At 68.3% G+C, this 44,232-nt stretch carries 39 protein-coding genes and 1 pseudogene (1 of these 40 cut by a window edge); 23 read left to right on the top strand and 17 right to left on the bottom strand.

Annotated features, from left to right (window positions below):
• The 7 genes in view from rfbA to GD429_RS29345 are tightly spaced (at most 41 nt apart) and all read right to left on the bottom strand, a layout consistent with a single transcriptional unit that may run on beyond the window.
• On the bottom strand, positions 1-139 hold the beginning of the coding sequence (gene rfbA / locus GD429_RS29315; protein WP_152862263.1) for a glucose-1-phosphate thymidylyltransferase RfbA. 758 nt of this gene lie to the left of the window's left edge; the window shows 139 of its 897 coding nt (coding positions 1-139); it begins with the start codon at positions 137-139; its stop codon lies beyond the left edge, outside the window.
• A gap of 41 nt (positions 140-180) precedes the next feature.
• Positions 181-1,560 (bottom strand): MFS transporter, encoded by a 1,380-nt coding sequence (locus GD429_RS29320; protein WP_152862265.1) that lies wholly within the window; start codon positions 1,558-1,560, stop codon positions 181-183.
• On the bottom strand, positions 1,557-2,276 hold the full coding sequence (locus GD429_RS29325; RefSeq protein WP_034184558.1) for an ABC transporter ATP-binding protein: 720 nt from the start codon (positions 2,274-2,276) through the stop codon (positions 1,557-1,559). The genes GD429_RS29320 and GD429_RS29325 overlap by 4 nt, the downstream gene beginning before the upstream one ends.
• On the bottom strand, positions 2,273-3,055 hold the full coding sequence (locus tag GD429_RS29330; RefSeq protein ID WP_152862267.1) for an ABC transporter ATP-binding protein: 783 nt from the start codon (positions 3,053-3,055) through the stop codon (positions 2,273-2,275). Before GD429_RS29330 ends, GD429_RS29325 begins: the two co-directional genes overlap by 4 nt.
• Entirely contained in the window at positions 3,052-3,939 is an 888-nt protein-coding gene (locus tag GD429_RS29335) for a branched-chain amino acid ABC transporter permease (RefSeq protein ID WP_321574962.1), read from the bottom strand. Before GD429_RS29335 ends, GD429_RS29330 begins: the two co-directional genes overlap by 4 nt.
• A complete protein-coding gene (locus GD429_RS29340) occupies positions 3,932-4,825 on the bottom strand; it encodes a branched-chain amino acid ABC transporter permease (RefSeq protein ID WP_034184555.1) in 894 nt (297 codons plus the stop codon). The genes GD429_RS29335 and GD429_RS29340 overlap by 8 nt, the downstream gene beginning before the upstream one ends.
• A 17-nt stretch (positions 4,826-4,842) precedes the next feature.
• Positions 4,843-5,937 (bottom strand): ABC transporter substrate-binding protein, encoded by a 1,095-nt coding sequence (locus tag GD429_RS29345; protein ID WP_152862269.1) that lies wholly within the window; start codon positions 5,935-5,937, stop codon positions 4,843-4,845.
• Between the two features lie 306 nt (positions 5,938-6,243).
• Between GD429_RS29345 and GD429_RS29350 the strand changes: the two genes are divergently transcribed.
• The 10 genes from GD429_RS29350 to GD429_RS29395 all read left to right on the top strand — a co-directional run bounded on the left by GD429_RS29350 (position 6,244) and on the right by GD429_RS29395 (position 14,964).
• The gene (locus GD429_RS29350) at positions 6,244-6,591 is read left to right on the top strand and encodes a RidA family protein (protein ID WP_152862271.1); all 348 of its coding nucleotides are present in this window, start codon (positions 6,244-6,246) and stop codon (positions 6,589-6,591) included.
• Between the two features lie 294 nt (positions 6,592-6,885).
• Positions 6,886-8,130 carry a D-amino acid dehydrogenase gene (locus GD429_RS29355; RefSeq protein ID WP_152862273.1) on the top strand — a complete coding sequence of 415 codons (1,245 nt, stop codon included), beginning with the start codon at positions 6,886-6,888 and terminating at the stop codon, positions 8,128-8,130.
• On the top strand, positions 8,127-8,918 hold the full coding sequence (locus GD429_RS29360) for an Asp/Glu racemase (protein ID WP_321574963.1): 792 nt from the start codon (positions 8,127-8,129) through the stop codon (positions 8,916-8,918). Before GD429_RS29355 ends, GD429_RS29360 begins: the two co-directional genes overlap by 4 nt.
• A 77-nt stretch (positions 8,919-8,995) precedes the next feature.
• Positions 8,996-9,700: a GntR family transcriptional regulator gene (locus GD429_RS29365; protein ID WP_152862275.1), complete on the top strand. Its 705-nt coding sequence runs from the start codon at positions 8,996-8,998 to the stop codon at positions 9,698-9,700.
• Between the two features lie 123 nt (positions 9,701-9,823).
• Positions 9,824-10,708 carry a glycosyltransferase family 2 protein gene (locus GD429_RS29370; RefSeq protein WP_105392800.1) on the top strand — a complete coding sequence of 295 codons (885 nt, stop codon included), beginning with the start codon at positions 9,824-9,826 and terminating at the stop codon, positions 10,706-10,708.
• A gap of 70 nt (positions 10,709-10,778) precedes the next feature.
• Entirely contained in the window at positions 10,779-11,714 is a 936-nt protein-coding gene (locus GD429_RS29375; protein WP_152862277.1) for a dihydrodipicolinate synthase family protein, read from the top strand.
• Positions 11,715-11,755: 41 nt separating this feature from the next.
• On the top strand, positions 11,756-12,934 hold the full coding sequence (rhmD, locus tag GD429_RS29380) for an L-rhamnonate dehydratase (RefSeq protein WP_152862279.1): 1,179 nt from the start codon (positions 11,756-11,758) through the stop codon (positions 12,932-12,934).
• Between the two features lie 9 nt (positions 12,935-12,943).
• A complete protein-coding gene (locus GD429_RS29385; RefSeq protein ID WP_152862281.1) occupies positions 12,944-13,729 on the top strand; it encodes an SDR family NAD(P)-dependent oxidoreductase in 786 nt (261 codons plus the stop codon).
• Positions 13,730-13,740: 11 nt separating this feature from the next.
• A complete protein-coding gene (locus tag GD429_RS29390; RefSeq protein ID WP_152862283.1) occupies positions 13,741-14,055 on the top strand; it encodes an L-rhamnose mutarotase in 315 nt (104 codons plus the stop codon).
• A 15-nt stretch (positions 14,056-14,070) separates the two neighbouring features.
• A complete protein-coding gene (locus tag GD429_RS29395) occupies positions 14,071-14,964 on the top strand; it encodes an amidohydrolase family protein (RefSeq protein WP_152862285.1) in 894 nt (297 codons plus the stop codon).
• 35 nt (positions 14,965-14,999) lie between these two features.
• Here the strand turns inward: GD429_RS29395 and GD429_RS29400 are convergent, their stop codons facing one another.
• The 4 genes from GD429_RS29400 to GD429_RS29415 form a co-directional block, all read right to left on the bottom strand.
• Positions 15,000-15,707, bottom strand: coding sequence for a DUF3142 domain-containing protein (locus tag GD429_RS29400; RefSeq protein WP_321574964.1), 708 nt, complete (start codon positions 15,705-15,707; stop codon positions 15,000-15,002).
• Positions 15,708-15,714: 7 nt separating this feature from the next.
• Positions 15,715-17,886 carry a hypothetical protein gene (locus GD429_RS29405; protein WP_152862287.1) on the bottom strand — a complete coding sequence of 724 codons (2,172 nt, stop codon included), beginning with the start codon at positions 17,884-17,886 and terminating at the stop codon, positions 15,715-15,717.
• Between the two features lie 246 nt (positions 17,887-18,132).
• Positions 18,133-19,545, bottom strand: coding sequence for a 3-deoxy-D-arabino-heptulosonate 7-phosphate synthase (locus tag GD429_RS29410; protein WP_152862289.1), 1,413 nt, complete (start codon positions 19,543-19,545; stop codon positions 18,133-18,135).
• A gap of 99 nt (positions 19,546-19,644) precedes the next feature.
• Complete coding sequence (locus GD429_RS29415; RefSeq protein WP_152862291.1) at positions 19,645-20,406, bottom strand: 2-keto-4-pentenoate hydratase; 762 nt, start codon at positions 20,404-20,406, stop codon at positions 19,645-19,647.
• Between the two features lie 426 nt (positions 20,407-20,832).
• On the opposite strand from GD429_RS29415, the gene GD429_RS29420 reads away from it, so the two are divergent.
• Both GD429_RS29420 and GD429_RS29425 read left to right on the top strand, forming a co-directional pair.
• Positions 20,833-21,312 (top strand): universal stress protein, encoded by a 480-nt coding sequence (locus GD429_RS29420; protein ID WP_152862293.1) that lies wholly within the window; start codon positions 20,833-20,835, stop codon positions 21,310-21,312.
• Between the two features lie 15 nt (positions 21,313-21,327).
• Positions 21,328-21,519, top strand: coding sequence for a DUF2964 family protein (locus tag GD429_RS29425; RefSeq protein ID WP_152862295.1), 192 nt, complete (start codon positions 21,328-21,330; stop codon positions 21,517-21,519).
• Positions 21,520-21,645: 126 nt separating this feature from the next.
• Here GD429_RS29425 and GD429_RS29430 read toward each other — a convergent pair whose 3' ends face one another.
• Positions 21,646-22,836, bottom strand: coding sequence for a tetratricopeptide repeat protein (locus GD429_RS29430; RefSeq protein ID WP_152862297.1), 1,191 nt, complete (start codon positions 22,834-22,836; stop codon positions 21,646-21,648).
• A 421-nt stretch (positions 22,837-23,257) separates the two neighbouring features.
• On the opposite strand from GD429_RS29430, the gene GD429_RS29435 reads away from it, so the two are divergent.
• From GD429_RS29435 to GD429_RS29475, 9 genes are all read left to right on the top strand, one after another.
• The gene (locus tag GD429_RS29435; protein ID WP_227791784.1) at positions 23,258-27,076 is read left to right on the top strand and encodes a nitrate reductase subunit alpha; all 3,819 of its coding nucleotides are present in this window, start codon (positions 23,258-23,260) and stop codon (positions 27,074-27,076) included.
• A complete protein-coding gene (gene narH / locus GD429_RS29440; RefSeq protein ID WP_152862299.1) occupies positions 27,073-28,602 on the top strand; it encodes a nitrate reductase subunit beta in 1,530 nt (509 codons plus the stop codon). The genes GD429_RS29435 and narH overlap by 4 nt, the downstream gene beginning before the upstream one ends.
• Positions 28,599-29,294, top strand: a complete 696-nt coding sequence (gene narJ / locus GD429_RS29445) for a nitrate reductase molybdenum cofactor assembly chaperone (RefSeq protein WP_152862301.1) — start codon at positions 28,599-28,601, stop codon at positions 29,292-29,294. Before narH ends, narJ begins: the two co-directional genes overlap by 4 nt.
• A 24-nt stretch (positions 29,295-29,318) precedes the next feature.
• Positions 29,319-30,002 (top strand): respiratory nitrate reductase subunit gamma, encoded by a 684-nt coding sequence (narI, locus tag GD429_RS29450; protein WP_152862303.1) that lies wholly within the window; start codon positions 29,319-29,321, stop codon positions 30,000-30,002.
• A gap of 9 nt (positions 30,003-30,011) precedes the next feature.
• Entirely contained in the window at positions 30,012-30,797 is a 786-nt protein-coding gene (locus GD429_RS29455) for a peptidylprolyl isomerase (protein ID WP_152862305.1), read from the top strand.
• A gap of 13 nt (positions 30,798-30,810) precedes the next feature.
• A complete protein-coding gene (locus tag GD429_RS29460) occupies positions 30,811-32,076 on the top strand; it encodes an MFS transporter (protein WP_152862307.1) in 1,266 nt (421 codons plus the stop codon).
• A gap of 122 nt (positions 32,077-32,198) precedes the next feature.
• On the top strand, positions 32,199-33,920 hold the full coding sequence (locus GD429_RS29465; RefSeq protein ID WP_152862309.1) for a site-specific integrase: 1,722 nt from the start codon (positions 32,199-32,201) through the stop codon (positions 33,918-33,920).
• 240 nt (positions 33,921-34,160) lie between these two features.
• Positions 34,161-34,484, top strand: coding sequence for a TfoX/Sxy family protein (locus GD429_RS29470; RefSeq protein ID WP_152862311.1), 324 nt, complete (start codon positions 34,161-34,163; stop codon positions 34,482-34,484).
• A 101-nt stretch (positions 34,485-34,585) separates the two neighbouring features.
• Entirely contained in the window at positions 34,586-35,506 is a 921-nt protein-coding gene (locus GD429_RS29475) for a hypothetical protein (protein WP_152862313.1), read from the top strand.
• A gap of 25 nt (positions 35,507-35,531) precedes the next feature.
• Here the strand turns inward: GD429_RS29475 and GD429_RS29480 are convergent, their stop codons facing one another.
• Positions 35,532-36,683: a branched-chain amino acid ABC transporter substrate-binding protein gene (locus GD429_RS29480; RefSeq protein WP_152862315.1), complete on the bottom strand. Its 1,152-nt coding sequence runs from the start codon at positions 36,681-36,683 to the stop codon at positions 35,532-35,534.
• A gap of 40 nt (positions 36,684-36,723) precedes the next feature.
• Positions 36,724-37,953 (bottom strand): NAD(P)/FAD-dependent oxidoreductase, encoded by a 1,230-nt coding sequence (locus tag GD429_RS29485; RefSeq protein ID WP_152862317.1) that lies wholly within the window; start codon positions 37,951-37,953, stop codon positions 36,724-36,726.
• A gap of 231 nt (positions 37,954-38,184) precedes the next feature.
• On the opposite strand from GD429_RS29485, the gene GD429_RS29490 reads away from it, so the two are divergent.
• Positions 38,185-39,597: a PLP-dependent aminotransferase family protein gene (locus tag GD429_RS29490; RefSeq protein WP_152862320.1), complete on the top strand. Its 1,413-nt coding sequence runs from the start codon at positions 38,185-38,187 to the stop codon at positions 39,595-39,597.
• A gap of 10 nt (positions 39,598-39,607) precedes the next feature.
• Here the strand turns inward: GD429_RS29490 and GD429_RS29495 are convergent, their stop codons facing one another.
• Both GD429_RS29495 and GD429_RS29500 read right to left on the bottom strand, forming a co-directional pair.
• Complete coding sequence (locus GD429_RS29495) at positions 39,608-41,782, bottom strand: DUF4132 domain-containing protein (protein WP_152862322.1); 2,175 nt, start codon at positions 41,780-41,782, stop codon at positions 39,608-39,610.
• Positions 41,775-42,089 (bottom strand): transcriptional regulator, encoded by a 315-nt coding sequence (locus tag GD429_RS29500; protein WP_152862324.1) that lies wholly within the window; start codon positions 42,087-42,089, stop codon positions 41,775-41,777. Before GD429_RS29500 ends, GD429_RS29495 begins: the two co-directional genes overlap by 8 nt.
• Before the next feature lie 447 nt (positions 42,090-42,536).
• Between GD429_RS29500 and GD429_RS29505 the strand changes: the two genes are divergently transcribed.
• Complete coding sequence (locus tag GD429_RS29505) at positions 42,537-43,961, top strand: PLP-dependent aminotransferase family protein (RefSeq protein ID WP_152862326.1); 1,425 nt, start codon at positions 42,537-42,539, stop codon at positions 43,959-43,961.
• Between the two features lie 151 nt (positions 43,962-44,112).
• Here GD429_RS29505 and GD429_RS29510 read toward each other — a convergent pair.
• A pseudogene (locus tag GD429_RS29510) lies at positions 44,113-44,232 on the bottom strand (IS30 family transposase); the annotation flags it as partial.

The raw sequence follows: 44,232 nt of genomic DNA on the forward strand, positions 1-44,232 counted from the left end.
TCGTGCTGAGCGGGTAGTAGATCATCGGCTTGTCGTACACCGGCATCAGCTGCTTCGATACCGAATGCGTGAGCGGATGGAGCCGGGTGCCGGATCCGCCCGCCAGAATCAGTCCCTTACGGCCAGTCGCTGTGTGCATGATGTCCTCGCTGTGATGAAGAAGGGCGGCCCGCGTGCGCGTCAGCCCGGGTCGATGCGCCGGAACACGATCGCGAAGCCGGCCAGGTAGACGGCCGCGATCACCGCGAAACCGGCGGCGGTCGCGCGGTCCGGGTCGGCGATCGCGTGCAGTACGACCGACGCGATCGCGACGCCGACCAGCGAGCCAATCTGCCGGCTCGCGTTCAGCGATGCGGCGGCGAGATTCGCATCCGCGGGGCCGGCCGACTGCATGACGACGAGATTCATCGCGGGGATTGCCTGGCCCGCGCCGAAGTTCGCGAGGCCGACCGCGATCGCGAGCGCCGCGTAGGGCAGCGCCTCGATGCCGATCAGCGCGGCGCTGCCGAGCGTGGCGAGCGCGAGGCCCGCGAGCAGCGTGCCGCGCGGGCCGAGCCGCGCGCTCACGCGGGCGGACGCGAGATTGCCGATGCCGAACATCGCCATCAGCGGAAACAGCTCGAAGCCGGCGCGCAGCGCGCTCGCGCCGCGCGTCTGCTGCAGGTAAAGGCTCAGCAGGAAGATTTCCGCAAGGATGCCGAAATTGATCGCGAGCCCGAGCAGGCCGCCCGCGACGAAGCGCGGGTTGCGCAGCAGCGCGGGCGACAGGATCCGGTGGCGGGCGCGACGTTCGCGCCACGCGAATGCGGTGCCGGCAGCGAGCGTCGCGGCCGCGCCGGCGACGATGGTGGGCGAGCGCCAGCCGGCGCCCGGCCCCTCGATCAGCGTATAGCTGAGCGCCGCGAGCGCGAGCACGCCGAGCAGATGGCCGAACGTGTTCAGCGGGCCGGGATGGCGCGGCGAGTGCCCGACATGGCGGCGCGTGAGCCACAGTCCGGCCAGGCCGACGGGCAGGTTGACCCAGAAGATTCCGCGCCAGCCGATCGCGTCGACGAGCACGCCGCCGACGCACGGCCCGATCGCCATCGCCGCCGATACCAGTGCGCCCCAGATGCCGATCATCCGCGTGCGCAGCGGCCCGGCCGGAAACGCCAGCGTCAGCAGGCTGAGCGAGCTCGGCATGAAGAGCGCGGCACCGACGCCCTGCAGCAGCCGCGCGGCGACCAGCATGCCGCTCATCTGCGCGGCCGCGCACAGCACCGACGCCGCGACGAACAGCGCGAGCCCGGCGACATAGATCGTACGCGGCCCGTAACGGTTCGCGAGCGCGCCGCCGAACAGCAGCAGCGCGGCGAAGCTGAGCGTATAGGCATCGACGACCCAGACGAGTGCCGTCAGCGACATGTCGAGACTCGCCTGCATCGCCTTCAGCGCGACGTTCACGATGGTCACGTCGAGCATCGCCATCACGAAGCCGCAGGCGAGCGCGACCATCACGCGCGCGGGCTGGGCGGCGTTCGCGCCGGTCGCGCCGGCTGCGGGGGCGGCGTTCGTGCTCATGCCGCGCGCCCGCCGAGATAGAGACGCCGCATCTCGTCGCTGTCGAGCAGTTCGGCCGACGTGCCCGTCAGCGCAACGCGGCCCATCGTCAGCACCACGCCGCGATCGGCGATGCGCAGTGCCTCGAGCGCGTTCTGTTCGACCATCAGCACGGCGATGTGCTCGGTGTCGCGCATCCTGACGATCGCGTCGAACACCTCGTCGACCATCTTCGGCGACAGGCCGGCCGACGGCTCGTCGAGCAGCAGCAGCACGGGGCGCGGCATCAGCGCGCGTGCGAGCGACACGATCTGCCGCTCGCCGCCCGACAGTGCGCCCGCGGGCGACCGGTAGCGGCGCCGCAGCACCGGGTATTGCTCGCACAGCTCCTCGATCCGCGCTTCGCGCGGGAACGCGGACATCGCGTGGCCGCCGAGCATCAGGTTCTCGCGAACCGTCAGCGCGCCGAACACGTTGTCGGTCTGCGGAACGAAGCCGATGTCGTACTCGCGGATCTTGCGGTGTACCGGCACGCGCGCGATGTCGCGGCCGTGCATCGTGACCGTGCCGGCGCGCGGCAGCACGAAGCCGGCGATGGCCTTGAGGAGCGTCGACTTGCCGCAGCCGTTCGGGCCGAGGATCGTGACGATGTCGACCGGCCCGACGGATAGCGATACCCCGTGCAGGATGTCGATGTCGGGTGTGTAGCCGGCGATCAGATCGCGGACGTCGATCATGACACCCCCAGCGGACGGCGCGCATGCGCGCGGCCCAGGTAGGCATCGAGTACGCGCCGGTTGCTCTCGAGTTCGGCGGGACGGCAGTCGGCGATCGCGGCGCCGCGATCGAGCACGATGCAGCGGTCGCACAGCTCGCGGATGAAGTGCATGTCGTGCTCGATCACGACGAGCGTGACGCCCTGTCCGCAGATGCGGCGCAGTTCGGCGACCAGCTCGCCGCGCAGGTTGGGGTGGACGCCCGCGGTCGGCTCGTCGAGCAGCAGCAGCTTCGGCTCGGTCATCATTGCGCACGCGATGCCGAGCAGTTTCTTCTGGCCGCCCGAAATTGCCGCGGCGCCGAGCTGCGCGACGTGCGCGAGCTTCAGCTCCTCGAGCAGCGCGGTAGCGCGTGCGCGGGTTTCCGCTTCGAGCGCGCGCGTCGCGCGACTGCGCAGCAACGCGGCGACCGGGCCGTGACGGGCCGACGACGCGGCCATCGCCAGTTCCAGCACCGACATGCGCGCGGGCATCGACGGCAACTGGAACGTCCGGCGGATGCCGAGCCGCGCGATCCGGTGCGGCGCAAGCGCGTCGATGCGGCGCCCGGCGAAGCGGATCGCGCCTGCCGCGACGGGGGCGAAGCCCGTGATCGCGTTGAGCGCCGTGCTCTTGCCCGAGCCGTTCGGACCGAGCAGCCCGACGATCTCGCCGTCGCCGACGGACAGCGTGAGGCCCGACAGCACGGTGTTGTCGCCGTAGCGTATCGTGACGCCTTCAAGGTCGAGCAGCGCGCTCATGGGTGAACCTCCAGTCGTTCCGGCACAAGGCCGCGCGGGCGCCACAGCACGCATGCGAGCAGCATCAGGCCGACGAGGCCGAGGCGCACCGCGCCCGCGAGATCGCTGCCGACGCCGAGCCAGTCCTTCAGAAACGGCGCGACCGCGTAGACCGCCTGCACGATGATCGCGCCGGCCAGCACGCCCGCATGGCTGCCGAGCCCGCCGACCATGACGATGGTCCACAGCGCGAAGGTTTCGGATGCCACCATCGTGTCCGGGCCGACGTAGCTGATGTACCAGGTGAGGAGCGCGCCCGCGAACGCCGCGGGCAGCGCCCCCGCGACGCTCGCCCGGGTCTTCAGCGCGACCGGGTCGTAGCCGAAGCAGACGGCGAGCGCGGGCTCTTCGCGCATCACCTTCAGCGCGCGGCCGAAGCGGCCGGTGGTCAGCAGCCGGCATGCAGCGTATGCGACGGCGAGGCCGCCGGCCGCGACGGCGAGGAACGCGAGGTCGGCCCACGGCGCGCGCAGCCCGGGAAACAGCGGGGCGATGCCGCCGATGCCTTGCGCGCCGCCCGTCAGCCAGCCTTCGTTCAACGCGAACGTGCGCAGGATCTCGGCGATCGCGAGCGTCGCGATGCCCCAGTAGTCGGCCGACAGATGGCGGCCGAGCCGCGCGATCGCGACGGCCAGCACGCTCGCCGCGCCGGCCGCGAGCGCGAGTGCGGCCGGCAGCGGCCAGCCGAGCTGCGAAGCGATGCCGGCGGCGTAGGCGCCGAGCCCCGCGAACGCGACGAAGCCGAAATTGACGAGCCCCGCATAGCCGGCCTGCAGGTTCAGGCCGAGCGCCATCGTCGCGTACAGGCACGCGACGGTCAGCAGATGGACGATGAAACTAGACACGACGCACCTCCCTGTCGAAGATGCCGTATGGCCGGAACACGAGTACGACGAGCAGGATCGCGAACGACACGGCGCCGACGTATTCGACCGGAAAGAACGCGAGCGGCCGGCCGACCAGCCCGCCGAAGTCGACGTCGAGCGCGGTCGTTTCGGCGAACGCGATCAGGAGTGCGCCGGCCGCCGCGCCGAGCGGATTGCCGAGGCCGCCGAGGATGGCGGCGGAAAACACCGGGATCAGCAGCCCGTAGCCGAGGTTGACGTGCACGCTTTCGGTCGCACCGAGCATCGTGCCGCCGAGCGCCGCGAGCACGCCGCTTGCGAACGTGATCACGTTGGTCACGCGCTGCGCGTCGATGCCCGTTGCGAGCGCGAGCGCGCGATTCGACGCGAGCGCGCGCATCGCCCGGCCGAGGCGGGTGCGGTACAGCAGCAGCGCGAACACGGCGAGCGCGACGGCGCCGCACGCGATCGAGCCCGCCTGCGCGGACGACATCGCGACGCCGCCGACCATCAGCGGCGGACGCACTGCCTGCGCATACTGCAAAGGCCGCGAGCCGGCGGTGCCGAGCATCAGCGCGACGGCGAGCAACGACACGGCGAGCGAACCGATCATCGCGACCGCGCTGCCCGAGCGCAGCAGCCGCGTGAACACGAACAGGTTCAGCAGTGTCGCGGCAAGGCCGACCAGCACGCACGACACGGCGGTCGCGAGCGCGAACGGCAGGCCCGCGCGCTCGAACCCGAGGGTCGCGAACGCACCGATCATCGCGTACTGGACGTGCGCGATGTTCGGGAAGCGAATCAGCGAATACAGCGTCGACAGGCCGACCGACACGAGCAGCAGGTCGGACGTGCGCATCAGGACATCGATCAGGAATTGCAGCATCGCGTTGCTCCCGGTGGCTAGCGCGCGACGACGGATTGCCGGTACGCGACCTTCTCGTACGGCTGCACCGTGCGCTGGCCGTCGGCGTCGAAGGCGATCGTGCCGGTCACGCCCGTGTACGGCTGGCTGGCCGCGAGCGCCGCGCGCACCTTCGCCGGATCGGCCGATTGCGCGCGATTGATCGCGGCGGCGGACAGCATCGTCGCGTCGTACGCGTAGCTGCCGAACGCCGAGCGCGGTGCCTCGTGGTAGGCGGCGCGATAGTCGGCCGCGTACGCGTCGGCACTTGTGCCGAGCGCCGCGACCTCCAGGCCGATCTGCCCCTGCGCGATCTGCGCGGGCGTGTCGCTCGTGCACATCGTCAGGTAGATCCCGTACCACGGCCGCTGGTTGAGGCGCATCTCGAACGCCTGCCGGTTCAGCGTCGCGGCTTCCTGTCCGTACGCGCTGTACACGTAGCCATCGGGCTGTGCGCGCGATGCCTGCTCCAGCTCGCGCCGGTAGGTCGACTGGCCCTCGGTGTAGAGCACCGTCGACACGATCGTGCCGCCGAGCGCCTCGAAGCGCTTCCTGAACTCGGCCGCGATGCCCTGGCCGTAGCCGTTGTTCGGCGCGATCAGCGCGACGCGCCGCAGTTTGCGGTCGTACACATCCTGCGCGGCGAAGCGCGCGGACAGGTCGTCGAGCCCGATTGCGCTGAACGAGCCCGCGCCGATCTTGCGGACCTGCTGGCTCGACGAACCGATGTTGATGTGCACGTCGCCCTGGCGCACGAGGAACTGCCCGACCGGAATCGTCACCGACGAAGAGAATTCGCCGAGCACGAGCGGCACGCGCTCGACCGTCGCCAGCTTGCGCGCGGCGTCGAGCGCCGTGTTCGCCGTGCCGCCCGAATCCTCGATCCGCACCTGCAGTTTCTGCCCGAGCACGCCGCCTTGCGCGTTGATCTTCGCGACCGCCAGCTCGATCCCGCGCCGCTGGTCCTCGCCGATCGACGCGCTTGCGCCTGTCAGCGGCAACACGGCGCCGACGCTGACGTCGGCGCGCGCAGGAAATGTCGCCCACGCGCCGAGCGCGACGCAGATCCCGAGACTCCAGCAACCCAGCTTCATTTTTGTTCTCCTGAATGCGTGTTGAATTGCGTTTGAAATACAAAAGTGTCGACAGAATCACAGAACAAAAATCATTGGCAAACACTTTTTGAGCGGATGTGGCGAAGTTCGTAAAACGCATCGAGGTTCACAAGAAAATGCCTTGTTTTAAAGCGTTAAATGCACAAACTCAGCGACGGTAAACACCAGTGTCGGGCATATGCGCCAGATTGGCGCGGCATCGAATATTTTTGAAAAAAGTGTATACAGTGCTGAATATGGATGATTAGAATTCACCTCACTCGACACGGAAACGGAGGCGGTGCGATGGAGATCAAGCGATATGGCTCAGGCGAACGGATGAGCCAGCTCGTGGTTGCGGGCGGCTTCGCGTTCGTTGCCGGACAGGTTGCCGACGACACCGCACTCGACGTCGCCGGTCAGACCCGCCAGATCCTCGACAAGATCGACCGGCTGCTCGACGGCGCGGGGCTCGACAAGCGCCGGATCGTGTCCGCGAACATCTGGCTTGCCGATCACCGGAGCTTTGCCGACATGAACCGGGTCTGGGACGCATGGGTGCCGCAGGGCGACGCGCCGGCGCGCGCCTGCGTGGAGTCGGCGCTCGCGTTTCCCCAGTACACGGTCGAAATCGCGGCGATCGCCGCGTTCTAGGGTCTGTTTCCAGATGGAACGCACATGCGAATGCCCGAAATCGCTCGTAGGGCAAGAAGTGAGGAGCGCCGTTTGGCCGAGCCAAACAAGCGACGAGCGACGCCGCCATCCGGGCGATTTCGGGCATTCCCGTGACATGAATTTTTTAATTTGGGGTTGCCACGAGAACGGCCGCTCGCCGCGTTGCGTTCCTTGCGAATACGTCAGTATTCGCGGCGTCGCGCGCCTCGCGAGCGGCCGTTCTTGTGGCAACGCATGCGCGTTCCATCTGGAAACAGACCCTGGAGGCGAGCGATGAGGACGGTCGTGCTCGGAGGCGGCATCGTCGGTGTGACGACCGCCTACTTTCTCGCGAAGGCGGGCGACGAGGTGGTGGTGGTCGACCGGCGCGACGGCGTCGCGCTCGAGACGAGCTTCGCGAACGCGGGGCTGATCGCGCCCGGGCATTCCTATACGTGGGCGTCGCCGCGCGCGCCGAAGATCCTGCTCAAGTCGCTGTTCTCGGACGGGCAGGCGCTGCGCCTCAAGTGGTCGCCGGACTGGCGGATGTGGGCGTGGTGCCGCCAGTTCCTGCAGAACTGCACGGCGGAGCGGTCGCGCCGGAACACGTCGATCAAGGTGCGGCTGTGCCGCTACGCGCAGCAGCAGCTCCAGTCCGCGACCCGCGACGAGGGGCTCGCGTACGACCGGATCAGCGGCGGGCTGCTGTACCTGTACCGGGATCCCGCGTCGTTCGAGCGCGGCATCGCGAACATGCGGATCCTGTCCGACAACGGCCTGCCGCTCGAGACGCTCGACCCGCGCGCGGTGATCGGGCGCGAGCCCGCGCTCGCCGGCGCGGCGGGCGAGATCGCGGGCGCGATCTACTGCCCGTCCGACGAGAGCGGCGACGCGCATTTGTTTACCCGCGCGCTCGCCGAACGCTGCCGCGCGCTCGGCGTCGAGTTCCGCTTCGGCGCGACGATCGACGGCATGCGCGCGAACGCGGACGCGGTGGACTACGTGCAGACGTCGCAGGGCCGCGTGAGCGGCGACCGGTACGTGCTCGCGCTCGGCGCGTACTCGCCGTTCGTCGCGCGCCGGCTCGGCTACCGGTTGCCGATTTACCCGGTGAAAGGCTACTCGGTCACGCTGCCGATCGACGCGCGCCACGAGCCGCCGACGCTCGGCGGCGTCGAGGAAAACCAGCTCGTCGCGTGGGCACGGTTCGGCGAGCGGCTGCGCCTGACCGCGACGGCCGAATTCGGCGGCTACGACACGACCCACACGCCGGCTGACTTCGCGCACATGCTGGCGACCGCGAAGGCGCTGTTTCCGAACGGCGCCGATTATACGAAACCGTCGTACTGGGCCGGATTGCGGCCGATGACGCCAGAAGGCACGCCGATCATCGGCGCGACCCGGCATCGCAACCTGTTTCTCAACACCGGGCACGGCCACATGGGCTGGACGATGTCGTGCGGTACCGCGAAGATCGTCGCCGACCTGATCCACGGCCGACAGCCCGACATCGACATTACCGGGATGACACTCCAGTGAGCCAACTTCTTTCGACCCCTGTGCAGCACGGCGCCGGTTCGTACGCGCGCTTCGGCTTCTCGCTCGATGCGGGCATCGCGCGCCGCGCGGCGATCGGGCTCGTCGTGCTCGCGACCGACCATACGATCGAATACGAATGGCGGCGCGTGCTCGCGCTCGACGGCGTCGCGTTCTACGAGAGCCGGATCGCGAACTCCGCCGACATCACCGCGGAGACGCTCGCGCGGATGGACGGCGGGATCGCGGCGGCCGTCGAGCTGATCCGCCCCGGCGAGCGCCTCGACGTGGTGGCGTTCGGCTGCACGTCCGCGTCGATGGTGCTCGGCGAGGAGCGCGTGTTCGAGCGAATCCGCGAGGCGCGGCCGGGCGTCGCGTGCACGACGCCGATCACCGCGGCGCGGGTCGCGCTCGGCGCGCTGGGCGCGCGCGGCGTCGCGCTCCTCACGCCGTACGAGCGCTCGATCAACGAAGCGATGGCGGCCTACCTGCGCGCGCGCGGCGTCGACGTCGTGCGGGCGGGCTCGTTCGAGCACCGCGACGACAACGAGGTGGCGCGGATCGACCGCGCATCGATCGAGCGCGCGGTGCTCGCGCTGGCCGCCGATCCGGCGGTGGACGCGGTGTTCGTGTCGTGCACGAGCCTTCGGCTCGTCGACGCGCTCGCGGAGATCGAGGTGCGCGCCGGCAAGCCGGTGTTGTCGAGCAATCACGCGCTCGCGTGGCATGCGCTGCGGCTCGCCGGCGTCGACGATCCGGTGCCGGGCTTCGGACGCCTGCTGATGCAATGACGGTAGCAGCAAGAAAGGCGTCCGCAGGCCGCCATGGCCGATAATGACGGTCGCCGACAGATGAAGGAGGAGGCGAGATGGCAGCGAATTCCGTGCTTGGCGGCCGCGAGGCGCTGGCGCCCAGGCGCGCGGGCCTCACGGTCAACGAGATTTACGAGCAACTGAAGCAGATGGCCGTGGTGTATACGATCCGGCCGGGCGAGCGGGTCAACGAGCTCGAACTGGCGGAACGGTTCGACGTCAGCCGCACGCCGATCCGGGAGGCGCTGAACCGGCTCGTCGCAGAGAACCTGCTGGTCTTCGTGCCGAATCGCGGATTCTTCATCCGCCAACTGGAAGGGAAAGACGTGTTCGATCTCTTTGAGCTGAGGCGTTCGATCGAGTCGACCGCGGTGATGCTCGCGTGCGAGCGGGCGTCCGACAACGACATCAAGACACTGCGTCGCTTCTGGCGGCAGGTGATGAAGAGCGCGCCGCGGATGCCGTCGTCGGAGCTCGTCCTGAAGGACGAACTGTTTCACCTGGAGCTTGCCGCGCTGTCGGGCAATGCGGAGATCGGGCGCGTGCTGCAGGGAATCAACGCGCGGATTCACTACGTGCGATGGGTCGACGTCGACCAGCGGCGCGACGCGGCCTTCAGCGAGCATCTGGAGATTCTCGACGCGCTCGCCGCGCGGGACACCGAACGATGCGTCGCGTTGACCGACACGCACATCCGCTGGCGGATGGAGGAAATCACGCGCGTGGTGGAAGCGAGCGTCGTGAAGCTGTACGCGAAATAACGGGCGGTTCGCGGCGCACGCGCGCCCGGCGAGACCGCGCCGATGAGACGCAAGGCCAAGGAGGACGGGCCGCCCGCTTGGCCGGTGCGGCGCATCGCCACGCTTTCGTTACGAGGTGCCGTCATGAAACATGGCACGCTGGTCACGCTGTACAAGCCGTCCGCGGCGCAGATCGACCATCTGCTGGGCCTGCCCGCGCACAGTCCGGCCGTCGTCGCGGTCGACAACTCGCCCGTCGTCGATCGCGAGCTGCACGCGCGGCTCGCCGCGCACGGCGTCGACGTGGTCGCGAACCACAACCGCGGCGGGATCGCCGGCGCGTTCAACGCCGGTGTGGAGTTTCTCATTCGCCGCGGCTGCGACGTATTCTTCATCTTCGACCAGGATTCGACCGTGCCCGCCGATTATTTCGAGCGGATGCTCACGGGGTGCGCGACGGTCGGCGATACGCGCTTCCTGGTCGGGCCGCGCATCTTCAACCGCAACTTCCGGCGCAACCTGCCGCTCTTCACCGTGCGCCGCTGGTCTGCGCGGATCACGCCGATCGGCGACGGCGCGCGCGGCTTGCTGCCGTGCTCGGTGATCATCTCGTCCGGCACCGCGATCTCGCTCGACGCGTATCGCGCGCTCGGCCGGTTTCGCGAGGATTTCTTCATCGACCATGTCGACGCCGAGTACTGCATGCGCGCGCAGGCGAACGGCGTGCCGGTGTGCGTGAATGCGGACGTGTCGCTGCCGCACGAGCTCGGCAGTCCGTCGGCCCGGCAGCACTGGCCGCGCGTCGAGATCTTCGATCAGAGTGCGCTGCGTCATTACTACGCCGCCCGCAACTGCATCCTGGTCGCACGCGACTACTGGCGCCGCTATCCGGCCATGCTGCTGATCAACCTGATCACGCTGAAGCACGTCGCGTTCATCCTGCTGCATGCGCGCGACAAGCGAACCAAGCTGCACGCGATTCTGTGCGGCGTGACGGACGGGCTGCGCGGCCGGTACGGCCGGGTCTGACCGACTCGTGACGACGTGCGGAATCGCGTCTTATCAATTTTGCAATCCTGAATGAATTGAGGCCGACAAGATGATTCATGAAACGCAGGCAGCTCGCCGCTATACGGGCGCGTTTTCCGTAGCACCGACCATTTTCACCGAATCGGGCGAACTGGATCTGGAAGGGCAGATGCGTTGCGTCGACTTCATCATCGACGCGGGCGCGGACGGGCTGTGCATTCTCGCGAACTACTCGGAGCAGTTCTCACTGTCCGACGACGAGCGCGAACGGCTCACCGGGATGATTCTCGAGCACGTCGCGGGCCGGGTGCCCGTGATCGTGACGACGACCCATTTCAATCCGGTGATCTGCGCAGCACGCAGCCGGGCCGCACAGGCGGCCGGCGCGGCGATGGTGATGATCATGCCGCCGTATCACGGCGCGACGATTCGCTGCGGCGAGGCGGCGATCGGCGCGTTCTTCTCGGAGGTCTCCGATGCGATCGACATCCCGATCATGTACCAGGATGCGCCGATGAGCGGCACGCAGGTATCGGCGGCGTTCCTCGCGCGGCTCGCACGCACGATTCCGAACCTGCGCTATTTCAAGATCGAGGTGCCGCAGTCGGCGGCGAAGCTGCGCGAGCTGATCGCGCTCGGCGGCGACGCGATCGAGGGGCCGTGGGACGGCGAGGAGGCGATCACGCTGCTCGCCGATCTCGACGCGGGCGCAACGGGCAGCATCCTCGGCGGCGGCTACCCGGACGGGCTGCAGCCGATTCTGGCCGCCTATCGCGCGGGCCGGCGCGACGAGGCGGTGGCCGGCTACGAGAAGTGGCTGCCGCTCATCAACTACGAAAACCGGCAGGCCGGGCTGCTCGCCTGCAAGGCATTGATGAAGGAGGGCGGCGTGATCGCGTCGGACGCGCCACGGCGCCCGCTGATGCCGCTGCACCCGGAGACGCGCGCGGGCCTCGTCGAGATCGCACGGCGGCTCGACGCGCTCGTGCTGCGCTGGGCGCGCTGACACGCGCGTATTTTTCTTCTTTCCGATCGAGGAACGTCCCGATGAGCATGCCCACGATACGACACATCCGCGCGCTGACGGTGCGCGGCGGCGGCGCCGACTACCACGACCAGGGCGCTGGCCACTGGATCGACGATCACATCGCGACGCCGATGGCGCGTTACCCCGAATACCGGCAGAGCCGGCAGTCGTTCGGCATCAACGTGCTCGGCACCCTCGTGATCGAGATCGAGGCGAGCGACGGCACGGTCGGATTCGCGGTGACGACGGGCGGCGAGATCGGCGCGTTCGTCGTCGAGCGCCATCTGGCGCGCTTCATCGAAGGGCAGCGCGTGACCGACATCGAGAAGATGTGGGATCAGATGTTCTACGCGACGCTCTATTACGGGCGCAAGGGCGTGGTGCTGAACGCGATCTCCGGCGTCGATCTCGCGTTATGGGACCTGCTCGGCAAGGTGCGCGGCGAGCCGGTGCACCAGTTGCTCGGCGGCAAGGTGCGCGACGAACTGCAGTTCTATGCGACGGGGGCGCGGCCCGATCTCGCGAAGGAGATGGGGTTCATCGGCGGCAAGCTGCCGCTGCATCATGGCCCGGCGGAGGGCGACGAGGGCCTGCGCCGCAACCTCGACGCGCTGGCGACGATGCGCGATCGCGTCGGCGCGGATTTCTGGCTGATGCTCGACTGCTGGATGAGCCTCGACGTGCGCTATGCCACCCGGCTCGCGCACGAGGCGCGCGCTTACGGGCTCAAGTGGATCGAGGAGTGCCTGCCGCCCGACGACTACTGGGGCTACGCGCAGTTGCGCCGCGCGGCGCCGCCCGATCTGCTCGTGACGACGGGCGAGCACGAGGCGACCCGCTGGGGCTTCCGGATGCTGCTCGAGATGGGCTGCTGCGACATCATCCAGCCCGACGTCGGCTGGTGCGGCGGCCTGACCGAACTCGTCCGCATTTCGGCGCTCGCCGACGCGCACGGCGTGCTGGTGGTGCCGCACGGCTCGTCGGTCTACAGCTATCACTTCGTGACGACGCGGCACAACAGCCCGTTCGCGGAATTCCTGATGATGGCGCCGCAGGCGGATCGCGTCGTGCCGATGTTCGATCCGCTGCTGCTCGACGAACCGGTGCCGACGGGCGGACGGATGAAGGTGCCGGATACGCCCGGCTTCGGCGTGCGGCTCAATCCGGCCGTGCGCACCGAACGGCCTTACACGCACTGAGCCGCCGCGATGAAACTGCTCGAGAACAAGGTCGTTATCGTCACCGGCGGCTCGCGCGGCATCGGCCGGGCGATCGCGCTCGCGTGCGCGCGGCATGGCGCCGACGTCGTCGTCAATTACTGGGCCAACCCGTTGCTGCCGGCGCAGTCGGATCACGCGCTCGACGCGCTGGTCGACGAGATCGGCGCGACCGGCCGGCGTGCGCTCGCCGTGCCGGGCGACATCGCGCGGCCGGACACCGCGGACGAACTGGTCGCGCGGGCCGTCGACGCGTTCGGCCGGATCGACGTGCTGGCGAGCAATGCGGGGATCTGTCCGTTCCACGCGTTCCTCGATCTGCCCGCCGATCTGCTGCGACGCACGATGGAGGTCAATCTGCACGGCGCGTTCCACGTGACCCAGGCGGTCGCGCGCCGAATGGCCGCGCAGGGCGACGGCGGCGCGATCGTCGCGACGAGTTCGATCAGCGCGCTCGTCGGCGGCGGCATGCAGACGCACTACACGCCGACGAAGGCCGGCGTGCACGCGCTGATGCAGTCGTGCGCGGTCGCACTCGGCCCGCACCGGATCCGCTGCAATTCCGTGCTGCCGGGAACGATCCGCACCGAGATCAACGAAGCGGATCTCGCGGCGCCCGGCAAGGCCGAGTACTTCGAGCAGCGCATTCCGCTCGGCCGCCTCGGCGAGCCCGACGACGTCGCGGACTGCGTGGTGTTCCTCGCGTCGGACCTGGCGCGCTACGTCAACGGCGCGGCACTTCTCGTCGATGGCGGCCTCTACGTGAACCTGCAATGACGGGGGCGGACATGGAAACGATCGCGTTCCGGATGCGGCTGCATCCCGGGCAGAAGGACGAGTACCGGCGGCGCCACGATGCGATCTGGCTGGATCTGGCCGACGCGCTGCGCGCGGCCGGCGTGGCCGATTACTGGATCTTTCTCGACGACGAAACGGATTGCCTGTTCGCCGTCCTGAAACGGCCGGCCGGGCACCGGATGGCCGAACTCGCGCAGGCCGACGTGATGCGCCGGTGGTGGGCGTACATGGCCGACCTGATGGCGACGGACGGGGACGGGCGGCCGCTCGAAAAACATCTGGAACCGATGTTCCATCTGGCGTGATCGCAGGGAGGCGCAATGCAGGTCGTCGATCCACATGTGCATTTCTGGGATGCCGATGCGTTGAGCTACGGCTGGCTCGACCGCGCGCAACCGGCGTTTTCCGGGCCGGTGGCGGCGCTGCCGCGCGCATACGGTCCGGCCGACCTGCGCGCGGACGCGGGCGGGATCGACATCCTGAAAGTCGTGCACGTCGAAGCGATCCATGACGCGTGGACAACGCCGAGCGAGGTCGAATGGCTGCAGGCGCTGGCCGACACGCCGGCGAGCGGCGGCATGCCCGAGGGCATTGTCGCGGGCGTCGACCTGTCGCGTGCCGACGCGCCGGCGAGGCTCGTGGCGGCCGCCGCCTGCGCGAACGTGCGCGGCATTCGCCAGGTACTGAACCGCCACGCGAACCCCTGGTACAACTATGTCGATCGCGACTATCTCGACGATCCGGGCTGGCGCGACCATTTCGGGTGGCTCGCACGGCTCGGGCTGTCGTTCGACCTGCAGCTCTATCCGTCCCAGGTCGGGGCCGCGCTGACGCTGGTCGACGCGCATCCGGACACGGTCTTCATCGTCAATCACGCGGGCATGTTCGTCGACCGCGACAGCGCGCACGGCTATCGCGCGTGGCGCACCGGGCTGCACGGGCTGGCCCGGCGCGAGAACGTCATGCTCAAGCTGAGCGGGCTTGCGATGTTCGATCACCGGTGGACGATCGAGAGCTTCCGGCCATACGTGCTCGAGGGAATCGACGCGTTCGGCACCGCGCGATGCATGTTCGCGTCGAATTTTCCGATCGACCGGCTGCATGCCGGCTATCCGGCGCTCTGGCGAGCGTATTCGGAAATCGTCGCAGGGGCGAGCGATGCGGAGAGGCACGCGCTGTTTGTCGGCAATGCAGAGCGGATCTATCGCATCTGATACTTCGGGGACCAACGTCGCCGCGTTTTCACCTGCTAGCTGTTGCGCAGGAACACGACGTAGCCGCGGAACCACGGATTCGCCGCGAGGTACGGCGGCGCTTCCCACTCGCCGCCCTGGATCACGCCGATCCGAAACGGCAGTTGCAGCCGCGCGACGCGCGGCAGGTAGGCCGCATAGTCGGGGATCGTGCTGCGCCCCTGGTAGGTTTGCACGACCACCTCGTCGACGATTCCCTTGAGCTGGTTGACCTGGTCGGCATCGATGCGGCTGCTCCAGTCGAGCAGCCCCGTGATGCTCAACCGGCAATCGGCGGGCAGGGTCTCGCGCAGCGTGCGCAGGAATTCGACGTAGTCCTGCAGATGGCGCGTACGCGCATCGAAGTCGATCTGGATGCCCGCGATCGTGCGGCCCGACGCACGCCAGCGCGTGAGCTGCGCCAGCATGATCTGCGTGACGCGCGGCGTCCAGCGCAGCGTATGCGCACGATACACGAGCCAGACGTGCGCGTTCGGCGCGGGCGGCAGTGCGACGCCCTGCGCGATGACGCGTACCTGCGATTCGTCCCTCGGCGATGCTTCGATCTGCCCTTGCAGCACGTAGACGGCGCGCGCGCCGCGTACGACCGCCTGCGGCTTCACGCCGGCCCACAGCCAGAACGCGTCGTATTGCGCGGGATCGACGGTGCCGGCCAGCGCGACGCGTCCGGCCAGCAGCAGCGCGACGCACGCGATGCGCTTCACGCCGCGCTCACCAGTAGTAGCGAAGCTTCTGCGCCCACGGGCTGCCCGGATAGGCGGCCTTCAGCGTATCGAACCAGCGCTTGCGGGTGTTCTTCGGTACGTCCTTGCCGCCGCATTCGTTGCTGCCCGACGGCGCATAGCACTTGATCGCGCGGTAGAACGCGTACGCGCGGTCGTTCGGGTTCGCCTGCGCATCGGCCATCACCGTCACGTAGCTCGACATCCGCTCGTACGGCTTGCCCGCGAACTGCGACGGCGATGCGCCGAGCGTCGGCGGCGTGCGCGTGGCGGTCGCCGCCGACGCGTTGCGTATCCACGGCGGCACCGGATCGCCTTCGAGCCCGGACGCGGGCGGATGGCGACGCACCAAATCGGCGAGACAGTTCAACCCTTTCGCATCGCCGGGGTTTTGCTGGAGCGCCGCGGCGATGTCGCGCGCGGCCAGGCATGCATAGCCGTCTTCGTTCTTCGCACCGGGCGCCGTGAACGGCTTCAGCGCATCGGCGGGCGCGCCGGACACCAGCGCGGCATCGGCGATGAAGTCGGCGTAGTGCGAGCGCGTGAGCTCCTTGTACAGCAGCGTGTACAGCGCGGTGTCGCGCAGCGCGCCGCCGGTCGCCTGGTTCTGCGCCTGCGCGCGCAGCAGGTCCGCATTGGCCGTGCGCTGCAGCAGCACCGCACGGATCGCGGCGTTCTGCACGAGCGAATCGTCGGCGAACACGTCGTTGACGAGCCCGGCCTGCTCCAGGTTGATCGCGAGCGCGAGTTCCAGCGCTTCGCGCTGGAAGCGGAATTTCGCGAGCGGGATCAGGTCGCGCCACAGCTGGCGGGCCTTGTCGGTCTGGCCGCTGTCCTCCAGCGCGAACGCGCGCAGCGTCTGCTGGCTCAGGCCGAAGTAGTCGAGCGGCGCCGCGGGCGCCTGCGGCAGCAATTCGAGCGCCGCGTCCGGCTTGTGTCCGACATACACGTACCAGGTCGCGAGCAGATAGTCGTGGAGCGCGGGCGTGCTCGCGAAGCGCGGCTTCTGCGCCTGCAGATCGTCGAGCGTCAGCGGCTTGTCGCGGCTCGAGTCGCCGCTGTTCGACGTGCGCATGCGCAGCAGGTCGACGGTCGCGAGCACGGTCGGCGACTGGATCTGGCGCGCGTCGAGTTCCGATCCGAACAGCAGCTTGCTGTCGAGTTCGTTCGCCAGTTGCATCAGCGGCACATTCGAGGTCTTCGGCGACCAGCGCGCGAGCGCGTTGCCGTACAGGTCGGCCTGCTGCGTGACGTTGCCGCCGAGCCACGCGACGCGCCGCAACAGTCCCGCCGCGGACACCGCATAGCGTCCCTGCGGATACACCTTCAGGTAAGTGCGAAACACCGTGTTCGCGGCGTCGAGCGACACCTTCGTCACGCGCGCGCGCGACGGGGTCGGGCTGTCGTTGTCGAACACGTTGGCCTGTGCGGCGTTCAGCTGCGCGCGCCCGACCATGTAGAGCCCGGTTTCCTTCAGCCACGGGTTCGCGCTGTGCGATGCGTTCGCGAACGCCTTGGTCGCGGTGAGGAAATCGGCGCGGTAGAACGCGTTCGTGCCGTCGAGGTACGCGGCGAACTGCTGGCCGAGCGGCGACTTGACCGACGGCTTCGACCATGCCGCGCTTGCGCCGCCCGCGGTGCAGGTCTTTTGCGCGATGTCGGCGCGCGCCGCGCGCAAGCGTGTGGCTTCGTCGGCGGGGATGCCGGCGGCGGTATTCAGCGCGTCGTTGAACGCGTCGGCGCCGGCGTTCATGCTGCGGCAGATGCTGCCTTCGCCGTCGGCGTACCGATTCGACGGCGCTTCGGCATCCGACGCGCCGCTCGCCCGATCGGGCTGCTTCTGGCCGATGTCGATCCACCCGGAAAAGTCCAGCGGGAACGGCACGATGATCTGGTTGATCCGGTCTTTCGCCGGGATCGTCTTCGGGTCCGGAAACACCTGCGCGACCTTGCCGCTGTCGACCATCAGCAGCATCGCGTTGATGCGCGTGTCGTTGGCGGGGCTCAGCATCGGCAGGTTGCCGCACGAGTAGCCGTTTTGCCGGAGCGTGGCCGGTGCATAACAGCTGTCGTCGCTGCTGGCATGGGCGGCGGGGATCCAGAGCAGGCCGGCGGCCAGCGCGGCGAGCAGGTTTCGGTTCAGCGTCGGGGTTGTCGGCATTTTTCTTGTGATGGGGTGGGGCCGCGATGGCCGGTTCTCTCAGAGGGCATCGTGCCCCGGCGCGTATCGTACCAAACGGGCGGGACGGATAACGCTGGGTTACATCGCGCTCAAGTTCGCAAGTTGCGTCGATCGCCGGCCCGGCTAAACGGAAGTTCAGTCAGCGTGGACGTAATGCCATATCGATTCGGGATGCAAACTACATGAGCGGGTGCGTTGCCGTTGTGCGGCAGTCCGGCTCGCGCATCACGCGCACACGCTGCTTGCGACGTCACCTTCATCTACATCGTCGATCGCGGCCCGCAAGTCGTCGATCGCGACCATCAGTTCGCGGACCTGCCGCAACGACGGGTATTGATGCAGCACGGCATGCCATTGCGGCAGCGTCAGCAGCGCGTGCCAGATGACGCCGAGGCCGCGCGGATCGGCGTCCGGCTGCCGTGCGAGCGCGCTCGCGTATTCGAGGCTCGCCTGCGCCGACAGCAACTGCATCCGGCTTGCGGCACCCAGCAAGCGCGGCGTCGCGTCCGCGGACGCATCGCAGCAATAGAGCACTTCCCGTTGCAGCGCGGCGTCGTCGGTCGTCAACGCGCGCAGCGACGCGCCGTGCACGCGCACCGTGCCCTGGTGCGTCTCGAACGAATAGATCGTGTCCGCGTCGGCTTGCGCGAGCAGGTTCAGGCCGCGCAGCAGCCGCGGCAAATCGGTTGTCGCCGCATCCGCCGATGCCTTCGCTTCGACGAGGAAGCGGACGTTCCATGCGGGCGCCGGTTCATCGCCGCGCGTGCGTTCGAGCAGGATCGCGTCCCATTCGGTCTTTGCGCGATCGTGCCGGCCCGGTATCGATGACGGCACGCGCATCGAGGTGACCACCCGGTACGTGCGCAGCTCGTCCACGGCTTCGAGCCTGCCGGCCAACGTGTCGAGCACCTGTGCGGCCAGCGCTTCGACGGCCGCGCCGCGCTGCTGCGACGCGACGCCCTGCGCAACCGCGATCGTGCTGCCTTCGAGCGGACCCTGGCGCACCCACAGTGCGCGGTATCGCCGGACGTGCGCGTCCGACGCCAGCGCATCGAGGCGCAGCAGGCGTTCGAGCGCCGCACCATCCTTCAGCTTGACGATGTCCTGCGCGAAAGCGGCGTCGGTCGGCATGTCGGGCAGCGCGAGCAGTTGCTGCAGCGTCGCGTGGAGATCGGCCCACGACGCGGACGTTGCGGCCGCATGCAGCCGCGCGAGCGCGTCGCGTTGCCACGCCTGTGCAATGCGCTCGAGTTTCGCCGGGTGCGCGATCGCGTTGACGGCCGAGTGCAGCGCGCGCCGGTCCTGCTCGGCGTGCGCGTGCAACGACGCGTATTCGCGCACGCTCGGCGCGTCGTGCCGCAGCACGGCAGCCTGGAAGGCGGGATCGCCGGATTGCCTGTCCATCGCGTCGCGGATCATCCGTGCGAGCGCATCGACGAAGCGCTGCTGCAGTTCCGCGCCGGGAGCTTGTCCGTCGCTCTGCAGCCGGCGCGCTTCCTCGATCGCGATGGCAAGGGTCGCGGCCGGGTTCGCGGCTTCGGCCGGCGACGACGTGCTGTCGAGCGGCGGCAGCCGGTAACGGCGAGCGACGGTGCGCAGGACTTCGTCGAGCAGGGCGGGAAGCGGTGTCAGCGACATGTCAGGTATCGGGGTGGACGCGGTTCGCGTGATCGGGGTTGAGGCCAGGCGCGATGACGCTGCCGTCACGCAAGGTCGGGCGGCAGCGCGCGTGACACATCACGCCGTCAACGTCACCGACAAACTGCCGAGCTCGCCGAAGCGGACCGTCAGCGCATCGCCGAGCGGCACGTCGATCGCGCCCGCGTACGAACCGGTCGTCACGATCTGGCCGGCGCGCACCGCGTCGCCGCGCGACGCGAGGAAATTGACGAGCCACACGAGCGGCTTCAGCGGATCGCCGTCCGGATGGCGGCCGTCGATCGCGCGGTTCAGCGCACCTTCGAACGACAGCGCCAGCGTCGCGAGCGGCACGTTCAGCCCGTCGTGCACGACGGGGCCGACGCACAGCCCCTGGTTGAACTGCCCGTCGGCGAGCAACTCGAACTTCGACGCGCGCGCCGGCTCCGCATAACGACAGCCGAGCACTTCGAGCACGATGCGTACCTCGCGGATCGCATCGCGCACGTCGTTCTCGTCGTACGGCCGTTCGCGCGCGGGCAGGTCGCGATCGAGCACGAACGCGATTTCCGGTTCGATCCGCACGATCGGCCCGCCGACGACGCGGTACGGCGCATCGGCTTCGCGGATCGTCGACGCGAAAATCGGCGCGAGGATCACGCGGTCGGGCGGCGGCAGCGCGCATTTCCATCCGCCGACGGGTTCGCCGAGCAGGTCGGCGACGCGCTGCTGGATCGCCAGCGCGGTGTCGACGTCCTCGGGGCGCAGTGCATCGGGCAGCAGCGGGCCGGGCGAGCCGGCATGGCGGGCGGCGACGAGATGCTGGGCGGCGCCGTCCACGCGTTCGGTAGTCGTTGTCATGTCGGTTGAGCGAGTTGAAAGTGAACCGGCAAAAAAGGGCCGGACGAAAGTCGAAGCTTTGATGATAGCGCCTTCGGCACGATGGCCGCTCGATCCGGTCGCGTATTGGCGGCCCGCGGCCGCCGCACGCCACCCTCGGGATCTCCGCTGGACGATCGGCTCGCCCCGGTGCCAGCAAGCCCGGCACGTTGTGCGACGCAACAGGGAAAGCACCTTCCCGAGTGAATCGAACGACGCGAAATGCGGGTTTTCCGTCCTGCGCGGCGGCCGAACGCCGCGCGCGTGGCGGGCGCCCGCGTCGACGGTCGGCGGATCGAAAACCGGCCTGGCTTGATCGTCATCAACAACCGAACCCGCCAGCCGCCGATGATGGCGACATGGCCGCGCACGATACGGCGCGCGGCAGTTCACCCCAGCGAGGTTTGCATGTACGAGAAGATCATGGTGGCCGTCGACGGCAGCGCTACGTCGAAACAGGCGCTTGCCGAGGCAGTGAAGATGGCACTGGCGGGCGACGCGCACGTCAGCGTCGTGTATGTGGTCGACAAGTCGGTGCTGTTTACTTACGCGGGCCGTTTCGACCCGCATGCGCTCATCGAGGAAATCCGCGCCGACGGGTTCAAGGTGCTGCGCGAAGCCGAACAGGTCGTCGCGGCCGCCGGCGCGAAGGGCGAGGCCGAACTCGTCGAGACCGAGAGCATCGGCGAGGACATCGCGGAACGCCTGCAGCGCTATGTGAAGGAACGCGGCATCGATCTCGCGGTGGTCGGCACGCACGGGCGGCGCGGCATCCGGCGCATGCTGCTCGGCAGCGTCGCCGAGCGCTTCGTGCGCGGCTCGAAATGCCCGGTGCTGCTGATTCGCGGCGACGATGCCGACGTGCCGGCCGCGGCCGCCGCGGCATAACGCGGCGGGTGCGAGATGATACGCCGCCAGTACCGGATCGTCGTAGCGGCGATCGCCGTGTTCGTGTCGCTTGCGGGGATGATGGCCGTCGTGACGGGGCTGCTGTTCGATGAAGCGATGGTGCTGCGCGGCGGCGCGATCGCGTTGATCGTCGGCGTGGCCGGCTTCGTCGTGATGCTCAACCCGGGCGTGAAAGGCGAGGAGTGACGCGGGCGTATTTTGCCCGCGTCTCCCGGTCGACCGGACCCGACGGGTCCGGCGGCCGTCTGCCGAACAGCCGGCGGTAGCCGTTGCCGCGCCGGCCCCGTTGCTTCGCGCCGCCGCCCGGCGCCGTTACTCCGTTTGCCCGCCTGCCGTTCCCGGCGCCTTCGCGCCGTCCTGCCCGACCTGTATCTCCAGCCGTTTCACCGTTTCCTCCAGCTCCGCGTTGTTCGGCTGAATCTTCCGCGCCTGCGCGAACGCAGCGCGCGCTTCATCCTGGCGTCCCAGCTTCCACAGCACTTCGCCCTTGTGCGTCAGCCCGGTCGCATAGGCTTCGTGCGCGTCGCTGTCGTCGCCGTTCTTCGCGAAGATCGCGATCGACCGGTCGAACCACGTGAGCGCTTCGTCGTTGCGGCCGAGGCGATACAGCGCCCAGCCCTTGCTGTCGAGCGCATACGCATCGTCCGGTGACTTCGCGAGGTGCGTGTCGATCATCGCGAGCCCGCGATCGACTTCCACACCCGCGTCGACGAGCCGATAGCCGATATCGTTCAGGCGGTCGTCGGGGATCTCGCCGAGATCGAGCACCGCGGCGACACGGCCCGCGTCGTGCCCGGCGATCGCGAGCGACAGCAGCTTGGTGACGATCTGTTGCCGCAATTCGACGCTGATCCGGCTGCCGTTGGCCACCAGGCTGCCGAGGTACTGCGTGTACAGGTCCGGCGCGCCGGGATCGCTCGCGCCGTTCGCGATGGCCGCGCCCGGGCCCGCGCACCAGTCGGCGTCGGCGGACCCGGCCAGCGTTCCGGCATAAAGACTGATGTTCCGCGACGTGCGCGATTGCGCGTAGTAGGTGTAGCCGCTCGCATCGGAGTAGCCACACGCCAGATATTCGTTTTCCACGTCCAGTACATACGGGAAGTTGCCGAGCGGCTCGTTGCCGAACGGATCGACCAGCCGGAACGATTCGCCCATGTCGCCTTCGCCGACGATCGGGTTGAACACCCACTGCTTCTGCGGATGAACCTTCGGCAGCCGGATCTTGACGGTGCGCCCGGCGGCGTCGGTCGTGCCGAAGATCACGCTGTCGTGCTGGTCCGGCTTGACGGGCAGGCCCGCGATGACCTGGCCGGGCAGGAACAGCCGGTACCGCGCATTCGGCAGCGGCCGGTGCGTGACGGGGTCGCGCAGCACGAACTGGTGAACATGAGCGCCTTTCCCTAACGACGCCGTCGGCGCGATGTAGGTGCGCGCGTGGGCGGCGGGCAGCGCGGTGCAACTCAAGGCCGCGGCAACGAGCGCGGCGAGAAGGCGTGACGTCATGGAATTGTGGTTCTTATATGTAAGGGTTTTATAGACCGACGGCCGGAAATGCACTGAACAACCTGCGCAAGCTTCGATAAACGACGGGCTGCGGCTTGCTGCCGGATCGTCCAGCGCAATTCGACGCGGCGCCCGTCCGCCGCTCCGTGATGCGTGGAAGAGGCGGGCGGGTGGCGCGCGAATGCAGTGCGCAGCATAACAGGCGTGCGTCGCGCACTCTCCCTCCATCGGGCTTCGTTGTTGCCGCCGGATCAACGACAACGTGATTTGTATCAAATCATGATATGTCGATCCACATGACAATCGTTTCGAGCACGGTGAAACAGGGTGGGGCGACCGAAATCAAGTCGTCCTTTACAACCGGTATTTCGCCTCCTTAAATAATCAGGGTCTGCCAAAAGACCGGAAAAACGAGATCCCCATGAGCCATTTCCTGGACAGATTGCGTTATTTCTCCACCACGCGGCCACGCTTCTCCGACGGACACGGCGCTGTCACGGACGAAGACCGAAAATGGGAAGACGGCTACCGGATGCGCTGGCAGCACGACAAGATCGTCCGCTCGACCCATGGCGTGAACTGCACGGGCTCGTGCTCGTGGAAGGTCTACGTGAAAGGCGGGATCGTCACGTGGGAAACCCAGCAGACCGACTATCCGCGCACGCGCCCCGACATGCCGAACCACGAGCCGCGCGGCTGCTCGCGCGGCGCTTCGTACTCCTGGTATCTCTATAGCGCGAACCGGCTCAAGCATCCGCTGGTGCGCAGCGCGCTCGTGAAGCTGTGGCGCGAGCGCCGCCGCACGCTCGGCCCCGTCGAAGCCTGGCGCTCGATCGTCGACGACGACGCAGCACGCCGTTCTTACCAGAGCCGGCGCGGGCTCGGCGGCTTCGTGCGCGCGAGCTGGAGCGAGGTCAACGAGATCGTCGCGGCGGCCAACGTGCACACGGCGGAGCGGCACGGCCCCGATCGCGTGGTCGGCTTCTCGCCGATTCCGGCGATGTCGATGGTGTCGTACGCGGCCGGCTCGCGCTACCTGTCGCTGATCGGCGGCGTGTGCCTGAGCTTCTACGACTGGTATTGCGACCTGCCGCCAGCGTCGCCGCAGACCTGGGGCGAGCAGACCGACGTGCCGGAATCGGCCGACTGGTACAACTCGACGTTCATCATGATGTGGGGCTCCAATGTCCCGCAGACGCGCACGCCGGACGCGCACTTCCTCGTCGAGGCGCGTTATCGCGGCACCAAGGTCGTATCGGTGTTCCCCGACTACGCGGAAGGCGCGAAGTTCGGCGACCTGTGGCTGCACCCGAAGCAGGGCACCGACGCGGCGCTCGCGCTCGCGATGGGTCATGTGATCCTCAAGGAATTTCATCTGGCCGGGAAGAGCGACTACTTCGCCGACTACTGCAAGCGTTATACCGACATGCCGTGCCTCGTGCGCCTGGTGCCGCACGGCGACGGCTACGTGCCCGAGCGCCTCGTGCGCGCGTCCGACTTCGACGACGCGCTCGACGAGGCCGCGCATCCGGACTGGAAGACCGTGACGATCGACGACGCGACCGGCGAGTTCGTCGTGCCGGTCGGCTCGGTGGGCTTCCGCTGGGGGCAGCAGAACGACGCCGACAAGGGCAAGTGGAACCTGCGCGGCGAGACGTCGAAGGGCGCGGCGCTGTCGCCGCGGCTGTCGTGCACGGTCGCGCACGACGACGTGGTCGACGTGCTGTTCCCGTACTTCGGCAACCAGCCGCACGCGCACTTCAACTCGACGCAGCATGCTTCCGAGCTGTCGCGCCGGATCGGCGTGCGGCGCGTCGCGACGCGCAACGGCGACATGCTGGTCGCGACCGTCTACGACCTGTTCGTCGCGAACTACGGGCTCGACCAGGGCCTCGGCGGCCGCGACGTGGCCGCGAGCTACGACGACGACCTGCCCTACACGCCGGCGTGGCAGGAGGCGATCACCGGCGTGAAGCGCGCGGACGTGATCTCGGTCGCGCGGCAGTTCGCGGAGAACGCGCACAAGACGCAGGGCAAGTCGATGGTGATCATCGGCGCGGGGATCAACCACTGGTTCCACATGGACATGTCGTACCGCGCGATCATCAACATGCTGATCATGTGCGGTTGCATCGGCAAGCCGGGCGGCGGCTGGTCGCACTACGTGGGCCAGGAAAAGCTGCGGCCGCAGACGGGCTGGACCGCGCTCGCGTTCGCGCTCGACTGGAACCGTCCGCCGCGCCAGATGAACGCGACGTCGTTCTTCTACGCGCACACCGACCAGTGGCGCTACGACCCGATGGACCCGGCCACGCTGCTGTCGCCGCTCGCGGACAAGTCGCAGTTCCACGGCGCGCCGATCGACTACAACGTGCGCGCGGAACGGATGGGCTGGCTGCCGTCCGCGCCGCAGCTCGCGGTGAATCCGCTGAAGGCCGGCGCGGCGCTTGCCGATCCCGCGCACGCCGGCGCCGATATCGCGCAGCAATTGAAATCGGGCGCGCTGAAGATGGCGAGCGAAGACCCGGATGCACCCGGCAACTTCCCGCGCAACCTGTTCGTGTGGCGTTCGAACCTGCTCGGCTCGTCGGGCAAGGGGCACGAGTATTTCCTGAAGCACCTGCTCGGCACGACCAACGGCGTGCAGGGCGAGGATCTCGGCGCGACGGGCGGCACGCGCCCCGAGGAAGTGACGTGGCATGACGAGGCGCCGCGCGGCAAGCTCGACCTGCTGGTCACGCTCGACTTCCGGATGTCGACCACCTGCATGTATTCGGACGTCGTGCTGCCGACCGCGACGTGGTACGAGAAGGACGACATGAACACGTCCGACATGCACCCGTTCATTCATCCGCTGTCGGCGGCGGTCGATCCCGCGTGGGAATCGAAGAGCGACTGGGAGATCTTCAAGGGGATCGCGAAGCGCTTCTCCGAGCTGTGCGATGGGCATCTGGGCGTCGAGCGCGACGTCGTGCTCGCGCCGATCGCGCACGACACGCCGGGCGAACTCGCGCAGCCGTTCGACGTGCAGGACTGGAAGCGCGGCGAATGCGAGCCGGTGCCGGGCCGCACGATGCCGAACGTGGCCGTCGTCGAGCGCGACTATCCGAACACGTATGCGCGCTTCACGTCGCTCGGGCCGCTGATGGACAAGCTCGGCAACGGCGGCAAGGGCATCGGCTGGGACACGAAGGACGAGGTGAAGCTGCTCGGCGAGCTCAACTACAAGGTGGCCGACGGCGCCGCGCAAGGGCGCCCGCGCATCGACACGGCGCTCGACGCGGCCGAGGTGATCCTCGCGCTCGCGCCCGAGACCAACGGCGAAGTGGCGGTGAAGGCGTGGCGCGCGCTGTCCGGCATCACCGGCATCGACCATACGCACCTGGCCGACGCGCGCGCGGACGAGAAGATCCGTTTCCGCGACATCCAGGCGCAGCCGCGCAAGATCATCTCGTCGCCGACCTGGAGCGGGATCGAATCCGAGCACGTGTCGTACAACGCCGGCTACGTGAACGTGCACGAGCTGGTGCCGTGGCGCACGATGACCGGCCGCCAGCAGCTTTACCAGGATCACGCGTGGATGCGCGCGTTCGGCGAATCGCTGTGCGCGTACAAGCCGCCGGTCGATACGGGCAGCTATGCGCACATGGTCGGCAAGCGCTCGAACGGCAACCCCGAGCGCGTGCTGAACTTCCTGACGCCGCACCAGAAGTGGGGGATCCACAGCACGTACACGGACAACCTGCTGATGCTGACGCTGTCGCGCGGCGGCCCGATCGTGTGGATGTCGGAGGACGACGCGAAGGCGATCGGCGCGGTCGACAACGACTGGATCGAGTGCTACAACTCGAACGGCGCATTGTGCGCGCGGGCCGTCGTCAGCCAGCGGATTCCGTCCGGGATGGTGATGATGTACCACGCGCAGGAGAAGATCGTGAACACGCCGGGCTCCGAGATCACCGGCACGCGCAGCGGTATCCACAACTCGGTCACGCGCATCGCGCTGAAGCCCACGCACATGATCGGCGGCTACGCGCAGTTCGCATACGGATTCAACTACTACGGCACGGTCGGCTCGAATCGCGACGAGTTCCTGATCGTCCGGAAGATGAACAAGATCGACTGGCTCGATGGTGAAGAGACCGCGGTCGACCCGACAACGCAGGCCGTACGCGCTCTGCATGGGATGGGAGTAAGCGCTAAAGCGCCAACTCCCATCGACACCGGAGAAACGTCATGAAGGTACGTGCACAGATCGCGATGGTGCTGAACCTCGACAAGTGCATCGGGTGCCATACCTGCTCGGTGACCTGCAAGAACGTATGGACGAGCCGCGAGGGGATGGAATACGCGTGGTTCAACAACGTCGAGACGAAACCGGGCATCGGCTACCCGAAGGACTGGGAGAACCAGGACCGCTGGCGCGGCGGCTGGCAGCGGCGCGCGGACGGCAAGATCGAGCCGCGCCTCGGCGGCAAGTGGCGACTGCTCGCGCAGATCTTCGCGAACCCGCACCTGCCCGAGATCGACGATTACTACGAGCCGTTCACGTTCGACTACGCACATCTGCAGGAAGCCGGCAACACGCGTGCGATGCCGGTCGCGCGGCCGCGCTCGCTCGTGAGCGGCCAGCGGCTCGAGAAGATCGAGTGGGGGCCGAACTGGGAGGAAATCCTCGGCGGCGAATTCGAGAAGCGCGCGAAGGACTACAACTTCGAGTCCGTACAGAAGGACATCTACGGGCAGTTCGAGAACACCTTCATGATGTACCTGCCGCGCCTGTGCGAGCACTGCCTGAACCCGGCGTGCGTCGCGGCGTGCCCGTCGGGCTCGATCTACAAGCGCGAGGAAGACGGCATCGTGCTGATCGACCAGGACAAGTGCCGCGGCTGGCGCATGTGCGTGTCGGGATGCCCGTACAAGAAGATCTACTACAACTGGCAAAGCGGCAAGGCCGAGAAGTGCATCTTCTGCTATCCGCGCATCGAGGCCGGCCAGCCGACCGTGTGCTCGGAAACCTGCGTGGGCCGCATTCGTTATCTCGGCGTGCTGCTGTACGACGCCGACCGGATCAGCGAGGCGGCCAGCGCGGAGAACGAAAAGGACCTGTACGAAGCGCAGCTGTCGCTGTTCCTCGATCCGGAAGACCCGGCCGTGATCGCGCAGGCCGAGCGCGACGGCGTGCCGGCCGCGTGGCTCGACGCCGCGCGGCGTTCGCCGGCCTACAAGATGGCGATCGACTGGAAGATCGCGTTCCCGCTGCATCCGGAATACCGGACGCTGCCGATGGTGTGGTACGTGCCGCCGCTGTCGCCGATCAACGCGGCCGCGAACAGCGGCGCGCTCGGGATGAACGGCTACCTGCCGGACGTCGAATCGCTGCGCATTCCGCTGCGTTATCTCGCGAACCTGCTGACGGCCGGCGACGAGGCGCCCGTGAAGCTCGCGCTCGAACGGCTGCTCGCGATGCGCGCGTTCATGCGTGCGCGTCACGTGGACGGCGTCGACGCGCGCGGCGTGCTCGACCAGGTCGGGCTGTCGCTCGCGCAGGTCGAGGAAATGTATCGCTACCTCGCGATCGCGAACTACGAGGATCGTTTCGTGATCCCGACGACGCACCGCGAGTATGCGGAGAACGCGTACGACCTGCGCGCATCGTGCGGCTTCTCGTTCGGCAACGGCTGTTCGGACGGTCGTTCCGAAACGAGCCTGTTCAGCACGAAGAAGGGCACGAAGACGATTCCGATCCACGAGGCCTCGCGATGAGCACCGCAACCGATCCGACCTACGCGGCGCTCGCGGCGCTGCTCGACTATCCCGACGATACGCTCGTCGCCGCGCTCGACTCGATCGAAGCGCATCTGCGCGACAGTGCGCGTTTGCCGAAAACGATGCGCGCGGGCCTCGATCGGTTCTTTGACTACGTGCGCGAGCGCGATTTGCTCACGCTGCAGGAGAACTATGTCGGGTTGTTCGACCGTGGCCGCGCGACGTCGCTGTACCTGTTCGAGCACGTGCACGGCGAATCGCGCGACCGCGGGCAGGCGATGGTCGACCTGCTGCAGATGTACGAGCGGCACGGGCTGTTCCTGAACCGGGGCGAGCTGCCCGACTACCTGCCCGTGTTCCTCGAATACCTGTCTCGGCTGCCGGCGGCCGACGCACGCAAGCTGCTCGCCGAGACCGGCGAGATCCTGCGCGCGCTGGCCGGCGCGCTCGCGCAGCGCGGCAGCCATTACAGCTTCATCGTCGGCGCGCTGCTGCCGATGGCCGGCCTCGCGCCGGTCGACGCGCCGGATGCCGCCGCCGACGACGTGGCCGCCGAGCGGCCGAGTGCCGACGATTACCGCGCGCTCGATGCGTCGTATGCGGACGAGGCCGTGCGCTTCGTCGGTGCGGTGACACCGGCGGAGCAGACGGTGCGGTTCCACGACAAGCGGCCGGCCCGCGGCGCGTAAGCGCGGGCCCAACTGGGGAAACACATGAACGACACTCTGCATCGGTTCCTGTTCGGGATCTACCCGTACATCTGCGTCGCCGTGCTGCTGGTGGGCAGCCTGATCCGCTTCGACCGCGAGCAGTACACGTGGAAAAGCGATTCGTCGCAGCTGCTGCGCCACGGCACGCTGCGGCTCGGCAGCAACCTGTTCCACTGGGGCGTGCTCGTCGTCGTGCTCGGGCACTTCGGCGGCTTCCTCGCGCCGCACTGGCTCGTGTCTCCGTTCCTGTCGGCGTCCGGGCACCAGCTCGTCGCGATGGTCGGGGGGGGCGCTGCCGGCGTCGCCGCGATCGTCGGGCTGACGATCCTGATCTGGCGACGCCTCGGCGACCCGCGCATCCGCCGCAACAGCCGCACGTCGGACATCGTGATCGTGCTGATGCTGTGGGTGCAGCTCGCGCTCGGGCTCGGCACCGTCGTACTGTCGACGCGCCACATGGACGGCGCGATGTTCGAGCAGCTCACCGACTACGTGAAGGGTGTCGTCACGTTCCGGCCGGACATCGCGAGCCTGCTCGTCGGCGTGCCGCTCACGTACCGGCTGCATATCCTGCTCGGCTTCACGATCTTCCTCGTGTCGCCGTTCACGCGGATGGTGCACATCTGGAGCGGCATCGCGTCGGTCGCGTACCTGATCCGCCCGTACCAGCTCGTGCGCAAGCGCTGAGGAGGCCGCATGAACGATGTTCTCTCCGACGCGCCGGTCGCGTTGAGCATCAACGGTGTCGCGATCGACGACGACACGATCGCGGCCGAGGCCGAGCATCACGGCGACGCGCCCGATCCGCTCGATGCGGCACGGCGCGCGCTCGCGGTGCGCGAGCTGCTGCGGCAGCGCGCGGTATCGCTCGCGCTGCTCGACGAACGCGCGCCGCTCGACGACCTGGCCGTCGACGCCTTGCTCGAGCGCGAGCTGACGCACGTGCCCGAACCCGACCGCGCGGATTGCGAGCGCTACTACGCGCAGTATCCGGCGCGCTTTCGCCGCAACGACATCGTCTATGCGAGCCATGTGCTGTTCGCGGTGACGGATCGCGTGCCGCTCGCGCCGCTGCGGCAGCGCGCGGAAAGCGCGTTGGCCGACGTGGTCGCCGCGCCCGATACGTTCGAAGCGCTCGCGCGCGCGTCGTCGAACTGCCCGTCGGCGGAAGTCGGCGGCAGCCTCGGGCAACTGCTGCGCGGCGACACGGTGCCGGAATTCGAGGCCGCGCTGTTCGATACGGAAGGGCTCGGCGTGCTGCCGAAACTGGTCAACACGCGCTTCGGCTTCCACATCGTGCGCATCGAGCGTCGCGTGCCGGGCGACGCGGTGCCGTTCGACGAAGCCGCCGCGCAGATCGCCGCGTACCTGTCGGAACGCGTGCGGCAGCGGGCGATGCGGCAATACGTGGCGATTCTCGCGGGCAGTGCGCGCGTCGAAGGCGTCGCTTTCGACGGCGCGAACGGGCCGCTGGTCCAATAACGGGGTTTTGCATATGGCAACTCAACAAGGTAACGCCGGGCCGGTCGCGAACGCGCCGGCCATCCCGCTGCGCGCGTGGTCGGTGCTGGCCGCGAGCACGCTCGCGTTCATGGTGTGTTTCGTCGTATGGATGATGTTCGGCGTGCTCGGCGTGCAGCTGCGCACCGATCTTGGGCTGAACAGCACGGAGTTCGGGATGCTCACGGCGACACCCGTGCTGACCGGCGCGCTGATGCGTCTGCCGCTCGGCACGTGGACCGACCGCTTCGGCGGCCGTATCGTGATGACGGTGCTGCTCGTCGTGTGCGCGGTGCCCGTCTATATCGTCAGCTATGCGACGCAGCTCTGGCAGTTCCTGCTGATCGGGCTGTTTCTCGGCTGCGTCGGCGCGTCGTTCGCGGTCGGCACGCCGTATGTCGCGCGCTTCTTCCCGCCGCAGCGGCGCGGGCTCGCGATGGGCGTGTTCGGCGCGGGCACGAGCGGCGCGGCGGTCAACCTGTTCGTCACGCCGCTGCTGCTCAATGCGTACGGCTGGCGCTTCGTGCCGCGCGTCTATGCGGTCGCGCTGCTCGTCACGGCCCTGATCTTCTGGTTCGCGTCGGCGCCCGATCCGGGTGCGGGCAAGCGCGGCGGCTCGTGGCTCGATTCGTTCAAGGTACTGCGCGACCCGCGCGTGTGGCGGCTCTGCCAGTACTACTCGATCACGTTCGGCGGCTTCACCGCGCTGTCGCTGTGGATTCCGCAGTACCTGAAGAGCGAATACGGGATGTCGCTCGTGATGGCGTCCGCATTCGCGGCCGGCTTCTCGCTGCCGGGCTCCGTGCTGCGCGCGCTCGGCGGCGCGCTGTCCGACCGCTTCGGCGCGCATGCGGTCACGTGGTGGGGGTTGTGGGTCGCGTGGATCGCGCTGTTCCTGCTGTCGTATCCGGCGACCGACTTCGTGATCCACACGATCGACGGCACCGCGACGCTGAACGTGTCGATGCCGGTGGCCGGCTTCGTCGCGCTGACCTTCGCGCTGGGCGCGGTGTTCGCGTTCGGGATGGCGTCGACCTTCAAGTACGTCGCCGACGATTTCGCGGACAACATGGGCGTCGTCACGGGCATCGTCGGGCTCGCGGGCGGGCTCGGCGGCTTCCTGCTGCCGATCCTGTTCGGCGTGCTGCTCGACTTGCTGCGCGTGCGCACGACCTGCTTCATGTTCCTGTACGGGATCGTGTGGGTGTCGCTGATCCTGATCTACTTGTCGGAAGTGCGGCGCACGCCGGTTACGGGCTGACGGGGTCGATCGATGCGCTTGCGCGATGCCGGAACGGTTCGGCATCGCGCATCGCCATCGTCGTGCGCGGAACACCGCGCACGACGTTTCCGGCCGCGCGCGCTTCTGTCAAACTGGCGCCCATGAAACCGCGCCTCGCCTCACCGCCTTCCCCCGATTCCGCGCCTGCGCCCGCAGGCTTTCCCGACGCCGACGAACTGGCCGCGCTGCGCGCGTGGTACGCGGGCATGACCGTGCGCCAGGCCGTCGAACGCTACCTGCCCGATCGTCTCGGCGCGGGACGCTCGGCGCGCGGCGCGATCGGCGGCATTCGCCGTCGCCTCGTGCGCGTCGCGCGGCTGGCCGGCCGGCCCGATCTCGCGGAACGGCTCGCTCATCCCGACGGTGAGCGTGTGCGGGAGGCGAAGGCCGCGACCGAAGCGATCGGCCTGCTGCGTCATGCGCGCGCGCCGGTCCCGCAGATCAGCGACGACATCGGCCTGTGGCTGCCCGCGCGCGCGGTCGCTGCGCTGCGTGCGCACGGGATCGCGACGCTCGCCGATCTGACCGTGCGGATTCCGCGCCGGCGCCAGTGGTGGAGCGCGATTCCTGGCCTCGGCATGGCCGGTGCGCGACGCATCGAGGCGTTTTTCGCCGTGCATCCGGACCTGACCGAACGGGCGCGTGCGCTGATCGCCGCGACGCCGCGCGGCAGCATCGTGCCGTGGGAGCAGTTGAAGCTGCCGCACGAGGTCGACGGCTCGGCCGGCACGTTCCGCGCACCGCGCGCGACCAGCACGCTCGACGCGGACAACGATTACGCGGCCGTGCACGCGTGGCTGTCGCTGCACGAATCGGCCGCGACGCGGCGCGCATACCGGAAGGAGGCCGAGCGGCTGATCCTGTGGGCGATCGTCGAGCGCGGCCGCGCGCTGTCGTCGCTGACGACCGAGGATGCGGTCGCGTATCGCGCGTTCGTGCGGCGCCCGACGCCGCACGAACGCTGGGTCGGGCCCGTGCGGCCGCGCGGCGCGCCCGACTGGCGGCCGTTCTCGGGCGGGCTCTCTGCGCGTTCGGCGGCGTACACGCTGTCGGTGCTCGGCGCGCTGTTCCGCTGGCTGATCGAGCAGCGCTACCTGCTCGCCAATCCGTTCGCGGGCGTCAAGGTGCGCGACACGCGCGGCCCGAACGCACTCGACACGTCGCACGCGTTCACCGAAGGCGAGTGGCTGCTGGTCCGCACGATCGCCGACGGGCTCGAGTTCCGCAAGGAAGCGTCGTCCGGCTGGACGCTCGCCGCCGCACAGCGGCTGCGCTTCATCCTCGATTTCGGTTATGCGACCGGGCTGCGCGCGAGCGAGCTGGTCGGCGCGACGCTCGGCGACATCGAGACGGACGCGCACGGCGACGCGTGGCTGAAGGTGATCGGCAAGGGGCGCAAGGCCGCGCGCGTCGCACTGCCGCCGCTGGCGCGCACGGCGCTCGATCGTCACCTGGTCGCGCGCCGGTTGCCGGTCACGCCGGCGCGCTGGCGGCCCGACACGCCGCTGATCCCAAGCCTCGCGGAAGACGGCGCGGCCGCGATCACGAGCGTGCGGCTGTGGAAGGTGATGCAGCGCTTTTTCGCGCAGACGGCCGATGTCGTCGATGCCGATAACCCGGCGCTTGCGCAGAAGCTGCGGCAGGCGAGCCCGCACTGGATGCGTCATACGCATGCGACGCACGCGCTCGCGCGCGGGGCCGAGTTGACGACCGTGCGCGACAACCTGCGGCATGCGTCGATCTCGACGACGTCGATTTATCTGCATGGCGACGATGTGAAGCGGGCGCGGCAGATGTCGAGCGCGTTTGCGGCCGACAAGTAGGTGGGATGCGCGGGGGCGTCATGTCGGCGCCATTTTGTAATGAAGCGCTATCGGACGATTCATCGCGCCGAGATGTAACTGTCAGGTGTGTCAGGATATTGTTGGCCGCGAAGGCCCGCACACGCGTGCCTGTCTGCGCGTTCAGTCGACGGACGGATGACGCGCCGCAGCGTACCCGCCGACAAGACGGAACGGTCCGGCGCAATCGACGGTCATAAACTTTTTCACCAGGAGCAGCGGATGGCATCGAGCCAGGGCACGGTCGATTTCATCGTCGAGCAGATGGCGGCGGCCGGCACGGTATCGGCCCGCAAGATGTTCGGCGAGTACGGCATCTATTGCGACGGCAAGATGGTCGCGCTCGTCTGCGACGACCGGCTGTTCGTCAAGCCGACACCCGAAGGCCGCGCGTTTCTCGACACCTGCGACGAAGGCCCGCCGTATCCGGGCGCGAAGCCGCACCTCGTCATCGCGGGCGATCGCTGGGACGACCGCGAATGGCTGTCGGCGCTGATCCGGATCACCGCCGCGCAGTTGCCGGTGCCGGTGAAGCGAAGCCGATAACGGCCGTGCGCGAAGCGCCACGCCGCGTAACGTCGTGCAGCGCGCAGGCGTATTCTGTGACACATGCGTGCGACCACCGCGCGCCCGGAGGGAGCACAAGAATGGAGACATCCGGACATTCGCGCGGCACGCAGCTTGCCCGTCGCGCCTGGCACGCGCTCGTCGCGGCCCTTTGTGTCGGCTGGAGCGCGCTGGCGTTCGGCGCGGAAGGCGCAGGCGGCGCAGCGGCGCTGCTCGACCGTTACCACAGCCTCGGCGCGCAACTGAAGGACAACGCGTTTCGCCGGCCGCTGTACCTCGAATCGTCGGAGGCGTCGTCGTCGCTGAAGGGCGACATCTACGCGGTGGTCGACTATCCGTTCGCGGTCGTGAGCGGCCAGCTCGACGATCCCGCGCAGGGACCCGCGAACTGGTGCGCGGTGCTGATCCTGCACCTGAACACGAAGTATTGCCATGCATCGAGCGGCAGCGACGGCCCGGTGCTCGACGTGAACGTCGGCCGCAAGATCCAGCAGAAGCTGCCGGATACCTATCGCCTGCAGTTCCGCTATCGCGTGGCGGCCGCAGCGCCCGACTACTTCCAGGTCGACCTGACCGCCGACAGCGGACCGATGGGCACGAAGGATTACCGGATCGCGCTGGAGGCCGTGCCGCTCGGCGCGTCGCGCACGTTCCTGCATCTCACGTATTCGTACGGCTTCGGCACGGTCGGCAGGATGGCGATGAAGACCTACCTCGCGACGGTCGGCAGCGACAAGGTCGGGTTCACGGCCGCCAGCGGCGCATCGGCCGCGCAGCCGCAGTACATCGGCGGCGTGCGCGGGCTGCTGGAGCGCAACACGATGCGCTACTACCTCGCGATCGACACGTATCTCGCGACGCTCGACAAGCCGCTCGACCAGCGCCTCGCACGCTGGTTCGATGCGACCGAGCAGTATCCGCAGCAACTGCACGAAGTGGAAAAGAGCGCGTATCTGCAGATGAAAGCGCAGGAGATACAGCGCCAGCAGGCGGCGCGATAGGCGCCGCCGCCTGCTGTCCCGCCGCTCAGTTCGACGCGCCGCCGACCGTGCGGATGCTGCGCCACTGCCCCTGTTCGACGCGGAACAGCGTGTAGGGCGGCTTGATCAGGTCGCCGCGCTCGTCGAACGAGATCTTTCCGGTCACGCCGGTGACCGACACGCCCGGCAGGCTCGCGACGATCCTGGCGCGATCGACCGAATCGGCCTTGCGGATCGCCGCGATCATCGCGAGCGCCGCGTCGTACGCGAACGGCGCATACAGCTCGACATCCTGGTTGAAGCGCGCCTTGTAGCGCTGCGCGAACGCGACGGCGGACGGCAGCTTGTCGAGCGCGGGGCCCGGTTCGAGATCCTGCGTGCCTTCGCCCGAATTGCCGGCGATCTTCAGGAATGCGTTGCTTTTCAGCGCGCCGGCGCCGAACAGTTGCGCGCGGATGCCGAGCGAGCGCATCTGCTTGACGAGCATCGCACCCTGTTCGTCGAGCCCGCCGAAGAACAGCAGGTCGACTTTGTTGCTCTTCATCGTCGTCAGGATGCCGCGGAAATCGACGGCCTTGTCGTTCGTGTATTCGCGACCGACGACGCTGCCGTGCGCGTCCTTCACGCCTTTCTCGAACGCGTCGGCAAGCCCCTGGCCGAACGCGGTGCGATCGTCGATGATGCCGATCCGCTTCGCCTTCAGCTGCTCGACCGCGAAGCGGCCGGCCACCACGCCGCCGATGCCGTCGTGCCCCATCGTGCGGAACACGTTCTTGAAGCCCTGCATCGTCAGTTGCGGATTGGTCGAGCCGGGCGTGATCATCGCGACGTTCGCCTGCCGGTAGACGGCCGACGCGGGAATGCTGCAGCCCGAGTTGTAGTGGCCGATCACGCCGGCCACGCCGTCGTCGACGAGCTTCTGCGCGACCTGGATCGCGATGCGCGGATCGGCCTGGTCGTCCTGCACGTCGAGCACGAAGCGCACCGGCTTACCGCCGACGGTCGGATGCTTCGCGTTCTCCTCGTCGAGCGCGAGCTGCGCACCGTATTGCAGATCCTTGCCGACGCGCGCGACGGGCCCCGTCAGCGGGCCGGCGAAGCCGATCTTGATGGTTTCCGGGTCCGCGGCCTGCGCGGACACCGTGACCGTGCCGATCGAGCAGACGGCCAGCCAAACCAGCCAGTTACGACGATTCATGATGCATGCCTCCTTGCAGTGGTTGAAATCGCGGCGCGCGTCAGAATCGCGCGGCCCGGTATGGCGTGAGGTCCAGCGGCGGTGCGCGCTGGGCGACGAGGTCGGCGACGATCCGCCCGGTGATGCCGGCGAGCGTCACGCCGAGGTGCTGATGGCCGAATGCGTGGATCACGCGTGCGCTGCGCTGCGCGCAGCCGATCACGGGCACGCCGTCCGGCAGCGTCGGCCGGAAGCCGAGCCAGCTGCGCGTCGGCGCGCCGAGCGACGGCAGCGCCTCGCGTGCCGAGCGCGTGAGCAGCGCGACGAGCGACCGGTTCATCGGCGCGTCGAAGCCGCCGAGTTCGACGGTGCCGGCCGCGCGCAATCCTTCGTCGAGCGGCGTCATGTAGAAACCGCGCTCGGCCCAGCCGACCGGCCGCGTGACGATCTGCTCCTGCGCGGCGAACTGCACGTGATAACCGCGCTCGGTATCGAGCGGCACCGCGTCGCCGCACGCCGCCGCGAATTCACGCGAGCGGGCGCCCGCGGCAACGACGACGTGATCGAAGGTGCGCACCGAGCCGCCCGCGTGCACGTTCACGCCGTCGCCGACGGGCTCGATCCGCTCGACGCGCTCGCGTTCGAGCGTCGCGCCGCCGGTGGCGAGATGTGCGAACAGTTCGCCGAGAAACCCGTGCGGATCGGAGAAAAACCAGCTTCCGACGAACAGCACGCCGCGTGCGAAGATCGGCGCGAGCGCGGGCTCGAGCCGGCGGATCGCGTTCGCGTCGAGCAGCTCGAACGGCACGCCGAGCCGGCGCCGCAGCGCGAGCGACGGCTGCGCGGCATCGAACGACGCCTGCCGCGCGTACAGGTACAGGCACTCGCGCGGCCGCACGAACGCCGCGAGTCGCGGCGGGGCGAGCAGCGGCGCATAACCGTCGGCGGCGCGGGACAGCAGCGCGGCCAGCGCGCTCGCGCTGCGTGCGTGGCGCGCGGGTGTCGATGCGAGCAGGAACCGCGCGAGCCACGGCGCGCCGCGCAGCAGGTACGGCCAGCGGATGCGCAGCGGGCTGTCGGCGGCGAACAGGAAGTGCGGGATGTCGCGGAACACGGACGGGCCGTTCACCGGCACGCAGCCGTACGGCGCGAACGTCGCGGCGTTGCCGAACGACGCGCCGTGGCCGACGCCCGCCGGATCGAACAGCGTCACGCGATGCCCGTCGCGCTGCAGCCATGCCGCCGCGCCGAGCCCGATGAAGCCTGCACCCACGATGGCGATATTCGCCATGACGCATTCCCTCCGGCACACATGGTTCACACAAAGTTGAGATAAAGAATCACACAGTAATTTTTTGTGTGCAATCAAAATGAGATTGTGTGGCGCTAGTGTTTACCCGATTTCAACGGGCTGATTCAACAGACTTTTCCGCACACGTTTGACGGGGAGGGGATGTCATATACAATCGCTGGGCAGACCAAAATGGCAGACAAACACTTTTTGTGTGGTCACAGGCGATAAATGGCATCAGACAAACTTTCCGGCGAGCGCGACGGCGCTGCGCCGGTGCAGGCAAAGCGGCCGACTTATGTCGAGGTATCGAGCTCGATCGAGGAGGAAATCCGCAACGGCACGTATCCGCCGGGCAGCCGCCTGCCGCCGCAGCGCCAGCTCGCGACCGAGCTCGGCATCAACGTGTCGACCGTGTCCCGCGCATACAAGGAACTGCAACTGCGCGGCCTCGTGATCGGCAGCAAGCGCCGCGGTTCGCTCGTCACCGGCGGCGCGATGCCGAGCATCGCGCCGGCCCGTGCGGCGCTCGCGGCGGGCAACGGCGTGATCGACCTGACCGTGAACCGCCCGGCGACCGGCGAGTTTCTCGCGAGCCTCGCGCAGACGTTCGCCACGCTGCCGAACGACCCGCGTTTCGCCGCGCTGCAGGAATACCAGCCGCCGCAGGGGCCCGACTGGGCGCGCGCGGCCGGCGCGCAGTGGCTTGCCGCGCCCGGCTTCGCGCCGTCGCGCGACCAGGTGGTCGTCACGAGCGGCGCGCAGCACGGGCTGTATGCGGTGCTGAACAGCCTGATCGGCACCGACGGCGTGATCGTTGCCGATCGCCTCACGTATTACGGGCTCAAGGCGCTCGCGCCGGTGTTCCAGTTCGAGATCGTCAGCGCGCCGGCCGACGACGACGGCCTGCTGCCCGACGAGATCGAACGGATCTGCCAGCGCATGCCGGTCAAGGCGATCTTCGTCGTGCCGAACCTGCAGAACCCGACCGTGACGACGATGAGCCTCGCGCGCCGGATGGCGCTCGTCGACGTCGCGCGGCGCCATCACGTGACGATCATCGAGGACGACGTGTACGGCCCGCTCGTGCGCGACCGGCTGCCGGCGATCGCGGGGCTGTGCCCCGAGCTGACGTTCCATATCGGCGCGACGTCGAAGGTCCTCGCGCCGGGGCTGCGCCTCGGCTACCTGAGCTGTCCGCGCGACAGCGTCGCGCTGTGCGCGGAAGCGGTGCGCACGACCGCGTGGATGCCCGCGCCCACGTCGATGCTGATCGCGACGGTATGGATCGAGGACGGCACCGCCGAGCGGATCATGGCCGCGCAACTCGCGGAGATCCGCGCGCGCGTCGATCTCGCGCGGGAACTGCTGCCGGCCGGGCAGTTGAAGTCCGACCCCGCGTGCATGTTCGTGTGGCTGCGGCTGCCGCCGCCATGGCGCGCCGACGACTTCGCCGCGAACGCGAAGGCGCGCGGCGTGATCGTGATGCCGTCGTCGACGTTCGCGGTCGATCGCGCGGAAATCGAGCACGGCGTGCGCATCAACCTCGCGTGCCCGGCCACGCGCGACGAACTCGTCAACGGGCTGCGGATTCTGTCCGGCACGCTGAAGGACCGGCCGCGCGCGCTGTTCGGCTCGATCTGACGGCGCTCGCTCAGTCGAGCAAGCCTGCGACGACGTCGACGATCCGCTGCAGCAGCGCTTCGTCGTAAGGCAGCCACGGTACGGCGCGCAGCGGCGACGGCGGCGGCTTGGTCGCGGGTTCGACGGGTTCGCCGTCACGCGTCACGCGGCCGGTCGCGCAATGCACCGACCATGCGCCGACGCGCACGTGACGATCGTCGATCGAGATCCTTCCTTGCGCAATCGCGTCGGCGAACACGAGCGACAGCACGTGCTTGCGATGCCGCGCCATCACGCCCAGCGGCAAATCCGACAGCCGGTTCAGGCGCTGCCAGCGTTGCGCTTCGATTTCGCGCTGGCGGATCGGGGCGACCGCGAGCGCGGTGGCGGCCGCCCGCGTCGCGTCGTCGTCGAGCGCGAACGCGGCCACGCTGACGAGCAGGTCGACCGCGCGCGCCACTTCCGAGAACACGACGCGATCGATCTCGCCGATCGTCAGCGGCACCCAGCGCCGTTCGCGGCGGCGTTCGAAGTGCAGCCGGCGCGATGTGCCGTGGCCTTCCGAGCCGGGATAGAGCCGCGCATCGACGAGGAAGGTTGCACGCACGTCGCCGAATTCGCGGACGAGCCCGTCGTCGTACGCGCGGATCGACCAGCCCTCGCGGCGCGCGACGCCGAGCAGCGGCCGGCTCGACAGCACGTGACCTTCGAACATCGCGGAATCGCTGGCTGCGGCGTCGCCGTCGGCCGGCACGTAGTACTCGCGGAATGCCTGCCTGACCGGCTGCCGCAGCGCGCGGCCGACGATCGCGCGCTGCCACGTGAGCCGCTCGTCCGCATCGGCGAGCAGCGGGTGCCATAACCGGATATCGCTGTCGTCGGCGACGTCGCACGCGCGCCCGGCCGCGTCGCGCAGCACGACCTTGCCATTCGCAATTTCAGGCATGAACGACCGCGTCGATCCATCTCCGCCGCGCGCTTGCCAGATCATCCGCGCCGAGAACGCGGCGCCGGCCGGCGCATCGACGAGCCGCTCGCGCCATTCGGCATGGCCGAGCGTCATCGGCTGCCAGAAGCCCGCTTCCATGCACGCGGCGAGCATCGCGAGCTGCTTCTTGTCGGGCTTCGCGTCGAGCGTCATGCGCAGCGCGGTATGCGGCCGCTCGCCGAGCGCGCGTTCGGCCGGCTTGAGGTTGCGCGCGAGCTTCTTCTGCACGCCGGCGTGACGCACGGTGGCCAGCGCGTCGCGCAGCGCACGCACGCTCTCGGGTGTCGGGATCGTCTCGACCGCGTGGCCGAGCGCGATCGCGAGCGACTGCGACGGCGCCGTCTTCGCGGCCGTCGGCGCGACGCACACGCCCGTCAGCAGCGGCCCGATCAGCGGGCGCAGCCACGCTTCGTCGCGATAGGCGGCCACGCGCGCCGCGCGGGCGACGACCTGCGCGTCGTCGGTCGTGAACGCGCGATCGGCCTCGTACGGAACGGCGCCGGCATGGAGCGCCGCGACCTGCCGCGCGGCCTCGGTCAGCGCGTCGCGCGCGAATTCGACGTACGCGGCGTCTTCCGCGAGCGTGACGGCCGGATCGCTGAAGTCGATCCACAGCCGCTTCGGCGCGAAATAGCCGTTGTTCGTCGCGGCCAGCGCGAGCAGCGCGGCCGGCCCGAGCTCGGGCAGCACGTCGAGTTCGCGCACGCGAAACGGCGAATCGGCCAGCGCTTGCGCATACGCGTCGCGTCGCGCCGAGAAGTCGCGGTGGCCGGCGAACCAGTCGAGCGCATAGGCGCCATACGCGGATGCCGCGCGCAGGGTGCCTTCCTCCGGCTCGCTTGCGATGCGCGCAAGTTCGGCCTGCAGCGCGGGCGACGGCAGCGCGTCGAGGCAGGGCAGTTCCTCCAGCGCACGCTTCCATGCGCCGGGCGGGATGTCGCGGAACAGTTCGAGCGCGGCATCGGCGCTGACGAGCGGCACGAGGCCGAGCGCATCGATGTGCCCGCGCAGCCAGCGCGCGAATTCGGCGCGCGGATCGTCGTAGGCGTAATCAGGCGGCTTGATCTCGTGCTCGGTGCGGCGCAGCGCCGGCCAGACCGCGCCGAGCGTGTGCGCGTCGAGCGTCGACAGGTCGATCGGCGTGCCGGTGAAGCGCGGATGGTCGGCGGTGCCGGTCAGCCGCGCGACGAGCAGGGCGGCGAGCGCGCGTTCAGTCATGCGCGGCCTCCTTGCCGGCGACGCGCGATGCGCGGACATCGGCGCGGCGGCTCGCGCGCGCCGATGCGCGTTCGGGCAATTCGCCGCGCGCATCCGGGAGGTTGACGGCGATCCGTACGCCGAGCCCCTGCAGGACCTGGAACGCCTTGCTCCACTGGACGGTGTCCGCGCCGCATTCGGCCCTGACCATGAACGACTCGCTGGCGCCGACGCGGCCGGCTGTGTCGTTCCGGCGCCGGTTCTGTATTTTCCGGGTGGCGCGGATCACGCTGCCGCGGTCGGATGCCTGTTCGATCGTGTGCTGCATGGTCTGAATCCACCCGTGAAAACCGTGCGATTGCACAGTATTGCACCCCAATTACGATAGTCGGACGAAAGGCCGTGCGGCTGTCGCTTCGGGCTGGCGCCGGCGGCGCCGCGCAAGGCTTCAGGCCGCCCGGGAATTTCATAAGACGTACAGTTCTCCCGCCGTGCGCGATTCGCGCCGAACTGTACTCTTGTTCGCGCGATCGATGTGTGTACTCGTCGCCGACTGTTCTGCTTTTAAGATTCCATCATCAAGTGCACAGTGCCGCAGATCCTGTCGTACCGGAACCCTGCCGGCGCATCTTCAAGAGAGAGCCAGTGTGATGGAAAAGGCAAAACCGGAGGGAAGGATCAGGAATCACGACGGCCCGGTCGGCGGGTGGAACACGCGCGTGTCGGACGCGCACCGCATGGCGGCGCGACGGCGCATGCCGACGGGAGGCGCGCGATGAAGCTCTATGAAAAACTCGCGGACGATATCGAGCGCCTGATCCGCCAGGGCGTGTACCGGCACGGCGACCGGATTCCGTCGGTGCGGCAGGCGAGCCAGCAGCACCGGATCAGCATCACGACCGTGCTGCATGCATACCTGCTGCTCGAAAGCCGCGGGCTGCTGGAAAGCCGCCCGCAGTCGGGCTATTTCGTGAACCTGCGCCGCGACGACAGCCATGCGCCGGTGCGCGAGCTGCGGGCGTCGAAGCCGATCGCGATCTCGTCGTCGGTGGACGTGAGCCGGCTCGTGCTGTCGACGCTGCGCTCGATCGGCACCGACGACGCGGTGCCGCTCGGCTCGCCGTATCCGGACCCGAGCCTGTTCCCGTTCGAGAAGCTGAACCGCTACGCGTATGCAGCCGGCCGCGACAAGTCGCTGTGGGGTGTGACGGACGGGCTGCCGCCCGGCCATCCGCGGCTGATCCGGCAGATTGCGCGCCGCTACCTGGAAAACGGGATGTCGGTGGACCCGAACGAGATCATCGTGACGGTCGGCGCGACGGAGGCGATGAACCTGTGTCTTCAGGCGGTCGCGAAGCCGGGCGACACGATCGCGGTGGAGTCGCCGACGTTCTACGCGATGCTGCACGCGATCGAGCGGATGGGGATGAAGGCGATCGAGGTGGCGACGCATCCGGAATACGGGATCGACATTGCCGCGCTGGCGGCGATCGCGAAGTCGCAGCCGATCGCGGCCTGCATGGTGATGCCGAACTTCCAGAACCCGCTGGGCTTTCAGATGCCCGACGAGCGCAAGCGCGAGCTGGTCGAGTTCGCAACGAGGGCCGATATGCCGATCATCGAGAACGGCGTGTACAACGAACTGTATTTCGGCGATATGCATCCGAGTTCGCTGAAGTCCTACGACCGCAGCGGGATCGTGCTGCATTGCTCGTCGTTCTCGAAGAGCCTGACGGCCGCGTACCGGATCGGCTGGGCGTTGCCGGGACGTTATCGCGATCAGGTCGAGAAGCTGAAATTCCTGAACACGCTCGCGACGCCGTCGTTGCCGCAGCTCGCGATCGCGGAGTTTCTCGAACGCGACGGCTACGAGCATCACCTGCGACGCTTGCGCAAGGCGTATGCGCAGCAGGCGAACCTGATGCGCGCGATGGTGTCGCGGTTCTTTCCGGAGGGCACGCGCATTTCGAGCCCGGCGGGCGGGTATGTGCTGTGGGTCGAGTTGCCCGCGCAGGTCGATGCGATGCGCTTGTATCAGCTTGCGCTGGAGCAGGGGATCACGATCGGGCCCGGCTACATGTTCTCGATTACGGACAATTATCGGAACTTCATCCGACTGAACTACAGCAGCCCGTGGTCGCCGGAGATCGAGCAGGCGGTGATCGCGGTCGGGAAGCTGGCCGCGGCGTGCATGCGGTGAAGGGGCATGCGTGGTGCTTGTGTTTCAACGACGAAGCCGGCATGGTGCCGGCTTTTTCTTGGGTCTTCGTGGATTCCCGTGGATGTCGCTTGCCGACCCGTTGCGGCCGGTTAGCAGATCGCAGTCTGGGAGTCGGATTTCGAGTGCGGATTCAACCCGTCGATGCAACGAATTGATGAAAGCGCTCAGCCGGTGTATCGAAGTCTAGCGTCTTTCGAGGACGCTCATTGAGCCGCTTGGCAACAGCGTTGAGCGTGGCCTGTGAATAGGC

Source organism: Burkholderia sp. BE17 (assembly GCF_009362305.1).
Lineage (GTDB): Bacteria > Pseudomonadota > Gammaproteobacteria > Burkholderiales > Burkholderiaceae > Burkholderia > Burkholderia pyrrocinia_C.

Excerpts from the sequence above, each read along its gene's own strand:
- GD429_RS29320 (WP_152862265.1), bottom strand. The coding sequence starts at position 1,560 with ATGAGCACGAACGCCGCCCCCGCAGCCGGCGCGACCGGCGCGAACGCC.
- GD429_RS29325 (WP_034184558.1), bottom strand. The coding sequence starts at position 2,276 with ATGATCGACGTCCGCGATCTGATCGCCGGCTACACACCCGACATCGAC.
- GD429_RS29330 (WP_152862267.1), bottom strand. The coding sequence starts at position 3,055 with ATGAGCGCGCTGCTCGACCTTGAAGGCGTCACGATACGCTACGGCGAC.
- GD429_RS29340 (WP_034184555.1), bottom strand. The coding sequence starts at position 4,825 with ATGCTGCAATTCCTGATCGATGTCCTGATGCGCACGTCCGACCTGCTG.
- GD429_RS29345 (WP_152862269.1), bottom strand. The coding sequence starts at position 5,937 with ATGAAGCTGGGTTGCTGGAGTCTCGGGATCTGCGTCGCGCTCGGCGCG.
- GD429_RS29350 (WP_152862271.1), top strand. The coding sequence starts at position 6,244 with ATGGAGATCAAGCGATATGGCTCAGGCGAACGGATGAGCCAGCTCGTG.
- GD429_RS29355 (WP_152862273.1), top strand. The coding sequence starts at position 6,886 with ATGAGGACGGTCGTGCTCGGAGGCGGCATCGTCGGTGTGACGACCGCC.
- GD429_RS29365 (WP_152862275.1), top strand. The coding sequence starts at position 8,996 with ATGGCAGCGAATTCCGTGCTTGGCGGCCGCGAGGCGCTGGCGCCCAGG.
- GD429_RS29370 (WP_105392800.1), top strand. The coding sequence starts at position 9,824 with ATGAAACATGGCACGCTGGTCACGCTGTACAAGCCGTCCGCGGCGCAG.
- GD429_RS29375 (WP_152862277.1), top strand. The coding sequence starts at position 10,779 with ATGATTCATGAAACGCAGGCAGCTCGCCGCTATACGGGCGCGTTTTCC.
- rhmD (WP_152862279.1), top strand. The coding sequence starts at position 11,756 with ATGAGCATGCCCACGATACGACACATCCGCGCGCTGACGGTGCGCGGC.
- GD429_RS29385 (WP_152862281.1), top strand. The coding sequence starts at position 12,944 with ATGAAACTGCTCGAGAACAAGGTCGTTATCGTCACCGGCGGCTCGCGC.
- GD429_RS29390 (WP_152862283.1), top strand. The coding sequence starts at position 13,741 with ATGGAAACGATCGCGTTCCGGATGCGGCTGCATCCCGGGCAGAAGGAC.
- GD429_RS29395 (WP_152862285.1), top strand. The coding sequence starts at position 14,071 with ATGCAGGTCGTCGATCCACATGTGCATTTCTGGGATGCCGATGCGTTG.
- GD429_RS29405 (WP_152862287.1), bottom strand. The coding sequence starts at position 17,886 with ATGCCGACAACCCCGACGCTGAACCGAAACCTGCTCGCCGCGCTGGCC.
- GD429_RS29410 (WP_152862289.1), bottom strand. The coding sequence starts at position 19,545 with ATGTCGCTGACACCGCTTCCCGCCCTGCTCGACGAAGTCCTGCGCACC.
- GD429_RS29415 (WP_152862291.1), bottom strand. The coding sequence starts at position 20,406 with ATGACAACGACTACCGAACGCGTGGACGGCGCCGCCCAGCATCTCGTC.
- GD429_RS29420 (WP_152862293.1), top strand. The coding sequence starts at position 20,833 with ATGTACGAGAAGATCATGGTGGCCGTCGACGGCAGCGCTACGTCGAAA.
- GD429_RS29425 (WP_152862295.1), top strand. The coding sequence starts at position 21,328 with ATGATACGCCGCCAGTACCGGATCGTCGTAGCGGCGATCGCCGTGTTC.
- GD429_RS29430 (WP_152862297.1), bottom strand. The coding sequence starts at position 22,836 with ATGACGTCACGCCTTCTCGCCGCGCTCGTTGCCGCGGCCTTGAGTTGC.
- GD429_RS29435 (WP_227791784.1), top strand. The coding sequence starts at position 23,258 with ATGAGCCATTTCCTGGACAGATTGCGTTATTTCTCCACCACGCGGCCA.
- narH (WP_152862299.1), top strand. The coding sequence starts at position 27,073 with ATGAAGGTACGTGCACAGATCGCGATGGTGCTGAACCTCGACAAGTGC.
- narJ (WP_152862301.1), top strand. The coding sequence starts at position 28,599 with ATGAGCACCGCAACCGATCCGACCTACGCGGCGCTCGCGGCGCTGCTC.
- narI (WP_152862303.1), top strand. The coding sequence starts at position 29,319 with ATGAACGACACTCTGCATCGGTTCCTGTTCGGGATCTACCCGTACATC.
- GD429_RS29455 (WP_152862305.1), top strand. The coding sequence starts at position 30,012 with ATGAACGATGTTCTCTCCGACGCGCCGGTCGCGTTGAGCATCAACGGT.
- GD429_RS29460 (WP_152862307.1), top strand. The coding sequence starts at position 30,811 with ATGGCAACTCAACAAGGTAACGCCGGGCCGGTCGCGAACGCGCCGGCC.
- GD429_RS29465 (WP_152862309.1), top strand. The coding sequence starts at position 32,199 with ATGAAACCGCGCCTCGCCTCACCGCCTTCCCCCGATTCCGCGCCTGCG.
- GD429_RS29470 (WP_152862311.1), top strand. The coding sequence starts at position 34,161 with ATGGCATCGAGCCAGGGCACGGTCGATTTCATCGTCGAGCAGATGGCG.
- GD429_RS29475 (WP_152862313.1), top strand. The coding sequence starts at position 34,586 with ATGGAGACATCCGGACATTCGCGCGGCACGCAGCTTGCCCGTCGCGCC.
- GD429_RS29480 (WP_152862315.1), bottom strand. The coding sequence starts at position 36,683 with ATGAATCGTCGTAACTGGCTGGTTTGGCTGGCCGTCTGCTCGATCGGC.
- GD429_RS29485 (WP_152862317.1), bottom strand. The coding sequence starts at position 37,953 with ATGGCGAATATCGCCATCGTGGGTGCAGGCTTCATCGGGCTCGGCGCG.
- GD429_RS29490 (WP_152862320.1), top strand. The coding sequence starts at position 38,185 with ATGGCATCAGACAAACTTTCCGGCGAGCGCGACGGCGCTGCGCCGGTG.
- GD429_RS29495 (WP_152862322.1), bottom strand. The coding sequence starts at position 41,782 with ATGACTGAACGCGCGCTCGCCGCCCTGCTCGTCGCGCGGCTGACCGGC.
- GD429_RS29500 (WP_152862324.1), bottom strand. The coding sequence starts at position 42,089 with ATGCAGCACACGATCGAACAGGCATCCGACCGCGGCAGCGTGATCCGC.
- GD429_RS29505 (WP_152862326.1), top strand. The coding sequence starts at position 42,537 with ATGAAGCTCTATGAAAAACTCGCGGACGATATCGAGCGCCTGATCCGC.